Genomic DNA, 57,671 nt, shown 5'->3' with positions numbered 1-57,671 from the left:
TTATTTTGTTCCTCTGTTACAATAGGTTCATTAAGAAATTGTTCAAAATGCACGCTTAAGAACCGACCATAATAACCAGGAAATACATCTAACAATTTTTCCATTATTGTTTGTTTTTCAGACAAAAGTTTAATTTCTTTACCAATATCATTCCAAGAACTTCCTTCTCCAAGTTTTTAATTAATTCTATTTTAGATTTTCCTATATCCAGTTTTATTTCTTTTTCATTAGCTATTTTACACAATATCTCGGAAGGATTTTCACTGTTTAAAACACTTCGTATGCTTTCCGTTCCTAAATCCAGTTTTCTCAGCATAGATATTTTCTTCAGCTTCTCAACATCAGATTGACTGAAATCACGATAGCCGTTTATACAAATTCTTGGTGAGATTAATCCTTGTTCCACATAATATTCAATTGCCTTTTTTGTAAGTACACAGGCTTTACATACATCATTAATTAACATATTCATCATCACCTCAAATTTATAATAAACCAGTACCCAAGGTTATAGTCAATGGTGATTAGTTATTTCAAAGCATCCATAATCATCTCTTTGAAGCTAGTGCATGGATTGGCACATCCTGTAACCGTTTTACCATCCTCATAACCGCCAATATTTATACCTACTACCTCGCCTTTTGAATTGAGAATTGGTGCACCGCTTGTAGCCGTTATCATAATACCTTCATCTTCATATTCAAACGTAAGCATTTTCTTAGAGGCACTTCTTACAGTTGCTTTATGAAGCTTTTTGTCCTCTGGTGCAGTCATTACTGAAGCAGCAAGCCATATAGTTTCACCTTTTTTTGGCAATTTACTGGATATCTTTAATTTAGGAACTTTCATATCATCTCCATAGTAAAAAGCAGCAATGTCTTTATCAACTCCTGAAGATACCTCTGCATCAGGTATACTTAATACTTCAACACATTCTCCACACGCTTCACCTGTAAAAGCATCGGAAAAAGTTACTTTTTGAATGTTATCTGCCAGTTCTGAAGAAGGGATCTCTTCCTCCAATCCTCCATCCGGCCCAAATAAATGCAATGCTGTTAAAACCATGGAAGCATTTTTCTCCGGAATTTCAACTGCAAAAGCTGTACCTGCTTCAAAATCAGTACCATGCAGATAAAAATCAGGTCTCAATATTGTGTTGTCAAGCAATACAGGTTCAACTGCCATCTCCTGAGTATTTCCAGTACAACCGCTAAAAATCAGCAGCGATGAAACTGAAATAACGATTAATAATTTCTTCTTTAAAGACATTTTATAACCCCTCTCTATAAAACACACTTGTTTCCTCTCCATATTCATCTATAACATCTTCACTAAAAATCCAACCTCTTTTTCTATAATATTCTGAAGCTGTCTCCGTCCTTAAAAACACTCTTTCATACCCAATATTTTTGCATCTATATTCTTCAACATATTCCTGTCTCAATGCTAAATTTTCAATCTTAATTAAATCAATCTCCAAAGTTCACTACTCCTTATATCTCTCTTTTAAAGTTTTCAACCTCAGACAATCTTTCACGGAAATGGACCATATGCCCTTTTATATGTTCAACATAATGTATTGCTAATTTTTCTAGAGTTATAAATGATGTATTCTCATCCCAGTCTACATTCCATCGATTATTTAAACTTTTGGGTTCAATATTCCCAATGATGTTTACCATTAGTTTATTAAAATAGTAAAACAATGAAACAAGATCTGAGAACTTCATTTCGTTATAACTTTGAACTTGTAGCCATTCTTCATTTTTGTAATCTGGGAACTCAATTTCATCAGATAATTTTAGCCTGATAAATCGTTGATGATTATTTGAAGCCGAATCAATCAAATGCCCTATAATTTCTTTCAGTGTCCACTTATCTTCTGAAATTTTTGTCTCTGCTAATAAATCATTTAGATTCAAATACTCCTCTTTAAATAGCTCTACTATGCTTTCCAAATCAGCAGCAGTATCTTTCATCGATTAATCCCTCCTAATATTTGTTAATACTCTGGTTTTCTTTAGACCCACAAAAAACCACACCATGGCCTTGGGATTTCAACTTTCTTCCAAGTGATAAAAATGGGTTGATGTCACCTTGCGACCCTTGAGAAACAATAATTATCTTCATTTATGCCGCCCCCTGGATAAAATTTTATAACCACTATTATATACCATTTGTCTTATACTTCCAATCTATTTTACTTATTATATATCTACAAAACTAAATAGACATTAAGGATTTTGTTATATATTGCCGAAAAATATCATATGTGATAAAATATATAATATCACTTCATATATAGCTCTTAATCGGTTTCCGCAATAAATATTTTATGGAGGTTAATCTTGTGATTTTTCACAGGAAAAGTACCTATGGCAAATATATTTAAAGAAGGAAAAAATGTACCAACAATAGGGTTTGTTGTAAGTGATCTTAGATCCTATTATGCAGAACACTTAGGCACTGCTTTAAAAAATTTAACTCAAAAGTACCATATAAACATCCTTATATTTCCTTGCCGTTTTACTGGTATCGAATGGGACCATCAATACCAGTACAATACTCTTATTGACTTGATAAACAAAAAAAATCTCGATGGAATTATTCTTGCTTCAGCTTCATTTATGGGTGGCAAAATAAACAAGAAAGAAATCTTTGAATATATTCGCTATTCCTATGGCATTCCAGTAGTAAGCATTGGGGTAGAACTTGATAATATTCCAAGTCTTATTGTCAACAACTCATCTGGCATAAAAGAAGCAATCCGGCATCTAGTAAACCAACACAATATCAGAAAAATTGGATTTTTAAGAGGATCCATAGGAAATGATGAAGCAGATGAAAGGTTTAATGCCTATATCGAAGAACTAAAGGATCAGAATATTCCTTTTAATCCTGATATTATCTTTAATGGCAACTTCCTTCAGACCGAAGCGACAGAAGTAGGCAAGAATATAATCTCCAGCGGAATATTCAGGGAAATTGAAGCAATAATTTCAGCAAATGATGAAATGGCTTTAGGCCTTATTCCTGCATTATATCGTGGTAATTTACGCATTCCAAAAGATATGAAAATAATTGGATTTGATGATATCGAAAGTTCAAGATCTTACCTTCCTCCCCTAACAACTATAAGACAGCCGCTTTATGAAATTGCAGAAGAATCTGTAAACATTATTTTATCCATGCTTTCTAATAAACCTGTCAAGAAAAAATACATATTCGATACATCGCTAGTAATAAGGTCTTCTTGTGGATGCCTGATACCTAAAGAAACTTCTCAAAGATTTTTATCTAATGAAAAGAGCTCATTTGATAAAAACTCAAATAACCATAGTAATGAACAACCAATGAATAAAAAAGATATGTTTGATGCTTTATTTAAAGATAAAGAAATCGCTCAAAAGCTCCAGACCATTTTTTCTAATCTATCTCTAGAAAATCCAGAAAATATAGATATCGATGATTTTCTGCAGGAATTCTATTGTTTTCTTATAGAAAACTCAACTGTTCCTGACTTTTTCGAAAACATAAAAAAAGCATCCATCAAATTTTTTGAAAACTTTTATCATAAAGAAATCTTTGATTCAAACAATAATGGCCTAAATTATATTTATCAAAATGTTTTGCATCTGATAAATAACACAAACAACAATATACAAACCTCAATGCTGATAAATAATTTTATGAACCTAAGGTCAAATTCCGGAAAAGGTGTTCAGAACATTATTTATAAGCTAAATTTTGACGCTTTAATATACTCGCTGGTAGATCATTTACATCGTGAACTTGAGTTTAATAACTTTTACATAGGTTTATATGAAAAACCCATCAAACATTCACTGGAAGACAAGTGGGAAATTCCAGACAGCATAGAACTTATAATCGCAAGCAAGGATGGCGAGTCTAATGCTGAAAGAGTCGGAGTAAAATACTCTCTTAACGATCACCTTTTACCGGTAAAATTTTTTCCAAAGACCAAAAATTTTATTATGGTTGTAAAGCCGCTTTACTTTGAGGAAGAACACTTCGGTATCATGATAATCGACTATGTCACTGATTCCAGGGTACTTTACAATCTTTTGACTCATCAGATAAGCAGTGCAATAAAGTTTACACAACTAATAACAGAACACAAAGAAATAGAGAGTATGCTTATAGAGACAAACAACAAACTCAAAGAATTGGATCAGGCGAAAACCGATTTCTTTTCGAACGTTTCACATGAATTAAGAACCCCGCTTACAATAATTCTTGGTCAAGTTGAAGCTGTTTTATCAGGACAGTATTACAAAAATACACTTGAACCGAACTCAGATATATTTAAAACAATTCAATCTAATGCTTTAAGACTTTTAAAATTAATAAATACACTATTGGATTTTTCAAAAATACAAGCAGGCAAAATGACTTTAAACAGGCAACCTGTAAATATTAACAGGTTCCTTTCCTCATATATTTCAGCCGTAAAATCCTCTGCAAGTCAAAAAAATATAAATATGATTTTTGTTGACAATGCTGATGATACTTTTGGCTTTATTGACAAGGATTTATTTGAAGCAGTTATTGCCAACCTTATTTCCAACGCTCTAAAATTCACCGATTCAGAAGGATACATAATTATTGAGTTAAACAAACTTGATACCAGTTTTGAAATTGTAGTCAAAGATTCCGGGATAGGAATACCCAAAGATAAACTTGATACTATTTTTGACAGATTCAGCCAGATCGAAAATTCTAAAAGTTCCAAAGTAAGAGGAACAGGTATTGGCCTTGCATATACTAAAGAGATTGTGGAACTTCATGAAGGCAAAATTTCTGTGAGTAGTATTTTAGGAAAAGGTTCGGTCTTTGCCGTTTCACTCCCTGTCTGTGAATCAAAAAATGCCTCAAAATGTGATGATATTAAGTTTAAGCAAAACGATTTAATCACTGATTTGGGAATAGATTCAGATGACTCATCAAAAGAAGTAATCCTTGATGTAAATAAAAACACCGTTTTAGTTATAGATGACACTAAAGATATGCGAAATCTTTTTACAGTCTTACTTCAAAACGAATATAATCTTATTACCTGTAAAAACGGAGTAGAAGGAATTGATAAGTCTATAATATATAAACCTGACATAATAATTACAGATTTTATGATGCCTGAGATGGATGGATTGGAATTTATAAAACACGCAAAAACAAAGAAAGAATTAAGGGGCTTGCCAATAATTATTGTAACCGCCAAAACTATGGACGATGTAAAACTGACTGCCTTAAAAGAAGGTGCTATTGATTTTATTTTCAAACCATTCAGTCAGGATGAACTTAAAGCAAAAATCAAGAGCAACATTGAAATGAAAAAGTTGAGAGACAGTATTGAAGATCAGAGAAATGCTCTAAATGATGAAAAGAACCTTTTGCAAGAAGTAGTAAATGCCCAGACTAAAGAGATAATATCCGAAAAAAATATAGCTTTAAATCTCAAAAAGCTTGCGGAACAGCAACTTGAAGGTTTTCTATTTTCATTGGCAACAGCTATCGAATCAAAAGACCATTATACCGGCGAACACGTAGAAAGGGTCAGTAATTATTCAAGAGACCTTGCCCTTGCAATTAATCTGCCCGAAAAAGAAGTCAGAGAAATTTTCTTAGGCTCCATCGTTCATGATGTTGGAAAGATCGGTATTAAAGACAATATTTTAAATAAACCTTCGAAACTTACAGAAGAGGAATTTGAGGAAATTAAAAAGCACCCTGAAATTGGTAAAAAAGTATTGTCAAAACTGGTAAATATGGAAGAAGCAATTAATATAGTTTATTGTCATCATGAGAAATGGAACGGAAAAGGATATCCTTCCGGATTAAAGGGATTGGATATACCAATCTCCTCAAGAATAGTAACAATAGCGGATTATTGGGATGCAATAATTACAGACAGGCCATACAGAAAGGCTATTCCTATAAAAGAAGCCTTAAAAATCATGAGGAGTGAATCAGCCCAAACTTTTGATCCTGATATTCTTAATATATTTTTAGATCCTGACAACAAACTGTTTCTAAGATATATATCGAATGAAATGATACAACAGTATTATGATGAATAATTATCTTTTTAGGCTTTATACTTGAACTTTTTGGGCATTAAAGGTGTACTGATTACATACACAAATGTAAACGCCACCAAAAGACTATATGCAAACAACAATATCGAAGCTTTCATTGACAAGAAGTCAAATATGTATGATTCAAGGCATGTAAGCAGTAAAATCGTCTGAAATATAAACCAGGCAACTAAAACAACTCCCCACGCTATTCTTGTCATTGTATTCTTATACCCCACCCTTCCCATTACAAGAAGCGGAGTTCCAACAAGTATCATTGCAACAAAAACGTTAAAATATATCGTAACTGCTAAAAACAAAAGAGAATACAGACAATTTAGCAATATCCTTTGGTATTTTGTTATTTCATGATAATTATCCCTTTTTCCTCTCAATGCTATAAATCTTATGGCAATAATAACTACAAGGCCTAAAAAGCTTCCCCCCACCCAAAGAAGTATTAAAATAAGTATGTTGATATCAGCAGCAAAGTCATAATTCAATATCTGCCATAGAAATCCTGAAAATGCCGAAAGTGCAGTAATAGAAATAATCCAGGGAAGTTCACTTTTCAAAAATGCCAGAAAAGCACGTCGATTTCTCAAGGCGCCTATTGAAGAAATAAACCAGAGCATAATGCAGGCAAGTATCATCACTGCCATAAATCCTGCAATAACTCTGAAGTCAAGGTACTTGCTTCCAGTTATCAAATACATGTTATTTTCAAGCTCAAATGAAAAATCATTCAGCTCAACACTTTTTACAAACTGTTCTGACAGTTTCCCAATAAATTCAAGAGTGTCTTCACTTACATTTGATATTATATCATTCCCCGTATGAAATATATTTTCCGGGTCTACCCTCTTATTAGAATTTGCTGCTATAAAACCAACCGCCGGGATATTTCTATCTACAAAAGGCCCTGTATCGGTATTAACATCGCCTCCAACTCTCTGAGATACCATTTTATTCATCAGCGTGTTAAAAATCCCCAAATTCGAGCTGTCAAATCCGCCCTCAACATCTAAATAATACGCTTCCATCCCTTTGCTTTTTGTCAGTTTGTTGGCCAAAGCAGTAGTCCAAAGCGGAGAAGCACCCCTCGCACTTGCAAATTGATACAATCCTGCCGTATCCGCGCCCTTATAGCCTACACAGTCAAGAATCATTGCAAGTTTTACATTTTTTAGTGAATGTTTTTGTGCAAACGCTTCTGACCCTTTTAGCCCAATTTCTTCACCGTCAAAAGATATAAACATATAAGTGTAATAATGTTCTTCTTTCGTTAATACTCTTGCAAGCTCAAGCATTGAAACAGTTCCCGATGCGTTGTCCTGAGCTCCCTCAATTGTACCATATGTGTCCCTGTGAGCTCCCAAAATAATTATTTCATCGCTTTTACCTTTGCTTACCCCAATAACATTTAACCCTCTAACTTTTTTATACATTCCGTTCATTGTCAAACTGTTTATATTAAAGGTATCAGCTGTTATTTCAACCGCTGCCTCGTCATCCGTTTCATTTGTTCCGGCCTTTTCTCCGTCATCGGTTTCCTTTGGCTCAACTACATTCATCACTTTTTCTGGTGTCATGCATGTAAACTCTTCAGTATTGGTCTCAAGTCCAAGCTCCTTAAACTCCTGCGATATCCAATTGGCAGAGCTTTCTGCATTTTGACTTCCAACCGTTCTTTTAGGAAAATTAACAGTAATATACTTAAGGTCCTCATATGCCCTGGCAGATGAGAATTCCAGCGTACCATCATAGGTTTTTAGTTGGGGAAAATCTTTTAACCACATACTATTGAAAAAAAATGGAACAGATATCACAACAAATGCATAGACTGTAAAATAAGCAAGGAATTTTTTTATATTCATTTTTTCCCCCAAAAATGTTTTATTTTATAATACATCAATTATATCAGATGTATGACAAAAAAGAGCACTTAAATTTTCTAAAATTTAGGTGCCCTTTCCCTTCTTTTTTTATCGATTCTTAAAGATCTTCGGGGATTATATCATTTCTAATTATATCGTCAAAGTCTTCTCTTTTTACAATAACTCTCGATTTACCGTTCTTCACAAGTACTATTGGGGGCTTCGGAATACGGTTATAGTTGCTGGACATTGAATAGTTGTATGCTCCCGTTGCAAGTACTGCCAATATATCTCCTGCTTGTATTTCAGGCATCTTAATATCCTTCGCAAGGAGATCTCCTGATTCACAGCACTTTCCTGCAATAGTAACGTCCTGTACCTTTGGAGCATCCGCTCTGTTTGCAATCAAAGCATCATACCTTGACTGGTAAAGTGCATATCTTGGATTATCCGTCATACCGCCATCAACAGAAACGTAAGTTCTTACATCCTTTATATCTTTTACTGCTCCAACCTTATATAATGTTATACCTGCAGAAGCAACTATGGATCTTCCAGGCTCCATAACAATGAACGGAAGTTTTATACCTTTTTCCTCACATACACTTCTTACAACTTTTGAAACCGATTCAATGTAGTGGTCATACTCTATTGGATCATCATTCATTGTATACTTTATTCCAAAACCGCCGCCAAGATTCAACTCTTCAATTTCTAATCCAATCTCATTTTTTATTTTTGCAATAAACTCAAGCATAACTTTCGCAGCAAGTTTGAAAGGTTCGAGATCAAATATCTGAGATCCAATATGGCAGTGAACTCCTGCAACCTTTACATTTTTCATTTTCGCTGCTTCACCTATAATTTCAATTGCTTCACCATTCTCCAATGCCACACCGAATTTTGAATCAATTTGACCTGTTTGCACAAAGTCATGTGTATGGGCATCAATTCCGGGCTTGATTCTAAATGAAATATTTACAACTTTGCCCTGCTTACTCGCTATATCATTTACTCTTTTAAGCTCTTCTCTGTTATCTACTACTATTCTTCTTATATTATTTGAAATAGCCAATTCAAGCTCTTCGCAAGTCTTATTATTTCCATGGAAATAAATTCTATCCATTGGAACACCTGCCTTCATTGCTGTATAAAGCTCTCCGCCAGACACAACATCAAGACCAAGTCCCTCCTGCTCTACTATTTTGCATACTGCCATTGTAGAGAGAGCCTTACTTGCATAAAGCACCATACCGTTGCCATCATAATACTTGTCCATGGCATTTTTATAGAGTCTGCAGTTCTCCCTGATAAGACTTTCATCCAAAACATACACAGGAGTTCCGTAATTATTTACAAGATCAACACAATCACAGCCACCTATTTCAAGATGATTTTTGCTGTTAATGCTCAAAGCTTTTGATACAAACATGATTTCACCTTCCATTTTAAAATATCTAACATTTCTTCTAGTAATCTAGAAGAAATATAGGAAACAAATTATTATCAAACATTCTAAGGATGCGGCTTTTATCAAACCTGATTAATCTTTATTATGGTAACATTTCTCTTTGCAAGAGTCAATATAAAATCCTGCAAAAAAGTACTAGTTGATGCCGGAATTCATTCTTATTATATCCTCAAAAAAATCGTAAGGATTGCTGTATGGCTTTACTAAATCAAACTTTCTCGAAAAGTACTTATTGAAATTGTATGCAAAAACATAACGTCTTTCCCCCACGCTATCCTTTCTTGCCAAGAATTCCTTCAAAACCTCATACTCAAAATGAGATACCGGAAATATATTAGTGTTTTCAGTATAATCATCACTGTCAAGTTTTTGATTTAATATATCATCAACTGTAACAAGTTTGTCTCCTTTTCTCACTTTAACTACTATGGTATTTGCTGCATAATCACCTATCCGTTTGTAATTCTTTGTGAGTATAACAAAAAATGCGTCCAGCAGATACAACAATGGAATGATATAGACTATTCTGAGAAAGTTTCTCAACCCACTGTCAAATACCCCTTCCGGATCCCCACTTTGCCTTATTACCCTAATATTTAAGAGTTTTTTACCAGGTGTCTGTCCATTCATAATAAGTTCCAAAAGTGAAAAATACAGCAAATGAAAGAGTATTAGAATAGTTATGGCAAAAATCAATGCCTGATAGCTCAGTTCAGCTACAAGTGCCGTATAATTAAATCCTGCAAAATACAAACATAATAAAGTAATTGCAAAAACAAACAACTGTATCAACAAATCAATAATAAAAGCTGCAAACCTTGAACCTATTCCAGCGAGCTCATATTCAACATAAACGTTTTCAGGAGTAAGGATATTTAATATTTTTTTCATATACTGCCCACCTTCAAAATTATTAGGAATAAAAATCCAAAGGGCGTTTAGCCACACTCAATTTTCCTTAGAATACAATTACAATTGTAACAAATAAATATTTCTGATAAAATAAGTTTAAAGAAATATTTTTAAAAATCTTTAATTTAAAGGTGCAAATATGAAGGAAGATAAATTCATCATTCAAAATTCGGAAATCTGGAAGAACCTTGAATTAACCCTGACAAAACTCAAATCAAAAAGTATATATAGCTTTAGTAAAGATGAATTGGACAGTTTCTTTAGTACATACAATCTGACCTGCGGGCACCTTTCCTATGCCAGGACCAACTACGGCAATACAAACACTACAAACTACCTGAACAAGCTTGTTGCTTCGGCTCATAGCTATATCTACACCACCAAGACCTTCAGCTTAAAGAAGATTTTCATGTTTTTGCTATCCGGCTTTCCCCGGTTGATTAAGAAGAACATGAAGCCTATTTTACTCGCTACCTCGCTGTTTGTTCTTGGAGTTGCCGTAAGCTTTATATTTACACTTATTTCAACTGACAATGCCGGGGCCTTTATCTCACAAGAGATGGCCGACAGCGTTCTTAACAGAGATGTAAATGAGTATAACAGCGCACGTAATGGCGCAATCTTATCGCCTTTCATCTTTACAAATAATATCAAGGTTGGGATTTTAGCTTTTGCCTTTGGAATAACTCTTGCAATCGGTACTGTATGGCTTGTATACACCAATGGATATATGCTTGGTGCTCTTGCGGCTTTATACTTTCATAAAGGTGGCAGCCTTTTGTTCTGGTCACTGATTCTCCCTCACGGTATTTTGGAGCTCTTCGCCATATTCATATGCGGAGGTGCAGGGCTAATTTTAGGTTACTCAATTATAAACCCTGGTAAATACTCCAGAAAGGACTCCTTTATTATCAAAGGTAAGGAAGCAATACAGCTAGTGCTTGGCACTATACCGATTTTCATTATCGCTGGTTTAATTGAAGGGAATTTTACTCCTTCCGCCCTTTTCTCTGAAATTGCAAAGTTAATCTTTGCCTTTATAACTCTGCTGCTTTTAAGTATCTATTTAATTGTTCCAAATATCAGGCATCCTCAAGTTGAAGCTAAAGAATAAGCCTTGAAAGAGAATCTACATCAAATCTGCATCATTGATTTCATATTCAGATACTTGTTAACAACCTCAATAGACAGTTTATCGGGAGGTACATCTACTACTGCGATGGAAGAATCATTGAATATCTTTTGAATTTTCTCTCTTTCTCTGATCATTTTCATCGATGCAACCTTGGTAAAAAAGCCCTTTGTATCATCAACATCACCTTCTGCGTAATCATAGAGTCTCATATCTTTTATTGTTACCACTAATGGCAAATGGTGTTTTGCAAGACTTTTTAAGGCTGTTGCCAACTGAAATGCCTCATCGGCATTAAAAAGCTCTGTAAAAATGCATAGCAGGCTCCTACGCTTATGATTCTGGTTAAGGTAGGTCAGCGCACCCATATAATCCGCTGAAACAAAGTTTTCTTCAACATTATACAGGTTTTCGGCAATCAGTTGAAATTGTCCTGTTCCCTTTCCCGGCTTAATAAATCTTTTTACAGTACTGTCAAACACCATAACACCGGCATTGTCACCTTTCTTTATCGCAACATCAGCTAAAAGGAATGCAGCGTTAATGGAATAATCCAGCTTTTTTATATAATTTATTTCAGAATTCATTACCCTGCTTGAATCCAGCATAATCATTACCTGCTGGTTTTTTTCGTGCTCATAGGTATTCACTATGAATTTATTGGAGCGGGCTGTTGCCATCCAATTTATTTTCCTATAGTCGTCACCTTCACTATATTCCCTAAGGCTCTCAAACTCTGTACCTGTTCCAAAGCTCTTATTCTTTTTAATACCGTGAATAAGCTGGCTTTTCTTAATGGCTGCGAGTCCATATTTACTGAGATCTTTGAGGTTTGGATAAACCTTGTAATTGTTCTCAAGGTCGAAACTTCCGTTCTTCATACACAACCCCATTATGCCGCTATATCTTATATGAATTTTACCAAAGGTAAACTCGCCCCTTTTTTCAGGTATTACATAATACTTTCCGCAAACCTCATAATGTGGGCTGACACGAACCGACACAACAGCATTTTTGGTTTTCATATATGCAGGCACTTCATCCAATGCTTCAATTTCGAGGGAATATCCGCTGTTATTTCTGATATTTATGCCTATTTCGTTCTCAACTCCCATTGAAAGCTTTTCATAGCATATCCGCTCAACTTCTAAAAGCTTTTTGCCTGGAGTGGCCCTGAAATCAATTATAAGAAGTGAAAACATTATAATGTTGTACGCTAAAAAAGCATAGAACTCAAGTCCTACAAATGACGCTATTATTACAGGAATTATACCTAATGTAAGAAGTCCTACAAACCGCATGCTAAATGGCATTATTTTACTCCTTTTCGCTTTCCCAGTTTCTTACCTTGGAACCTCTACTTTTGAGAGTATATTTTTTACTGCATCGTCATTTGTAAGCCCATCAATTCCTGCTTCAGGCTTAACTATTATACGATGGCGCAAAACTGGCAGTGCCAGTTCCTTAACATCCTCAGGTATAACAAAATTTCTCCCCTGAATTGCAGCATAGGTCTTTGAGGTAAGCAGCAGCGCAATTGACGCTCTTGGGCTTGCACCTAGTATAAGGTTTGGAGAATTTCTGGTAGCCGCTATGATGGAAGTTATATAGTTTATAATTCCTTCATTTACTTGAACGCTCTGTATTTCCATCCTGCACCTTTTTAAATCTTCAAAACTGCATACTGCACTTATATTCTGATTATCAATCTCTTTGCTGTTAAACCCCGAATTATACTTTTGAAGAAGCATATTTTCAAACTTCTGAGGTATATAATCTACCTTAAGCTTCATCAAAAACCTGTCAAGCTGTGCTTCAGGCAAAGGGTAGGTTCCCTCGTATTCAACAGGGTTTTGTGTCGCCAACACCATAAACGTCTCACCTAATTTGTAAGTCTCCCCGTCTATAGATATGGATTTCTCTTCCATTGCTTCTAAAAGCGCAGCCTGTGTCTTTGGAGGTGTCCTGTTGATTTCATCTGCTAGAAATATATTTGTAAAAAGAGGACCTTTCTTTAAAAAGAACTCTGTTTTTTTCGGATCAAAAACCTTAGTGCCTATAATATCCGCAGGCATCAAATCAGGTGTGAACTGTACCCTTTTAAACTCTGCATCTATTACCTTTGCCATAATCTTTGAAGCTAAAGTTTTTGCAAGTCCGGGAACACCTTCTATCAATACATGTCCCCCTGACAGAAAGGCAGTTACCATGTATTCTATAAACTCATACTGCCCGACAACAATTTTAGAGACCTCGCCTATAATCGCATTTGCTTTCTGTTTTGTAAATTCGCACCCTGAAATATTACCATCTTTATTTGAATTGATTTCAACCATTACTTTATCCCCTTTCTGATTGTCTCAAGTCTCTTATACAAGTGTAATAATACCTTGCTGTCACTTTTCCTATTGTTAATGAAGCGCTCACATTCTGCAAAAACAGCTTCAACTTCAAGATCCTTTAAATTATTATTGGACTTTGCGGCAATTACAATATCCGAATCACTCCATCCGTCCTTTCCAAATCCCAAAAATTTAGCAAGTTCCTGCTTTAAACTGCCCAAGTAAATCTCAAGCGCCATACTGTTCGCCTTCGCTTTATAATATATATTGGAAAGAGCAAAAAGGTTTTCATTTTCTTTTCTCTTGACTGTCTCAAATACGACAACCGGCTTTCCAAACCTCCGGGACTTTATAAATATTAATATTAGAGCACACATAAATAATTGGACAACTACAAGCTTTCCACCGAAACCCAAGATATCCCAAAGGTTTGTTCCGCTGCTTCCGATACCATGTAAGTACTCATCAAATAAAACAGTTTTATGTTTCCCTTCCTCCAGGGCATCTATAAACTGCACACCCGGGTCAAGCTCCTTTACTCCCAGGTTTGTATAATTATAACTTTCAGCAAAGTAAATTATACTGCCTTTTCCAACACTATACTTATAGCCTCTGTCATATTGTCCGAAGTCTTCAGGTTCGCTTGCACCAAGCTCATTAATGTATTCTTTGCAATCAGGTGATATTAGTATAAGAACATTTCCATCTTCCAGCCAAGCTTTAAGGTACTTCTTTTCCAAGCTGCCCTCTAGCATTTCCAAACTCGGGTCAATAGCAACCACCGTTACATTATCAGGTAAAAACCTTGCCGGCCTTTCATACCTTTTTACATCGTAACCCATTTTCTCTGACAATAAATAAAGCGCTTTTGTTCCATCAACTTCGGCATTGTAGCTTGAGTATTCAACACTCTGAGCCACATCACCTTTAAACCCATATACAATCAAGCCTGCAGCTACTAGAATTAAAATTATAGCAACATATGACAGAATTTTCTTATATTGTTTCATCAGCTTATTGTTTAGCCTCCTCTTTTACTTGGTCATTCCCAGTAAAGTATTGTAAACTTCGCTCCAGCTAACAAATATTGATTTGTCAGCATTTCTTTTACCATACCAATATTTATTAAAAACCTGTGTAAACTCAGTCATAACATCATAGATATCAGGCTTGTTTTCCCTTATTTCAATCAAATACTGCTTGTTTGTCTTTGACTTGTTTATTCTTATTATGTTTTGCTCGTTAAATCTGATTAAAAGTGAAATGTACAAAAATCTCAGGCCCTGAGTATAATCTCCACTGTTATAGAAATCAATGGCTTTTTTATATACTTCATCCGCATCTCTTAACGCATTGAGAATAAGGGCATCCTCCTCCTGAAGCACCTTACGTGAACGTGTAAACCTTCTTGTAACAAAATATATGATAAGTACAATAACCGCAACCATCAATAAGATTGCAAGAACCTTAAGCAAAAGCTTTGCCTCAGGTGAAATCTTTGCCCTACTAAAAACAGCTTCCAGCTTTTGACCTATATTTAACCTACTCCATAAACTCTTTAAAAACTCAATAAGCTTATCATGCAATAATTCAAACAGGCTTTTTGACTTTTTTTTATCTCCAAACTCACCAGAAGCCAAAATCTTTGAGAGCTTGTCCTTAACTTCCATCTCATTTTCAGGGCTGAAGGCATGGACTTGGACACTAACTAAAGCAACCATGCTTAATGTTGCAGCAGCAGACATATATGTTTTAGTATTAAAAAATAGCTTTTTTAAAAGCAATTTAAGCATCAGCTGTTTCTCCATCCACATTATTCAATCTTGTTTTTTCATCACTAATCAATTTTCTCATCTTTACTTCCAGATCAAGACCTTCTTTTTGAACTTTCATGTTTACAAATAAAACAGTTATATACACAAGTATAAACGGCTCCATCAATGCAGCGCAAATTTGCGAAAAGGTATTAACTACAATATAAAGAGTATTATTTACAACAGCCAGCAGCATGGTCGCACCTACAAGCAGCCAATTAAAAAGGTAATAAAGGAGAATTGCAAAAATGCTTGCCAAAGCAATGTGCCAGAATCTGCCTTTACTCAAATAAAAGCTTCTCTTGAAACTCTCAAATACTGGTTTTTCCTCCAGCACAATGATATTAGCTCCAAACATAAACTTGATTGCAAAGAAACCAATACAAAAAACAACTCCAACCAAAACAAAAAGCACCAATAAGGCTATAATGATTCCCATAATAACCGGAGGTATGCCTGTAGAAACAATTATAACAATAGGTATCATAATAATGAGTGCTGCTGCAATTACCGACACCAAATACGCAGCCCCAACAATAATTACGAATAACAAAGCGTTACCTATCATCTTGGGCATATAACGGAAACATCCCTTTATATGCTTTATAGCGTCTGAAAAGGTATTAACCTCAACCTTCCCGCTTAAAGCATAGTTGTATATCATTTTAATTACTGCTGCATTTAAAACAAGCTTGATTGTAATTGAATACAATATTTGAAGTGAGGACATAACACCTGTTATTCCGTTTTGGAAAGTTGAAGTTTCTGTAATATACTTATTAAGCATATCCGAAGAATACGTGCCGCTGAACATGTCTTTATACATGTCGAAAATTCCAGACATCTGATCCCCAGCGAATATATTTACAGTTAAGGAATAAAATACAATCCATGGAATATATAAAATCAGAGATAAAAGTACAAGACCCTTGAAGTTCTGTTTGAAGGCCTCTACTGAATAATCAAGGACATCCCCTACACTCATAGGCTTCAAATCATTTCTTATTTGATCCATAATAACCTCACGTTTTGTAGTTTTCTTATTTAAAATATCACATTTTGCAAATTGTTTCAATACAGGAGAAATATCAAATCCCTCCAAATAAAAGAAGAGTGAGTCAAAGGTACGGTTCTCTTTGACTCACTCGGACTTTCAGCATTCCAATAGGCCTCTTGCCAAGCACCAGCAGTTCCCTATACTATAATTATGCTTTTCCTATACTGAACCAGCTCTTAAACATTCTGCTGAATAGATTCATAAAACTCGTCTTCTCAATGTTTCTGTCTGATACAATATCAACTCTGGAAATTTCTTTTTCCTCTATCATATATATAATTTCACCAACTTTTTGACCGGCTTTTAGCGGAGCTGTTATCGAGTTTTCCAAAGCCACCTGACGGATTATCTTTGTCTTTTGGCCTCTGGGAAGAAGTATTTTTACATCATTCCCAATCACTCCCGCAGCTTTTGAAGTTAATCCCTTTTTAACACTAATCTCAGAAACCAACTCACCTTTTTTATTTACATCAGCAGTCTCATAATTTGCAAACCCATAATCAAGAAGTTTTCTGGTTTCAGCAAATCTTGTATTTGAATCAGGCTCTCCTAATACTACCGAAATCAGTCTCATATTGTTTCTTGATACAGTTGCAGACAGGCAGAATCCAGCTGCTCTTGTAAATCCTGTTTTCAAGCCGTCACATCCACTGTAGAATTTAACAAGCCTGTTTGTATTCGTCAAATCAAATTCACCGTTTCTGAAAGTATCAGTATAAACTGATGAATACTCTAAAATCTTTGGATGTTTTGTAACAAGCTCTCTTGACATCAAAGCTATATCATTGGCACTGCTGAAGTGCCCCTCGTCAGTAAGACCTGTACAGTCCTTAAACAAAGTATTCTTCATGCCTAATTCACCAGCTTTTTCATTCATCTGAACAACAAAAGCCTCTTCACTTCCCGCAACAAGTTCTGCGACAGAAACAGTAACATCGTTTGATGAGTGAAGTGCGATTGCTTTTAGTGCATCATGAACCGAATACTGTTCACCAGGCTCGATATAAGCTTGTGACCCGCCCATTCCGGAAGCATACTCTGAAGCAGTAACCATATCTTTCAAACTTATCTTTCCGGAATCAATTGCCTCCATAGCCAAAAGCATAGACATAACCTTTGTTACACTTGCAATTGGCAATTTTTCATTGCTTTTATTTTCATACAAAACCTGACCGGTATATGCATCCATTAAAACAGATGCCTTTGCCTTTAACTCTGAAATGCTGGTACTTGCCATTATACTATTAACAGTATTTGGATTATAAACCGGCCTTTCTTCCTCAGCAAAAGCAAAAACAGAAAAAAGATTTGCAACAATGCAAATAACTATGAGATGTCTGAATAAGACCTTTCTTATCAATGAATATCCCCCCAATTAAAATTCACTACACCTTAGTAAATTTGTATGCAGAAAATCAATTGGATATGCACATTGTTTGCCATCTAAAATGAGAATACAATAATCAATCATTCCATAATATATAAAACACCTAATCTATACTTGAAATGATAAGAGGCCTTTGAGGTTCTAAAGATTGTGACAGAACCAGGCTGCTTTTTAAAGTCTCAAGTGCAGCGTTTATCCTTTCGCTGTCATTAGTATAAAGGGTTGCTATAAGTTCTCCTTTTTTTATGGACATTCCAGTTTTTTTATTTAATTTTATGCCTGCCGAATAATCAATGATACTCTCTTTCGTTTCTCTTCCTGCACCTAGTATCATTGCAGCAACTCCTAAAGAATCAGTCTTAACCCTTTCTATATAGCAATCCTGCCCAGAAGTTAGTTCATAAACATATTTAGCCTTTTTGAAAAGGTCATAATTTTCTATAACATCAGGATTCCCACCTTGGGATTCAATTAGCTCTGCAAGCTTATTTAATGCCTTACGGTTATCTATTACTTCCCTGACCCTATTTTTACAATTCTCTTTATCGCCTATTTCTGCTAGTTCGAGCATCTTTGCAGCCAATGCCAAAGAAACCTCTTCCAGATCTTTTGGACCATTACCCTTTAGAGTCTCTATAGCTTCTATAACTTCAAGGGAATTCCCAATTGCATTCCCTAAAGGTATATCCATATCGGTTACTACTGCAACTGTTTTTCTGCCAAGGTCATTACCGATTTTAACCATTGTTCTTGCCAATTCAACCGACTTTTCTACCGTTTTCATTAAAGCGCCGCTTCCTGTCTTAACATCAAGAACAATTCTATCCGCACCGCAGGCAATCTTTTTGCTCATAATACTGCTTGCTATCAAGGGCAAGCTGTTGACTGTCGCAGTCACATCCCTTAGAGCATACAATTTTTTATCTGCTGGAGCCAAATTCCCAGTCTGACCCGCTATTGAAATGCCTATTTTCATTACTTGATCAATGAATTCCTGCTTTGTAAGTGCAGTCTTAAATCCTGGAATAGACTCAAGCTTATCTATTGTTCCACCGGTATGACCAAGTCCTCTTCCTGACATCTTTGCTACAGGTATGCCACAAGCTGCAACAATAGGACCTAGGATGAGTGTAGTTTTATCACCTACGCCTCCAGTACTGTGCTTGTCTACTTTTATACCGTCTATAACCGAAAGATCAATTACATCTCCTGAATTTGCCATAATTTCAGTTAATTCTGCTGTTTCCCTCTCACTCATTCCATTTAAAAATATTGCCATAAGCAAAGCCGATACCTGATAATCAGGTATCTTTTCTTCGCAATAGTTCTTTATAAAAAAGCTTATTTCTTCATATTCAAGTTCTTTTCCATCACGCTTTTTTTCAATTACATCATACATTCTCATATGAATCCCCCCTTACTCAACCCATTATTTGGCTCATAAAACTATTGCCCTCAATTTCTTCATCAATTCCAAGATACTCTGCAATTGTTGCTGCTATATCGCTAAATGAGCTTCTGGTGCCAAGATTTATATTACTCTTAATCTTATTGCCATAGACTACCAGCGGTACGTATTCCCTTGAGTGGTCGGTGCTTTCGGTTGTAGGGTCACAACCATGGTCAGCTGTGATAAAGAGAATATCATCGTCCTTTAGTGCATTTAGAATTTCAGGCAGCCTGTTATCAAATTCAACCATGGCATTGGCATAGCCTTTAATATCATTTCTATGTCCATAAAGCATATCAAAATCAACAAGGTTGGTAAACAGCAAGCCTTCAAAACTATCCTTCAAATAATCTAAAGTCTTGTCCACACCATCCATATTATTATGTGTATGCACAGCATCGGTAATTCCACGCCTGTTGAATATATCCTCAATTTTGCCTACAGCCTTTACCATCTGGCCTTTCTCTTTTAAATAATCCAGCAGAGTTTTTCCTAATGGATCCAGAGAAAAATCCCTTCTTCTTTCTGTTCTTTTATAGTTACCACTTGTTCCGTTAAACGGTCTTGCAATTACCCTACCTACTGCATGCTCTCCTGTCAGCATATCCCTTGCTTTCTGGCACATCTCGTACAGCTTCTCAACCGGCACAACATCCTCATGTGCAGCAATTTGAAATACACTGTCAGCAGATGTATAAACAATTGGATATCCTGTCTTTACATGCTGATCACCTAACATCTTTATGATTTCTGTACCTGAAGCAGCAATATTACCTATAACCTTAGTATTTATTGCTTTCTCAAAGGTGTCGATAACCTCCTTTGGGAATCCATCGGGATAAACTGGGAAAGGATTTTTTAAAATAACACCAGAAATTTCCCAATGCCCTGTTGTAGTATCTTTACCGGCAGATTTCTCAGCCATTCTGCCAAAACACCCGCAAGGTTTATCCGACTTTTTAATACCAGCCATATTATCTATATTTCCCAGTCCAAGAGCCTCAAGGTTTGGAAGAGAAAAATCTCCAACGGAAGACGCTATATTTCCAAGGGTATTGCTTCCCCTATCCCCATACTTTTCTGCGTCAGGAAGTTCCCCCATTCCAACACTATCCAAAACGATTATAACAGCTCTTTTCATTTTATTTTTCTCCTTGTATAATAGTTTTTTTATACACCTAAAAAAGTAAGATATTTCTATCTTACTTTTTAAAGTATCATTAAATATATAATTGGTCAATTAAAATTTAAACCCATGCACATTTTGTCTATAGCACGCGGACCTTTCCCTTATGCTCTTGGATGAGTCTTCTTATATACTTCCTTAATCCTGTTCTTTGCAATCTGAGCATAAACCTGGGTTGATGAAATATCAGAGTGCCCTAACATCTCTTGTATTGACCTTAAATCTGCTCCGTTTTCCAAAAGATGTGCTGCAAATGAATGTCTTAATGTATGTGGTGTAATGTCTTTATTAATCTTTGCCAGGTTCTTATACTGCTTGATAATCTTCCAAAAACCTTGCCTTGTCAATCTTTTGCCGTTCACATTCACAAACAATGCCTTTTCATCACTTCTTTGAATCAATAAGTTCCTCGATTTTGCCAAATACTCATTTAAGGCTTGAATCGAAAGAGATCCAATAGGAATCATTCTTTCTCTTGTTCCCTTATTGCATTTGATAAATCCCATATCCAAGTTTATGTCTAATACATTCAAGCATATCAATTCAGATACTCTTATTCCTGTTGCATATAGCAATTCAAGCATAGCTTTGTCTCTAAATCCTTTTAGATCATCACATTTCGGCTGATCTAAAAGAAGTTCAACCTCTTTTGTTGAAAGAATCTGGGGCAGTTTCTTCTCTACCTTTGGTGACTCAAGCTCTTCAGTAGGATCACCACTAATCACGCCATTCTTTGTGAGATACTGGTAAAATGATCTTATTGATGCAAGATTTCTAGAAATTGTCGAGGTCGCCCGACCCTTCTTTTGTAAATGCAGGAGGTAAGTAATCACCGTAGTTTTATTTGTATTTGAAATATTTTGTAATTTTATTTCATTTAAGTATGTAATATACTGCTCTATGTCCCTCCTATAAGATTGTAAGGTATTTAGCGACAAACGCTTATCTTTCTCCAGAAAAGTGAGAAATTTTAAAACCAAATCTTCCATTTTTTACCCTACTTCCTCTCTTCTTAAAAAATAATATATTTGAATCAAACTTATACAAAACCCTTTATTAAAATACACTCTACAAAAATAGATAATTTTACATAGCTATCAATTGTTTAAATATTTTAAATAGTATAAATCCTTACTATTATACTAGAAATGTTAACCTTTGTACAATATTTTCCACGAAGTATAAAATAGTTTGGATTAATGACTAAATTTTTACAGTACTTTTTGTGCAATAAATACAATTTTATCCTTATAAGCATTATAACCATGTCTATATATGTATTGTCAACACCTTATACCATATTTATACAATATTTTTTATAACTTTGCTAAGGATTTTCAGTATTCCTAAAAAACTTTTAGTGTTATTATCCTGATGCATATGGGCGTAATATACGATTCAACCAAAATACCACCAAATATAAAGCATGATACTAATGCAGTTGCAAGACAATATGCCAAAAAACCGGTTTTCAGATTTTCCTTTGACATTCGCTTAGCTGACCTGCTCCTAATTATATTTAGTGAAAAGTTGATACCGTTTACCCCTAAAGCTATTACACAGGGAATAATTATTACTTCCTTTGGTACGATGCTAAATAGCGTAAAAATTACTCCCTTTACTCCCATTAGTTCGATAATAAATCCTGAAGTAAAACCTGTTATGAACCCTCTTACCCCAATAAAAATGTATATCAAGGGAATTCCGATTATTGTTACACCAAGTGCCCATAACAAAGCAACCAATCTAAGATTATCAATAAGTGAAATCTTCAGTATCTCGTTACTGTCAACTTTCTGGTTTTCAAAGAGCTCCAAAAACCCCTGAAAATAATTGGTAAGCTCTGACCTTTGTATAGGACTTAAACCGTTTACAGTAAATGCCCCTGCGGATACTCCTGTAACAAAAGCTAAAAAAAGAAACAGATAAGTATTCTTGTTATTTTTCAAGTGCTCTGTCAACGTAAAACGTATCTTTGAAATCACATTTATCCCCTCTTAACCTTGCACATTTTTTACAAAATACATATTAGAGTTAATTCATAATAATGCACATTATTATTTATTAGACTTAATTTGGTATTTCTTATGCTTCTAGGCACCTATTCAGGCATCATCAATTTTTTTCTTTATCCTAATTAATTCTATGACGATAAAAACAAAAAAATTACAATACATATTAATGTATTGTAAACTTAACTTAAAACTTTTTATTTCATTTATCCTTAAAAAATAACTGTAAACCTTTATTTTTCCATTAAATGCTTATCTCACCTTTTATTATCTTATCAGCCATTAATATACCTATTATTGATTTTGCATCAGTTATTTCCTTTTTAACAATCATTTCAACAAGGGTATTAATAGGATATTTCTCTGCAGAGATAAATTCATCTTCATCCGCACAGGCCTCGCCTTCATATAACTCCTTTGCTACATACATGTGCAGTATCTCATTGCTGAATCCCGGAGTACTATGTATATCAATCAAATGCTTTATATCCTTTGCATCAAGCCCTGTTTCCTCTTTAAGCTCTCTTTTTGCACAATCAAAAGGGTCTTCTCCCTTATCCAGCTTTCCTGCAGGGATCTCTAAGGATTCCTGATCGATTGGCTTTCTGAATTGACGTACCATATAGATTTGACCATCATCCGTCATAGGAATTACAACCGATGCCCCCGGATGGATTACCACATCACGTGTTGCTTCTTTTCCATTAGGAAGTAATACGTTCCAGGATTCTACTCCTATTATATTACCTTGGAATACTTGCTTTTTAGATAAGGTTTTTTCTTCATAATTCATATAATTGCCTCCATTATGCTCTGTTCTTTTTTATTTCACCTGTAGCCAGAATATCACATCTGTTATTATACTCATTATCCGAGTGTCCCTTGACTTTGATCCACTTTATTTTGTGAATATTGTTCAGTCTGTCAAGTTCTTTCCATAGTTCTATATTCTTTACCTCTTCCTTGCTGGAATTTCTCCAGCCGTTAAACTTCCAGCCTCTAAGCCAGTTCTGGTTAAAAGCATTTATAAGGTATGCACTGTCACTGTAGAGTTCAACTTCACACGGTTCCTTAAGCATATTTAAAGCTTCAATAGCCGCTGTCAATTCCATTTTATTGTTTGTAGTATTTTTTTCAAAGCCCGATATCTCTTTTTCCCGTCCGCCATACCTTAAAACCGCACCCCATCCGCCATCGCCAGGGTTTCCAGAACATGCCCCGTCAGTGTATATTATCACATTTTTCATGAGGACTCCATTTTCCTTTTATTCAAATTTTTTACCTATTTCCCTGGCTTTCTTTGTACACTCATTCATAGCTTCGATTACTCCATATCTGAATTTATTCTTTTCAAGTGTACTTACCGCTTCAATAGTTGTCCCTGCTGGTGAACACACCATGTCTTTCAATTCTCCCGGATGCTTTTCAGTATCCAGAACCATCTTCGCAGAACCCAGTACAGCTTGCGCTGCAAGTTTGTATGACAGATTTCTTGGCAATCCGGACAATACAGCTGCATCTGCCATAGCCTCAATGAACATAAATACGTATGCAGGGCTGCTGCTTGTTAGTGCAGTAACCTCACTCATCAGTTTTTCATCAAGCAATTCTGCCTTTCCAAAGCACCCGAAAATACTCATTACATAGTCAAGTTCATCCTTTGCTATGCTATTGTCAGGTGCAACAAGTGTCATGCCTTCTCCAACAAGAGCAGGAGTATTTGGCATTGTACGTATAACCTTTTTATCTTCCCCAATTATCTTTTTATAAAACTTTATCGGAACTCCAACAGCAACAGAAACAAGAATTTTCTTATTATCAAATGAATTTTTACATCCGTTAAGAACTGTTTCCAGCACGTTAGGCTTAACAGCAAGAATTATAATATCACATTTTTCAACAACTTCTACAGCACTTTTTGAGATGTTTATACCTGTTTCATCTTTGAGTTTTGAAAGTCTTTCCATATCAACATCATAAACATATATACTCTCTGATGATACAATATCAGATTTTGATATGCTTCTTATCATTGCATATCCCATATTTCCTGCACCTAAAAAACCGATTGTTCTATTCATAAAATCCTCCTTAGTATGACTGTTCTATTTTCATTATCTAGTGCTTTGTAAAATTATATTTCACACTTAAAATGTACTTTCTCTGACTTACCGTCTGCACTCTTATAATCTATTTTGCTTTAAAGACCACTAGTAATATTTCCAATATTCTTTAATATATTATCATAAAACAATGCAGAGTTGCAAAACTACTTTATTAGAAAGCATCTCTTTTTATTTTCATATGTCATTTAAAACTGCAACATCTAAACTATGCAAACAATAAGAAAATACACAAGTAATAGTATTAAACCTAAAGGTATGCCAAATTTTGCCCATTCGTGGCTTTGTATATTTAATTTTCCTGCCGATATAATATTAGGTATATTACCTGGTATTAACATCCCTCCACTCAGCAGCAGCCCCATTATTATTGCCTGTATTTGTTTCAAGTTCATTACCGAACTGATTTCAGCAGCAGCAATTGTAGCATTGTCCAACACAGCAGAAGACATATTAATCCAATACAATATTTTACTATCCAAGTTAATAATATACCTACTAATAAGTGGTTTAAATCCTGCACCAAGTAATTCAAGTGCTATAATAAATATAAATACTTTAAATGCCCGTATTAAAATATATTTCGGCCTCTCTGTAAGCTTTTCATTTCCATTGCCCTTTTTGGATATTATATCTATAACATTAGAGTTTTCAATTATTGGATTACGTCCAATATAGAAGGCACCAAATAAACCTAATGCCAAAATACAAGGAATGATATAAATCCCAATACTTCTAAAAAGATAGAAGAAATCAACTTTAAGTGAAGAAACAATAATTGTAGCCAACGGCTCCCCAATTGGAGTTAAAGCAGCACCTAAACCAATTGAAAAACAAGATATTACAGTAAGCTGTATTTTTTGTTTGCGCTCAAATGGAAGTACGCTAACAATTTCCACCAATATTAATGATGCTACTATTGCAGTTATAAAGCTCGAAACAAACCCTAAAACAACAATCAACAAGAAAATAAACATATTGATTGGAATTCGTTCTGTACAATATCTAACAAATTTCTTTATTTGTTTAACATAAAGTCTAAATACAAAACCTGCTATCAATACAGCAACAGTAACAAAATATAGCAAATAGTTTTCAAAAATAGCTTTCATAAAATTCAACGAAATCATTCCTGATATTGTGGATGCTAAAATTCCCATTACCAGCAAAAAATATTCCAGATTATGTTCGATAGAACGAAATGAAAACGGCAGTACTAAAATAAGTATTAATACAATTATAAGACCTATAGTAGTCATTTAATAATCCCTCCAAAATATATATTAACAACACAAAAAGGGCGCGAAATCCGTAAATAACGGACTTCCCACCCCAGAAGCCTAAACTCTTGAAAGTGTATTTATAACGAATACACTCAACCGAATAGCAAGATATAAAATTAACAATATTATGTTATCAGATCTTTAAAAGATTTTCAATATCCATACAGTACTAAGTTGAAATCTCACGGCTCTTGGTCATTCTAATAAATGTATCATTAACTTTGGATACTTTATCCTCATTAGTCAGTACAACCAAGTAATCACCAGATTGCATAATAGTATCACCTTTAGGAATAATCTCGTGATCTCCGCGTTTAACAGCAACTAACAGACAGTGGGATGGCCATTTTACAGCTTTAATCTCTTTTCCGTCAAGCACAGATCCCATACAGATAGCGAACTCTAAAATTGCCTTGTGTTTATTGCTGCCAACGCTCAATTCAGAACCCTGATTATGCATAAATCTGCTCAGTAAAGATTCATATATAGGTTTCGAGCCTAAAATATCAGCAATAATATAAGCTGTGATCGACACCATAGCAATGGAAAGAAGATGATTAAAGGAACCGGTCATTTCTGTTATAAGTATAGTTCCAGTAATTGGTGCTCTAACAATTGCGGTAAAGTAACCTGCCATTGCCAAAATTATAAAGTTTATAGTGAATATATTATCAAAATTAAATAGATGCACTAAAATAAAGCTATATACACTTCCAATTAATGCGCCTATAGCAAGTAAAGGCAGAAAAATACCTCCAGGAGCACCGGAACCATAACTTATCATAGTAAAGAAAAATTTTACAAGCAATACAAGAAAGAGAAATTTTAATGAAGCATCGCTAGCAGTAACAAGAGAAAGTATAAGTTCATGTCCTCCACCTAAAACCTGTGGTAAAAACAATCCCAAAATTACTGAAACAAATAAAGGAATTATGATCCTAAACTCTTTAGGTACAAATTTAAGCTTCGAATACAAATTCTGCGCTTTCAATAATGTTTTGTTAAATACAACACCTAATAACCCTAAAATAACGCCAAGTATAATAACATAAAAATAATATTTAAGAGGCAAAATTGATAAATTTTTAAAATTGAAAACCGGCTTCAATCCGAAAAATCCACTGGACACATAATCAGCTGATAATGCAGCTGACAAAGCAGAAAGCAATACCAATGGAGAAAAATTTCTGTGGACCTCTTCAAGTGCAAACATAACTCCTGCCAACGGTGCATTAAACGCGGCTGCAAGCCCGGCACTAGCTCCACTTGTAATAAGATATTTTTCTTCTATTTTAATTCTTTTAAATACCTTACTAAATCCTTGACCAACAGCAGACCCTAACTGAACAGACGGACCTTCCCTTCCAAGTGAAAGTCCTGAACCTATAGCCAAAATGCCGCCTACAAATTTACCAATAATTACTCTCCACCAAGTCATTTTTAGTTTTCCTTGAAGAACACCTTCAACTTGAGGAATTCCGCTGCCGCTGATCATTGGTTCATGCTTGACCAGCATTCCCAAGCCATAACCAATTAATGCCAATACCACCATCCAAACAGGAATCAATTGCGGTTGTCTCAATAAAATTTTATAAATCTCATTTAGAACTATCACAGCTTTTTCAAGCGAATATCTGTATAACACAACCAAAAGGCCCGTAATAATTCCCACTGCAATCCCTTCAAATACAAGCTTAAGTCTAAAGCTCTGCCAATGAAATAATGAGTTATAGGTGTTATGCTTATTTTTTTTGTTCATTAGAAAACCTCCAATTATATAAGTTCATACCGATGCAGTATGTCCTTAACAAGGATTTCCATATCGCCAATATCCAGCCCCAGAACTATCTGAATCATAAAGCCGTCAAGTAAGGCAACAAAATTTTTTGCTTTTAGGTCCGGATTAGTTGCTCCTGCATCTCTAAACAGTAACTCAAGTTCTTTATAAAGTTCATTGTAAACATTTGCAATATCAATAGCCAGTATCTCGTGCATTTCGTTATTTGAAAGCAACTGCAAAATAAGCATGCACCCTTCTTTTCTTGCTGAATACACCTTTAGCATCTCTGAGAGATATTTTCTTAATTTGTCTAATGGAGATAATAATCCATCTTGAAGTACATTTGCTGCAGTAAGTTTTATAGCTTTGAATTCTTCTATGAAGGCAGCCCTAAATAATTTCTCTTTGGTGGCAAAATACCAGAAAATTATGCCTTGACTTACATCAAGTTCTTTTGCGATCTCTGAAACACTTGTGCCCTGATAGCCTTTTTCGGAAAACTTCTTTATTGCTACACGCAAAATGTCTTTTTTGCGTTCTTTTGATATGTTTTCATTTTTTTCTTTACTTCTTGACATGTTCAACCTCTTTAAAAAAATAATGGCACTAAGCCCCATAATATTTGCCTCTTCCATTTCTTTCCAAAAAGCAAATAATGTATAATTGACTAAGCGCTTAGTCAATTATACATTATAAAAAAATACTTTACAAGTATTATATAGTCTATAGCTTTTTTAATATTATTCATTGAAAGTTCTTTATCGTCATGCCTACAAAGCTTTTTTTATTGGCTGACACCAAACAAACTATTTGCAGTAAATCCTGCAAATAGTTTGTTTGGTGTATAAATCTAAGTCTAATGCTAATAAATAAGCGTGAGAATAGCTGCACGGAGTCTCTATAAATCCAAGATATTAATGGAATAAATGTAATATTTATCATTCCTAAAGAGCTTGTATTTCGTTTTGTTTCAGTATTTCCGAATAATTCCTCTTCAATGATTTATTTTTATCTGCCAGAAGATAATCATTCATTACCTTTTTAAGATCTAGTACATCGTTCATTTCATAGTAGCCGACCTTTCCTTTAATAAATTTTACCGCCCGAACTGCTCCAAGGGCAAAAGCTCTCCTTGAAAAGGATTCATGTGAAATTTCTATCTTATCATCTTCACCAATAATCATCACCTCATGCTTACCAACAACTCCACCGGCTCTGACTGCCGTTATTGGTACTTGTACATTTGCATTTGTATTGCCGGAAGATGTAAGTCCTTTTTCTATTTCTACGGCTATCTTCTTAGCTGTACCGGAAGGAGCATCCTTTTTATTCTTGTGGTGAATTTCAGTAATTTGAAAGTCATAATTGTTCAATATATTAGCAGCCAAATTTGTAATAAGCATAAGTACATTTACTCCAAGAGTAATGTTCGGTGCATACACAATGCCATTCCTATATTTATTGGCAAGTATAACAAGCCTTTTCAGTCCGATTTTTGAAAACCCAGTTGTACCTATGACAATGTTCACTTTCATCTTTGAGAATATCCTGGCATTTCTTGAAGCTGCTTCAGGATTTGAGAAGTCAACAACTACGTCCGGCCTGGTTCTGAAAATAATCTGTTCAAGATTATCCGATCCTTCTATAATAATGCCTGTATTCCCATTCCCAATTATTTCTCCTAGGTCTTTACCTCTTTTATCGCTAAACGGACTGCATATAGCCGATACGAGTTTTACACCTTCTTGTTCCAATAAAACCTTCGCAATTTCCTTTCCTGTCTTTCCAAGTCCTGATATACAAACTCTAATCATCTTGTATCCCTCCATATCGTTGTTTTTACGGTTAATAAGAATCATTGAGACATTGAACCCCAATCTTTTTTAGAACATTTGCTCCAATGCTTAATAAAATCTCAGGGCATTACGCCCCTCTAGATTTAGCCTCTTACTTCGTTTGAAAGAGACAAAATCAAAAAACGCTACAGATATTTCACCGTAGCGTTAAAAGTAAAAGGGTACAATTAATAAAGCATATCAATCACCTTCTCTTTCAACGCTTACGAGATTAGCTGACGGATTCGGATCGAAAAAGTTAACCCTACCAGGTACAACCTGGATTCACCCCAAAATTGGTTCTCCCGCTCCTTTACTGGATTCAGCGCAGACTATAAATATTTATTTTTTCACTTGCCTAAAAAATATAAAAAGGGTGTTGAACTTATATAAAATATAAGCTCCCCACCCTAGAAGCCTGACTCTCTTGAAAATAGCAATTTTGCCATCCAACCGGAACATAAAATATTTAAATATAATAAACTCTATTTGCTATACTTCTTAAACAAATCATCCAAAGCCTCTCTTAATAAAAATGCTTCTGTCTTTTCTGTTTCTTTTGACAACTCAGAAAGTCTGTCAACTTGGGTCTTTGTAAAATAACTGGATTTTAACACCATGCTTTCAGCTTCAGATAAACACACTTTGTTTTTGCCCAACTTTTTTGCTCTAAACATTGCACTGTCAGCTACTCTAAAGAGTTCAACAGCATTTTTTGCATCTCTCGGGTAACTAGCTATTCCACAGCTTACAGTTATATATACGTTTTCTGTTTTACTTTTATCACTCAAATTGAAAGTATTGTCCGAAAGATAACGGCGGATTTCTTCCATCTCCATAAAACTTCTTTCAGCACCTTTTTTAACAAGAAGCAGATTTAGCTCATCACCATGCCGCGTCATCAAGTCGGTTCCCGATAGGTTTTGCTTAAATACTGAAATTAGTTTTTTAACTACTTCATCACCTATGGGATAACCATATATTTTATTAATATTTTCAAAGTTATCAATATCAGCTACAGCAATACTAAAAGGACCATCTCCATTGGATATTAATTCCTCAACTTTTATAACAAACTCTTCTTTGCTGACCAAATCATTTTCCATATATACTTTCTCCCTTATACGCCATTATATCAAATTTATATATATAGGTCAATATATTTATTCAAGGTATTTTTTTGCTTAACAATAAAATACTAACTGAAATACGAATTTGCCTATCATTCTAATACTAAATCGTTACGACCTTAAAAGCGACAAACAGAATGTAGAATCCCAAAAGAACAGCGCCACCAAATCTTGTAATCTTTTTCCGAAATAGTGCAAGCCCGGATAAAAGTAAGGTAGACAGCAGCATTACGCCAAAATCCCAATACACTTCGGAAGTTATTTTTATTGGATTTATAACAGAAGAGATTCCCAAAACAAACAACACATTAAAGATATTACTGCCAATAATATTCCCTACTGCAATATCCGACTCTTTTTTTACAGCCGCAACCACACATGTTACAAGTTCTGGAAGTGAAGTCCCGAAAGCAACTATTGTTATTCCGATCAGTGCTTCGCTGAGGCCAAATGCATGAGCAAGACCAACACTGCTTTCCACGACCATATTTCCACCAAAAATCAAGCATGCAAGTCCAATAGCCAAGAATATAACCAATTTCAGCCTGTATTTCAAAGCAAAGTGCTTGTCTTCTTCTTTATCTGTGTTTTCTTTCTTTTGCAACTCATTTTCTTCAATCAACTCTGCTGTAGATCGCTTTGCAGAATGCCACAGATAGTAGAGAAACAATGCAAAACCGCAAAGCAGAATGATTCCGTCCACTCTTGCCAACAAAGCACCAATTATAGCCAAAATTAAAAATACTACTTGTATGACGAATGACATCGGGATCTCTTTATTTAGGACCGATTTGTCAACAGATAATGGAGAAAGCAAAGCAGAAACACCTATGATCAATGCAATGTTCGCAATTGAACTTCCTATCACATCACCAAGAGTAATCGCATTCGTATGTGTTATTCCAGAAAATATTCCAATAGTCGCTTCCGGCGCACTCGTACCAAAAGCAACCACAGACAGTCCAATAACCAATGCCGGCACACCAAATGACCTGGCAAGCTTTGATGCAGAATCCACAAGCCAATCCGCACCTTTAATCAACAAAATAAAACCAATTATTAAATAAGCAATAAGCATTTTTCTTTTAACACCATCCCTTTCTCTTGAAATATAAATTCAATTTGCTATAATAATATCAAATTCATGGTACAACTTCAACAAAGTAGTTTATACCCTGTAACTCCCGTTACTTAATACAATAACCTAATGGAAGGAGATTAGAAATGCTTGAAAAGCGAATATCACCATTAAGAGCAACTGTGATTTTTACAACATTTACGGCCTATTTCATCCTTCTTCTTTTTACATTATTTCCATTTTTGAAATCTAACTTTTCAATAAATCCAGCTTTATACTGGTTTATTACCGGCTACTTTCTATTTATTCCACTTTTCATTTTTGCTTTGATAATGGCAAAAGTTGAAGGAAGAAATGGAATGAAACAAATAATCCAGGCATTATACATCCGACCTTTTTCTAAAAAGGAAATGGTATATTCAATTATTGGCCTTCTCCTAGTATTCATTTGCGCAGGACTGGTATTTTCAGTATCACTTTTGTTGAATAAGTTTTTTGGTATTAAACCGTTAACAACAACACCGTGGTTTATGGAAATGCAGCCATTCCAAGGATACGAAAGATTACTGCTGCTAATATGGCTGCCAATGTTCTTTTTCAACATAATCGGAGAGGAAATCCTGTGGCGCAGGTACATCCAATCAAGGCTTCAAGGCAAATATTCATGGCTGCTATGCTCCTTTTTGTGGCTATTATTTCACATACCTTTTGGAATTGATTTAATGATTATGCTTATCCCAGTTATAATTATTATCCCTTATATATTTAATAAAACAAAAAACACCCTCGTTGGAATTTTTATCCACGGGTTTTTCAATGGACCAATTTTTGTATTAGTCGCATTAGGATTTATAAAATAAAATTAGTATTTTAACCGTTCAACAAAATCATATAAAGGTCAAACATACTCGCAAAATTTGTTACAATAATTTAAATCTCCTTTGGTTAAAATGTATTAAACAAACTAAAAACCAAGGAGATATTTTTATGCTTCAAATTATTATAAATTCTATTATCAGAGCAGTCGTTGCCTATCTGCTTCTTTTACTTGTTGCAAGGCTTATGGGTAGAAAAAGTCTTTCTCAGATGACTTTTTTCGACTTCGCTGTAATCATAACTTTAGGTTCAGTAACAGCCAGTCTTGCAATGGGACCGAATAACACAACGGCTTCTGCTGCAACTGTTCTTTTAACTCTTGGTGCTCTTGCGATTATAACCGGCTACCTGCATATAAAAAGTGCTTGGGTCAGAAAGCTCTCAAACAGTGAACCCGTTACAGCAATTGAAAACGGGAGGATTATTGACAAGAATTTAAAAAAGGTACGCTACACCATGAACGAGCTAACCACCTTACTGAGACAAAAAAATGTATTTAACTTAACTGATGTATACTCCTGAGTATCCGGGTCAGTACGGAATAGACTAATTTCTGTAGATGGTCTGACTTTGAAAAACTAATATCTGGAGCAGGTTCTTTGTAAGGAGGAAAAAATTTGCGTAACAGGACTATTACTTACTCTCTTTTAGGGATTATTCTTTTACTTTTCGTTGCATACTTTACTGCTCAAAACATTATTTTCCCTTTAGGGCAACCTATAGTAAATGAACTTAATAACATAATTGAATATGCACAACAGGATAAGTGGGCTGAAGCTGAAGAATCAGCAAATAAGCTTGTTAAAGATTGGGATAAAGTAAAGTACCTCCTTGCCCTTAACTATGCGGAAGCAGACTATTCACTCTTTTTAGATAATCTCTCAAGAATTCAAGGTGCTATAAAGACAAAAGATGATACAGAAACAGTTAGTCAAGCATTATCAACATTAAAACTTTGGACAAACTTTACCAAGGTTGTCCCACAACCATAAGGAGGTTTAGAAATGGAAGCTTTGGTTTATGTAGCCCGTTGTGCTATTGTATTACTTTTTTCATGGTTTTGCGTAAGGCTTATCGGCAAAAAATCAATATCACAGTTAACATCTTATGATTTTACTGCATTAATGATACTGGCAAATGTCGCTGCTGAACCACTTGTATTTAAGATAAGTTCGAAGGCTTTTTTAGGTTCATTGACTATTGCGGTGGTTGCTGTTGTCATTGGCTGGATATCGTTACAAAAGAGGTTTTATAATTTTGATGCAAAACCAGATATTATCATCGTTAATGGAAAAGTTGACAAGGAAGCACTAAAGAGAAACAGAATGAACCTCCCTTTCTTATTATCACTGTTAAGATTGCAAGGATATGCAAAGGTTTCTGATGTAGAGTTTGCAATAATAGAGCCTGATGGCAACCTTTCGGTTATCCCTGCATCCCAGAGCCGTCCTGTTACACCTAATGACCTAAAACTGGATACACAATACGAAGGAATAACTCTCCCTCTAATAATCGATGGTGAAATACAATACAACAACCTTAAATTCGCCAAGCTTGATAGTGCATGGCTAAACCAGGAAATAAAAAAATCCGGAGCTTCAAGTAGTGAAGAAGTATTCTTAGCTGAATTAGATACTACTGGCAAGCTAAATATCGACCTTTTTGGAGACCCAATTGATAATAAGCCCAGAATGTTTTAGCAGGCCATTTATTTGCCGATATTCTTCCAGTGCATACTAGCCTAACTGATATTAAACCCTATATGATTCCTGCTCATGATATGGATGACACTATTTATGTGCCGTTCGGTAGAAGAATTGAGATTGAATTTATTGCAAATAATCCTGGCATCTGGCCACTAAACGGTACAAAAACCTTTCACCAGTCTAATAATGGTGAGTCACCAGTAGGTATGACCTCAAGATTTATTTATGTAAAACAAGTTAAAAATGCGTCCGTTTCAAAACTAAGAAATTGAAATTAGTTTTGAAACGGACCCAACTTATAAATTATTGTGGTTTTGATTTTTCTACTCTGTATACCAACTTACAAGAATAACATCCTCATAAATCATTCCATTCACTAGCTCTATATAATATTGGTTATTTTTTATCCAAATAATGCAAGCAATATACCTGCTGCCACAGCTGAGCCTATTACCCCTGCAACATTAGGGCCCATAGCATGCATAAGCAGGTAATTTGATGGATTTGCTTTTTGACCTTCTACCTGGGAAACTCTTGCAGCCATCGGAACAGCAGATACGCCGGCAGAACCTATAAGAGGGTTTACTTTTCCGCCTGACAGTAAGTACATAAGCTTTCCTAAAAGAAGTCCACCAATAGTACTAAACATAAATGCCATCAAACCAAGAGCAACAATCTTAAGGGTTTCAGGTCTTAGGAATCTGTCAGCAACTGCAGTTGCACCAACAGTAACACCGAGGAAAATAGTTACAATATTTATCAAGGCATTTTGTGCTGTATTTGAGAGCCTTTCAACAACACCGGACTCCTTAAACAGATTGCCGAGCATAAGCATTCCTATCAACGGAGCAACAGATGGCAGTAAAAGAATGCAGAAAAGTGAAACAACTATAGGAAAACATATTTTCTCTAACTTGGACACTTCTCTCAGCTGCTCCATCTTTACTTCTCTTTCCTTTTTTGTTGTCAATAATCTCATGAGAGGAGGTTGAATCAAAGGTATCAATGCCATGTAAGAATACGCCGCTATGGCTATAGCAGGCAAAAGTTCAGGAGCAAGTCTTGTTGTAAGATATATAGCCGTAGGACCGTCAGCACCACCTATGATACCTATAGATGCAGCTTCCTGCGGCGAAAATCCAAGAATATTTGCAACAATAAAAGCAATGAATATTCCAAACTGGGCTCCAGCCCCTAAAAACAGTCCTGACGGTCTTGCAATAAGCGGTCCAAAGTCTGTCATTGCACCAATTCCAAGAAAAATCAAAGATGGATATATACCCAGTTTAACACCCTTATAAAGATAATACAGCAATCCTCCTGGATCAGTGGAACCTTCAACAGGTCCAGCCATAAGTCCGGTAAGAGGTAAATTAGCCAGCAGCATCCCAAAGGCAATTGGCAGCAGCAGCAGCGGTTCAAACTTTTTTACGATAGCAAGATATATAAGAACGCAGGACACTATAATCATCAGTAACTGCTGCCAGGTAATTGCAGCAAAACCCGAATCATTCCAAATAGTTTGTATTGCTTCTATAAACATTTTAGCTCACCCCACTATTGAATTACGGCAAGAAGATCACCTGAAGATACAGACGCCCCCTTGTCGACAACAATTTGTACAACTACACCATCAACAGGTGCTGTAATTTCATTCTCCATTTTCATAGCTTCAAGAATAAAAATCACATCCCCCTTTTTAACCCGTTGCCCGTCAGTTACTTTTACATTTAAAATAGTTCCAGGCATAGGGGCTTTTATAGCTTCACCCTTTGATGCAACAACAGTAACAGGTGCCTGCGTTGCAGGACTTTGTACAGGAGCAGCTGATTGGGTAACCACCTGGATATTGGGCACAGCTGCTTCTGTCGTCTTAACTATACTTGCCTGTCCCTTTTCCACTTCCACTTCATAATTCTTATTATTTATAGTAACAACATATTTCATTGCAAAACCTCCTAATCATGTTAAATTTAAAAGTTAGGTACGACTAAAATATAAGTTTCTACTCTAGATGACGAAAAGATAATGTTTTCAAAATATGAGAGCAGAAAGTTATTTTTTCATTATCCCTTATTCAAGAGCTCTTATTGATTTAAAAGAAAGCTCTGATAGAGGTATCTTTGATTCGTCACTTACAATTGCCATAATCATAGCTGCAGTTTTCTCATCCACATTGTAAAGTTTTAATTCTCCGGATGAAAAGGCATTTTCGTCAGATTCCAGAACTGAATAAGAAGTTTCTGCACGTTCAACACTTTGAACGACAGTTTCGTTTTTCTTCCCTGAAAAGCTCTTTAAAACAACAGAGAATAACTTCACTATAAAAAATAGAAATGAAAGCACTAAAAACACCAACGCAATGCAAAATAAAGATACTATCAAGCTTTGAATTATAGACATACGCATCACCCTTTACTTTTTGATTATTGAATAAGTAACTTTTGTTGCAGTACGCTCTTCTCTTTCCTTAAAGAACTTCTCAGCTATCTGAGGAAATGCAATATAGGAAAGGACATCCTTTTCACTTTTAGTTACATTCTTCAATTGTTCTTTTACTTTATCAAATTCCGGTTCAAGAGTGTCTGCAAATCTAATTGTAATTGGCTTTTCGTCCCCTAGAACTTTTTTAACCAAAGCCGGATCAATTTCACCAGGAGCTTGGCCATATTCTCCCCTTAAGTAGGATTTTACTTCTTTTGATACACTCTTATATCTTTCACCCAAAAGCACGTTTGAAGCTGCTTGAACTCCAACCATCTGACTCATGGGAGTAACCAATGGAGGATATCCCAAGTCCTTTCTTACTTTTGGTGTCTCTGCCAAAACTTCATCAAGTCTTTCTATAGCATTTTGTGATTTCAACTGTGCAATAAGGTTGGATAACATTCCACCGGGTACCTGATACACCAAAGCATCTGTATCTGTTCCCAAAACAAAAGCGTCCATAAGACCGGACGATATATACTTCGTTTTTAAAGGCTTGAAAAAGTCATTTATATCCTTTAATACTTTTTCATTCAGACCTGTATTATAGCCAGTCTGTTTTAATGCATAATTCAATGTTTCCGTTGAAGGTTGAGATGTTCCGCCTGAAAAAGATGATATAGCACAATCAATACCATCGCAGCCTGCCTCAACAGCTTTAACATAAGTAATCGGCCCTAAACCTGTTGTGGAATGGGTATGAAGAAATATCGGTATCTTCACAGATTCTTTTAAGGTTTTTACCAGATCATATGCTTCCTGCGGCCCCATAATCCCTGCCATATCTTTAATACATATTGAAGCGACTCCCATGCTTTCCAGCTGTTTTCCCATCTTTGCATAATTTTCAAGATTATGAATAGGGCTGGTAGTATAACAGATACAACCTTGTGCATGAGCCTTTTGTTTTATGGTTTCATCTATAGCTACTTGAATATTTCTGAAGTCATTCAAGGCATCAAATATTCTAAAAATGTCCATTCCACTATCAACAGAATGTGCAACAAATTTTCTTACTACATCATCAGGGTAATGTTTATATCCTAAAATGTTTTGACCTCTTAGCAACATTTGCAGAGGCGTTTTCTTTACCTTTACCTTAATTTTTTTGAGTCTTTCCCAAGGATCTTCATCCAGATACCTAAGACATGAGTCAAAGGTAGCACCACCCCAGCACTCAAGTGAATAATATCCCGCTTTATCCAGAGTTTCCAAAACACCCTCAAAATCGGAGAACGGCATCCTGGTAGCAATAAGCGATTGGTTCGCATCTCTTAGAACAGTTTCCGTAATATTAATTTTCATTATGCTAGCATCTCCTTAGTTTTTTAGTTATTTAATTTTTTATTTTTTTATATAAAACAAAAGGGTAGAAAACTCGCAAATATCGAGCTTCCCACCCCGGAAGTCCAATCATCTTGAAAGCGAATATAGAATTCACCCAACCGTATCTAAATTTTATTGAATTTTTTTCAGTATAACATTGTTTTTGATTCTTATCAATACCAAACATGGCGTATAGATTGAAAAACCTAAGACCTAATATAACCAAAATAATTAAGTAACTTCAAAGTAGTTGCATGATATAAAGTAAAAAAATTCAACATTTTTTTTACTTTATCAAAAATCACCCATTGACATGAATTTAATCCTGTTGTATACTATAAAAGCGCCGAAGGGGAGTAGTTCAATGGTAGAGCAACGGTCTCCAAAACCGTAAGTTGCGTGTTCGAGTCGCGTCTCCCCTGCCAAAAAGAACTTGATGCTATAAAGCTTCAAGTTCTTTATTTTATTTCTGGCAAAAACCCCTAGCTTTTAATGATTATATTTTTTCGCCTTATCATCCTGACATTTATTATAGAACTACTTTCATAATACATTTGAAAGCTCAATATAAACTTTTTCATCTATACTTCTTTCAATTTCAGCATCTATTTCACTATTGTCAAAATACGGTTCATCAGGCAATATTCTTTTTGGTAATAAAACCTTAAACGTAGATCCAACACCCAAACTGCTTTCCACTTCAATATTTCCACCATGCATTTCGACAAGTGCCTTAACCAGTGACAAACCAACTCCTATGCCTTCATAGTCCTTTGCCAATGAATTGTCAACCTGCTTAAATCTCTCAAAGATTAAATCAAGCTTATCCTCAGGTATCCCAATTCCAGTGTCTGATACAGAAATTAATACATGTTGTTTATGATTAAAAATATTAACTTCTATCTGCCCACCTTCCCTTGTAAATTTTATCGCATTGGATAAGAGATTTAATACTATCATTTCTATTTTATCTATGTCGCAAGCTAAAATTATCTCCTCTGTATCAGTATCAAACATCAGACTAATCCTCCTATTTCTGGTATATTCCCAAACCGACATTGTAACTTTTTCCACTATACTTACAATATTATAGTTTTTAAGCTTGAGTTCACCATAACCGGAATCTATTTTTGCTATCTCAAGAAAGTTATTAGCAATCTTAAACAACCTGTATGAATTAGTTTTAACTGACGCGATATATTGGGCCATCTTCTCTTTCTGGTCATTTAAATTTTCTTCCAACTTACAAAAAGATTCCATTATTTTAAGAGTACAAAGCATAATACTCAAAGGTGTACGAAATTCATGAGACAAATTTGTAAAATAATCCGTCTTCATTTTATGCTTTTCAGTAATTTCTTTAAGAAGTCTTTTATTCTCAACTACACTTTTTTCCATCTCTTTGATTTTTTTCATTTGAGCAAGATCTCTTATCACACTTATAAATACATGCTTATCATCAGCTATATGTGGGGTTGTAACAAATTCAACTTTGAAACATTTGTTACTATTCAACACTGTTTGTTCAAAGGCAACCTGGCGACCATTCTTTACAATCTCATCCATTTCAAGTAGAAATGAATGATAATTTTCCTCACCAAACAAATCAAACAAGGAGATTTCTAAGCCTTGCTGCTTATTTTCCAAACCTAAAAGTCTCACTCCTAATTGGTTTACAAATAAAACATTTTCCCTGTCATGCAAAAATACAGCCTCTGGCAATAACTCCAAAAGTGACCTATATCTTTCTTCACTTTTCCTCAACAGTTCTTCAGCCCGTATACTCTCCTCAACTTCAAGCTTTAGCTGGCTATTTACCATTTCAAGTTCAATTGTTTTTTGCTCAAATTCTTTGTTTTTCCGATCAAGTTTATCATATAGAATTATCAAAGGTTCGTTAGTTTCTCCTATAGTAATAGCCCTGAAAATTACACAATAAGCAAATAATCTTATGAAATGTGCTAGAATATTGGCTGTATCATTTACTTGAGCACCTGACACAAATAATACCTCTGCCAATAGTTTTATAGCAATAAATGAAAACATGCAATTAAATAATCTGTGCTCAAAATTGTGTTTTTTTGCATATAACATTATCGTAATTAAAACATACAAAAACAAAACTATATATTCACTAACAATCTTAAACATCGTCTGTTCAGCATTATCATATGCACATCTAGGGAATATTCTCCAGCGTACTATGAATAACATTATAATAGATGTGGCTAATAAGTATATAGCAACAATGATTTTAAAGTTTTCACTCTTTTCAAAAACAGCACTGGGTATGAAAAACATGACTAGTAATGAAAATGCCTCAAGGTACTTACATGCAATCGAAATTTGAATAGCTAAATTGTAATCATTCCAAGGAAAAATGTTAACACCTTTATAGGTAAACATATGAATTATTTGAAACAGACTTATAAATAAAAACATCGCTCCCAGATATAAGAAAGCTCCATTTTTTAACAGCTTTGAACTATGGTACGCAATACTTGCAATACTTATACCAATAAATATTCCAACCAACTCTATTATCGAATGAAAAAAAGTATAGTCTTTAGAACCTACATAAAGAGAAATCAAAACAGCCGCACTAAATAGCAAAAACGTTTTCAAGAACAACCTATTTTCTTTCATATTCAGCTTTAGTTTAAATTCAGCAGGATTATCGCGATCTCTAACGTCCCCCACTAAGTATAACCTCCCTTGATTTCTAATATACGTAATTATACCAATTTCCAATATAATTTGTCTACTTATTACGCAATACATATTATATAATAATTAGTTCAGTTAGAAATCAATTACAGTAATTAGTGGTACTATATTAGCTATGTTTGTTAAAAGTGCTTCCTTATAAAGGAATAATTAATATCTGCAAATTGCGTGACCAAATTCCCTCTATGCCTTTTTCTCATTCCAAGCATGTCTACAAAAGCCTCCAATCTTGTCAAATAGCCTTCCTCTCCTGTCATTTCATCAACAATTAGCGTCATTATCGGAATGTTGTATTTTCTCTGAACTTCTACAAGAGTGCTCTGTGCAATTATTTCAGGCATACAGGTAAAAGGATATATCTGGATAACACCGTCATACTTCTTTTTAGCACTTAATATTGACGCACCAACAGTCTGAATTCCATGTCCTCCAATATCATCTGTATTAATGAATTCCTTACCTGCCTCATGGTTTTTGTTCCTAATCTTAAAAGGCAGATTATTTTTTATAAAGTGATCAAAAATCCAGTGACTCACACTTAAATTGTTGTAAACTTCAACTCCCATATTGCCAAGCTTTCTTTCAAGTTCAAAATTGATTCCTTTATGGGACGCCGCATATATCTCTCCAACTATAGCAACCTTTAGAGGCATAAATTTCCTATCAATAGGAATTTTCCTCAACTCTTTTTTTGTTGAACTTATTATGCTCAATATACTCTCGTACCCTTTAGCTTTTTGTACATTGCTATGGAACTTTGCAATCACTCTGTCAGTCTGTCCTTTGTTTATCTCTCTGCATCTTGCATATCCTGCCAGCTTGTCCACCTTATCAACTAAAAAAACTGTTTTTGCAGCATATATTATTCCCTTAATTAAATCAATATTACTTTTGTCTTTTGTCAAAGGGCTGATCTTGTCTAAAACTCCTTTTATGGTAATATTGCTCGTCTCAAGGCACACAAATTTTACCTGATATTTCAGATTTCTGATTATTTCAGACAGAAGGTCTCCATAATATCCAAATCTGCACTGCCCGTTTCCCCCACCGAAAAGTATAAAGTCTGCACCATTTTCAATACCATAAATAAGGTCCCCCAGTATTGTTTTAAAAGGCATGCAGGCAAATTCAGGCGAGTTCACAACACCCAATTCCATAGTTTCTTTTGAATTTAGCGGAGGCATCACATATTCTATGCCTGCTGTATCCAGAAGCACCTTTATTGGTATATACATGTTTCCCATATGCGGAAATGTAATCTTCATAAAAATCACCCTATCATATCTATAAATGCTTCAAGTCTGGTATCAAAACCAGCTTCTCCCGTGTGTTCATCAACTGTAAGTTTCAGTAAAGGAAGGCTTCGATACTCGGACTTGATTCTACTTTCAATAAACTCCATTATAAAAGCATCCAACCCACAGGCAAACGGTGTAAGATATATCATTCCCTTTACCCGTTCATCCTTTGCATATGTAAAAGCACTACCCAGCAATTCAAATCCTATATCCCAAAAAGTCTTTTCCTGGTATGGGTAAGCATTTCTGCGTTTTGTTTCGAAATCAATATCTCTTGGTGTAAAAACGGCTATATTTCTCTTGTTAAGTTTTTCTATAAGTCTCATACTTAAATAGCTGTCATAAATCATATACGGATGGCCAAGTAAGGAGAGAACAACTTTACTGCTGCCTTCATTCTCCTTATTGCACAAATTGTTATCAGTCCCAACTTTCGTTTTCATGTGCTTTGAATATGATTTATTAAATGCTTCTAAAACTTTTGCAGGATTTAACTTTAATGTTTTAGCTATTACCTTAAGGCTTTCAACTGTTTCACCAGGATATGCATCCATATTGATTTTCACTTCCAAAATCTTAATCTGCCCTCCTAAGTTGATAGCTGTCATATCCGGAAGTCCACAAAACTTTGGACATGTATACTCATTCTTCCCTGTACTCTGATACCTTGGAATGAAAACAAAATCAACCTTGTCCTTAAGACTCGCTACATGCCCGTGAAATACCTTAACAGGCAAACAAGTTTCATTACTGCAATGTTTTACGCCATCATCCATCACCTTCTTGTTTGTATCCTGTGATATAACCACATCGAATCCCAAACTCTTAAAAAAGTCCTCCCACATTGTGCTATGCTCAAAATAAAACATACCCTTTGGTATTCCGATCGTTGCCATTATCCTAGCCTCTTTGTCTATCAAAATATTTTCCATAACAAATAACGTCTATAGAATGATATTATTTACTTTACGCAGACAGTTTATACCCATAAGTTTCCTGCTGCTTTTTAATATGAACATTATTTGATTCTAGCGCCTCGAAATAGATTTTATATATTGATTTTTTTATACTTATTCTTACCTTTACCAATAAATCTACCAAGAATCAACAGAATAATTATCATACAAAGCAACACAAGTAACGACCAATCTCTGAAAAATATTGTTGCTTTATCAAGATCTGAAAATCTCTTAAATAGGAAGCTAATGTTGAAAACCAATATAGCAAATGGCAATATAAGCGGTCTTTGATATTGAAGATCAAAAGTTTTTCTAAATATATGTACTATAAAATAGAAAATTACGCTTAGGTACATTAAGCCAAATAATACCCAAATAATCATAAACACAGATTCAAACCTCTGAAGAAACCTTCCGAACCAAAGCATTCTCCCCAATTCGTACACAGGAATATATCCTTCCATTTCTGAAGGATATGGATATATCCCAGTATATACAAAAGTAGTAACTAAAACTATAAGTGTAGAGATAGTAATAGCCTTATGCCCTGCTTTTTTAAACTCTGCCGTCTTCTTTATATAAGGTATCACAAAAAACAAAAAAATAAGCTCTGAATATCCACCTAATTTAGTAATACTTTTAACAAAAACCTCCTTAGGCCCTGTTCCTAGAATTGGTGTAAAGTTCGAAAATTCTACTAGTGGTAGGAGAGCTATTATAAAAATTACAAAAACAACAGCGACAACCGGTATTATAAATGCCTGGATCCTCACAATACCCTCTAGGCCCAAGTAACTGCTAATTAGTGCACCTATAATAAAGAACATCGTAACAAAGCTTAATGGTGAATCGCTGAGCGAAATCACTTTCATCTCTTCACTATAGGTTCTCAAATATATTGACATAAGGGCAATAATAAAACCAAGCAAAATAACACCAACAATTATTTTTAACGGTTTTCCTCCTATACTTTCACCAATATCTATAAGGTCTTTGCCTTCGAATCTTCCATATAGCTTGGATATGATATAAAAAACTGCAGTAACAATTAAAAAATAGTATACACAAACAAGCCATGCGGCGGGTCCCCCAATACTTACCAATCCACGCGGATAGTTCAGTATGACCTTTGTTGTTAACATAGTTATAAGCATGCATACAGTTTCCCATTGACCAAACGTTATTTTTCTTTCCATACATCTCCTCCTTATTCCCTAAAATAAAGCGAATATATGGGAAGGATAAGCTCTGCGAGAGCAACTACTAATATCATAATTGCACCAAGCCTGTTTTTTTTATCCCAAGTCCACTTTCCATAGCTTAAAGTCCTTATAAATACCCATATTAAAATTACAAATATAAAAATTGTACTTAAAAAGCTCATTATTTCTCCTTCTTTCTTTTATTCCTTATTCCTTATTACTTCTTTCTTCAGGAAGAGACTTCAAAATAAGCCCAGGTCTTCTTATCTTTACATCAACATCAACATTAAAAGTTGCTTCTTTATACTTAGTAAACCAATCAAATTGTTCCCACTCTTTCCATGTAAGGAATTTACCCTTCATCTTCTTTCCAAAGCCAACGTTATCCGTTCCAAACTCCTTACAGCTTTTATTAAGATATCTTAGAATTCCCTCCTTCAAAAACTCACTTGCACTGCTCTCCAGCTTACCGATATTTTCTTTGCTCTCATAGTTATACCCGCTTTGTATTGATAAAATATCAGCCTCAAGAAGCACCTTCGCATTTAAGCTGGGTTTATCGCCAATCATTTGAACACTCTTTTTTGTATTCCTACTCTGCTTTATGTTAAGAACTACCAATTTATTTTTTTCTAGCGGATCAGGTATTGTTATTGACGACGAATTGAATTTGTTCATAAGCATAAGGTGATAAGTTGTATCTTCACCGTCTATTTCTCCAACCATCTTTGCACCGTCAAATACTGCCAGACCCATAATTTCAATTTTTAAGTCACCGGTTTTAGGCAAATCACCCGCCTTAAAGTCGCCTTCTAATGGTATATCTCTTCCCTTTTCTTTATATGTCGAGCCACTTATGTCAAAGTCATCTGAATATTTAAACTTGTTTATACCGGCAAGAACTGCCACGGGTTGAATATCTATAGACTCTGAATTATGATAAAAATCAGCAAGCTGTGAATCTGTAGTAAATCCAGTATATCTATATGCATTTAGTAATTGTTCATAGTATTTAGCAGGATTTGTCTCAAGTTTTGGCTTAACTGCATTGATAAATTTTTCTGCTGATCCTCTCGATACAATTACATGCGCATTTGGCCTGAATTCCCTGTTCCTTATCATAGCATGCATGTACCTGCTTATTCCTTCCTTTGCAAGTTCATCTGAGAAAACAATAACCTTTACATGGGAAAGGTTTATCTGTTTACTTACAAATGTATTGAGCATATTAAGCCCGGAAAATATAGTCGGTGTATCAACGGTAACCACAGATACACTCTTGTCACCTTCGCCACCACCCCCTCCTTCACTACCCCCTCCTATAGATATAGGCACTGCCAGTTGGAGAGTCATCCTTAGTTCATTAGCCTTGCCCTTATCAAAGCCTAATGCAACAGGGTAAGCCATATCATCAAGCTCCCGTTTGTCATAACATCCGGTAAGCATTGTACATTGCAGTAAAATAAACATAACAACAATTAAAACCTTATATTTTTTCATTGCATTTTCCACCTTCTTTTTTCCTTTTAACTAACTTTGCCAATAATAAAACAACTATAGGAACACCAAAAGTAACAATCCATGCGAACTTCCTGAAGATATTTACTTCCAAATCAGCTGCTGATAAAAGGCTTTGAGGCATTAAACATAGAGTAAATAAAATTAAGGATATTGGTAAGATTAGAGGTCTATAGTACTGGAGCCTAAAGGTCTTCTTTATTATATAAATCAAAAAGAACGACCCTACACTTAAGTAAGAAAGGGCTGCCAAAGACCAAATAAGAACAAATATAGATTCAATTCTTTCAAAAAAACGTCCATAGTTAACATACCTGGCTAAATGCAAGTACGGAATTATATTCTCAGTAGAAGTCGGATAAGGTACTACCAATAAATAGACCAAGGCCCCAATAGTGAGAAGTATTGCGGATAGCACTAAACTAACGTTGCCAACAATTTTGAAATCTTTGTTTTTTCCTATAAAGGGTGCCATAAAGAACAATATGCTCATGCTAGAGTATAATGATATTTGGGGTATTCCTTGTATAAATATCTTATAAGGTCCATTTCCCAATATCGGAAGCAATCTTGAGAACTCAAAGTATTTTATATTTCCAATTACAACAATAAAAAAACCAAACGCCACAATTGGAACAATAAAGGTACTTATCCTTACAATAGCCTCAAGACCAAAATACGACGCTGTTATCACACCAATAATGAAAAAAATGATAACAAAACTTATAGGTGATTGGGTTAGGGAAAATACTTTAACATCCTCCCCGAACTCTCTTAAAACAACTGATAAAATTAAAGCATAGTTTGCTATGAAAATTAACCCTACTAATATCCTTCCAAAGTTACCACCTGCAATTTGGGCAATATCAAGTATATCCTTTCCTTCAAAGCTTGTGTACATCTTTGAAATAAAGAAAAATATTATTAAAGCAAAAACAACTGTGTATATAGGTATAATCCAACCTGCCGTCCCACCCGAATCAGCCATTCTACGAGGAAATCCAATAAAAACCTGTATCGAAGCCAAGTTTACAAGGGTAAGAATTGCTTCCGTTCTTCCAAAACGAATTTTATCCGCCATTTTAAGCCTCCTCTTAAGTATTTCTTAGCATTGCTAATTCTTGTCATCATCTGCCCACTGTCTGCTTATTTTTGGCTGCTTCTTATTATCTTTAACATTAAGAAAATCCGGTCTTTCCTCCTGTTTCCATATAGGAGCCCTTAATATTTGATCAGCAAAGCCCCCTTTTGTCATAGGACCTATAGGTGTCATAAATGGAACACCAAAGGATTTTGAAGCCGCAAACCATAATCCCTGTAAATAAAGTCCAAAGGTTATACCAAGAAACCCTGCAGTAGCGCTGAGAAAAATATATACAAACCTTAATATTCTATAGGCATACCCCAGGCTGAAATTGGGTATTGCAAAGGAACCTATACCCGTAACAGCAACAATTATAATCATAATTGGACTTACTATATTAGCTGCAACTGCAGCCTGTCCAAGAATCAGGCCTCCAACTATGCCAAGAGTAGGTCCAATAGGACCGGGTATCCTTATACCGGCTTCTCTTATAAGTTCAAAAGCAAATTCCATTATGAGCAATTCAACTACAGATGGAAAAGGCACCTTCTCCCGTGACGCTTCAATAGCAAATAATAAGTCTGTAGGAATCATCTCCTGATGGAAATTTGTTATTGCAATATATAGACCTGGAAGCAGCAGTGACATAGCAATTGCAATTATTCTGATTATTCTTAACAGGTTTGCATATGGAAATCTGATATATGAGTCCTCAGGCGAATGAAACAGATCAATATGAGTTGTTGGCATTACCAGTACAAAAGGGCTCCCATGTACAACAACGGCAACTTTACCTTCAGTCAGCATAGCTGCGACCCTGTCCGGCCTCTCGGTAGCAATTATCTGGGGCACAGCCAGATAGGAGTTGTCTTCAAGAAGCTGTTCCAATTCTCCAGAATCAAAAAGGTAATCTATCTTGATTCCCTTTAAACGTCTTCTTACCTCAGCCACTAATGAGTCATTAGCAATATCCTTAATATACATAAGCGAACAGGGCGTCTTACTTCGTCTGCCAATGCTGATACTCTCAGCTATGACATCTTCATCCTTTAAAATCTTTCTGATTAGCCCTGTGTTAGTTCTTAATAGTTCATTAAAACCTTCCTGAGGTCCCCGGATAACCATCTCAGTGTTCGGACTGCTGACTCCTCTGCCCTGCCATCCTTTAACGTCCGCTGCAAAGGCTACATCAATGCCGTCTATAAAAATTCCGCAGCCTCCAAAATTAACCTCATCTATGACTTTACTAAGCTCATTTACCATTTTTATCTGGTTATGCGGAAGCAGATGATTCCTTACAAACAGCCCTATATCTTCTTCCTTGCCCTTTATTTCAATATTAGATAATAGCATAAGGGGCTGAAGGATAGCCAAATCTATGACATCTCTGCTAGTCATCCCATCAATGAAAATCATACAGGCTGGAATACTTTTATTTTTTGCAACTATATCAAACTCTCTCAACACTATATCCCCATTATCCGGTATAGTATACTTTTTCTTGAGAAAAGCAATATTGTCAGAGAGTGTTTTACTTACTTTTGTCATTGTGCTTACATCTTTTGTTTTTTTCTCTTCTTCACCATCCCCGTTATTATCTCCCCCACTCTTGCTATCACTGCACTCACATTTTTGTTCATTATCATTACTATTACCACCAACCGTATTAATTGGGGCAAATTGAGTTTTTATACCTCTTTTTTTATGGCCCTGACTCTCTTTTTTTTCAGGGGGATTCCCATTTCCTTTTTTTTCAGAGGAATTCCCATTTCCTTCATTTCCTTTTCCATCTGCTTTTCCAGCTTCATTAGCATCTTTCTGCTTATTCAAAGATTCCCCTTCAACTTCTTTTAATATAAATTGTTCAATTTTGTCAGGTTCTTTGAAGATAAACCAGTCTTTTAATACCTTTTTAATATCTGCCAAAAAATCCACTCCTTAGTATCTTTTGAGGTAACCAACTTCAAAGATAAATATGCAATTTATCTAACTATTTCTTCGGTAATGCATATGTAGATATACTGGTTAAATTTAAAAATTCTACTGATATTATGGTTTTAAAGGTAAATAAATATTCAAAAAAACACGGCCAGTAAGTTAAAATTTCAACTTTACTGACCGTGCTTATATTTTTTATCGTTTCACTCTTAATTGCCACCATTTATAAGATATTTGGTAAGAGGTGAGTCTAGAGGAAGCACCAGAGTTTTATCACCTTTGAGCGATGTCTTCATTGCCTCAAGAGATCTAATAAATTCATAAAACTCCATTTTATCACCAGAGTAAGCATCAGCAAGGATTTTTATATGTTCTGCTTCTCCTTCACCTAAAAGTTCCTGTTCCTTTGATTTTGCTTCAGAAATTAGTATGTTAACCTGTTTGTCTACCTCATTTTTGATTTTTTGTGCCTCATAATTTCCTTCAGCAACATACTGCTCAGCAATTTTTTCTCTTTCGGAAATCATTCTCTTATATACTGATTCTTCGTTCTCAGATGGCAAATCAAGCCTTTTTATTTCAACATCTTTTACTTCAATCCCATAACGTTTGATCTGATTTGCTACATCTTTAGTTACAGCTTCATTAAATGCTCCTCTTCCTGAAAGTTCTTCATTAATTATGCTGCTTTGTTCTAATGTTCCCATAGTGTTTTTAACTGCATTATATACTGCTGCATCTATTCTTTTTTCAGCTTCCGATACCAAACTCACTGATTTATAAAATTCAAGAGGATCTGTAATTTCCCAGATTACATAGTTATCAACAACCATTGCCTTCTTGTCTTTTGTAAGAACATTTGAAGGCTGCAGGTCATATAAAATCTTTTTCTTTGGAAGGACAAACTTGCTGTCAACAAATGGCACCTTTAAATAAAGCCCTGCTGAACTTTTCGTTTCTATTACTTTTCCGAATCTTTTTATACAAGCATATTCATCTTCTTTTACTATATATGCGCTCATAAGTATTACTATAAGAGCAATAAACGCTGCTGCAGCTATTAACACCTTTTTCATATTAATTGCCCCCCTTGTTTTCAAACGGCTTCAACGGTAGAATTTTCTGTATATCACCGGAATTATCCTCAATATAAACAGTAATACCCGGAAGTATTTCTTCCATTGCTTCAAGATAAAGTCTTTTCTTTGTTATATCCTTATAATTCTTATATTCCTCATACATTTTTTGAAATTTTACAACTTGCCCTTTGGCATCATTGATCTTAGTTTGCCTCTGTGACTCTCCATTTCTGATTATCTTGTCTGATTCAGCTTGTGCTTTGGGGAGCTCTGAGTTTTTGTACTTGTTTGCTTCATTTATTGCCGTCTCTTTACTCTGCTTTGCATTTTCAACATTCTTAAACGCCTGTTTTACTGCATCTGTTGGAGGCTCAGAATCTTGAATTTTCACATCAATTACCTGTACTCCAATATCATAGTTTTCAAGACTTTGCATAAGCTTTTCCTTTATATCACTTTGTATAGCAACTTTTCCACTCGTCAAAACATCATCAATAGTTGCAGAACCTACAACTGACCTTGCAGCACTAAGTGTCGTATTTCTGAGTATTTCATCCGGTTCAACAGCTTCAAACAGATATTTTTTAGGGTCTGAAATCTTCCATTCAATGAAAAAGTCAATTCTGATAATGTTGTAATCACCGGTAATCATCTTTGATTCCTCATCAACAGCAACATATTTACCATCTTTTCCATCCCTGTAACCCAGTTCAAGTTTTTGAGTTTTTTGCACCGGTACTTTGATAACTGACTGTATAGGATCCGGTAATTTAAAATGCATTCCTGCGCCCTCAATACTCGTTACCTTTCCAAATGTAAGGACAACGGCCTGCTGCTGATCGTTTACAGTATAGTATGAGTTAAATGAAATAACCAATACAACTAAAATCAAACATGCACCTAAAATTAGCTTAGGTGATATTTTGGGTACCTTCTTTTTTGGCTTAATATTTACAACTTCCATGCTTATAATACCCCCTTGTTTATGCTATTCTTATCTCTGCTTTATCTATATTCCTATTCTAGATTAAATATATAATTCCTTCTTTAAAAACAAATCCGCATCTGATAGTAAATTAATCTAGTTTAAAGACATTTGTGCAAACGTCGCAAAAAAGGTGCTTACATCTGCCTGTAAGCACCTTTTTTGCTTTAAAGTGGTACATCTTCTACTTTGCCGTTCCCCAGTTTTACCAGGTAAACATCCCAATAGCTTGTACCCAACTTATTTGCAAAATCTTTATCAAATACCGCAAAATCAAATCTTTTCTTTCCTTTAATTGCACTGCCTGTATCCATAGCTACTGCGTATCCTAAACCTTTTATATAGAAAACTGTTCCAAATGGCCAGTATTTTTTATCTATAGCAATTGATACCCCTGGTATTATCGGCTGTCCTGAGTTTGTAATCCCAAGGTTATTACCACATTCAGAACTACATGGAGTATAGGCTGTTCCTAAAAACTTACCAACATACCTACCTCGTTCCACCGAGCCTCTAGAACTTATACCCTGGAATTCGGTAAAGCTTTGTGGCCTTATCCCTACAGAAGCAGCTTTTTTCAATGTGTTTTGAAGCTCAATGTTGTCTTGTGCCAATTCCTTGTTTTTATCTTCGAGCTCTTTATTCTTTTCCATAAGCTCATAATTTCTATTTTTAATTTCTTCAAGCTGCATAGTTATTTGCTCATGCTGTGTTGAAATCTTTTCAAATTTATCTTCTAATAAACTGTACTCCTGTGTGGTGGCTCTATTCTTTGATACAAGACTACTGTTTTCCTCAGATATAGTCTGGATTCTTAAGAATGTGTCCTCATACTTTTCTCTGGTGCCCTTATACCAATTATATATTATATAATTATTAACACCTAGAGATATCACCACAACAAATATTATATATGCAGCCAATAAAATTGTCTTCTTGACTTTTCTTTGAGTTTTTAACCTCAGAGGCTCACTAAGTGGTGCTGCCTCATCGCTTAACATATAAATTTCCTCCCTTAAATATTATTGTTCAATTTTAATTATAAGCAAATAAATCATGTTTTATACATTTTATTTTTTTTATTTACAATTAAAATAGATTGTGCTATAATAAGAATTCGTTATCGGGGTGTAGCTCAGTTTGGCTAGAGTACTTGCTTGGGGTGCAAGGGGTCGCGTGTTCAAGTCACGTCACTCCGACCAAAGAAAAGAAGCGGCTTACAGGGTTTCTGTAGTCCGCTTTTTTCATTTCAAAAAGTATAAAAATCACTAATTAATCATTAGTTATAATAAAATGAGATTATTAAAAGTTATAAAGTTGGTGATGAAATTAACCTTTCTATTCTGAGAGATAGCAAGAAATTAGACATCAAAGTAAAGATAAAAGAAAAAAGATAAATTTTTTTCAAAACCAAAACCTTTTTAAGTTATTCATTGTCTAATACTATTGAGATGAAATTTTACAGCATATTAGGAGATTAAAAATGGTCATTGTTAATACTGAAAAAGTCATAGAAGCTATTAAAGGGGATAAAAACGCTTTTGTAGAGTTAATTGAAGAAAGAAAGGCTGATATATTTAGACTGTCATATGTTTATCTAAAGGATAATAATGATTCTTTAGATTTAGTCTCTGAAACAGTTTCAAAAGCCTATTCATCAATTAAAAAACTTAATACCCCCGAATTTTTTAATACATGGATAACAAAAATAACAATGAACTGCTGTTTAAATTTTTTAAAAAAGAAAAAGAGGATTTCTGAAAACGAATTACAATTGATGGAGTCAGAACAAATTTACCAATTAGCTGATGATGGCGAAGATATATTAGATACACTTGAATTGAATATAGATTTGCAGGAAGCTATTGATAGATTAGACTTTAATCTTAAAACAATAATTATCTTGAAATATTTTCAAGACTTTACAATAAATCAAATTTCCGAAATATTGTCCTCCCCTAGTGGTACAGTAAAATCGCATCTCAATAAAGCTTTGGGTATTTTAAGACGTGAATTAGCAAACTTGAAAGCGGTGGTAAAAGAATGAATATTCTTAAAGAACAACTAGAAAGAATACAAGTGCCTGATAACATTGATTTTGTAATTAAAAAAGCAATAAGGAAAGAACAAAACCATATAGTATTAAGACGTGGATTAACAATCTTTATTACAATAAGTTTTGTATTTACTGCCTTATTTGGTACTTGCTACGCTTATCCTAAAGTAGCAAACGAACTTGCAAAAATACCCTTTATTGGTGAAGTCTTTGAAATGTTCACGGATAAAGGACTTAAAAACGCAAGCGATAAGGGATTAACTAATTTTATCGACTTGCAAGAAACAAAAGGTGAATTGACAGTTGCTATAAAGGAAGTGTACTATGACCAGGCTGAAATCAGTATTGGTTGGGCTGTTAAAGGTGGCACTTTAGCCAAAAATCATCTATTGCCGCTTTTCTACTACAACGATAAATGTATCGGTGGTGGAAGTGGCGGAGAAATTCCCAACAATGCGGAAGATTCAAGTTATATTACTTCAAATATACCAGTACCTAAAGACTTGCCGGACAAATTTGAATTAAGATTTATTATTCGGGAAAATAATAAAACGGATGGGAAAGAGTTTGAATTTATTATTCCGCTTGACCGCAACAAAAGCGATAGTCAAAGTAAAAAAATAGACATAATGAAAACATATAAAACAGATAACAGGACAATGCTTATAAAGGACATTGTATTTTCTCCGGCATCTGTTGCGATTAGTTTTAAGTTTACGCATAAACTAGGAGAAGCATATGAGTTATCATTGATAGATAAAACCGGCAATCCCTTAGTTTTCAAGCGAGCGACATCGTCAATAAATGATAATGAAATAAAAGGCGATGCTGTTACAGAGGAAGGTGTTGCGTTTTTTGAACCAATTGAAAAAATCCCCGAAGAATTAGTATTATCTGTTCTAAGTGCAGATGAGAGTGTAGTTTTAGATTCAAATAAGCCTGTTCTTATGATTATGGAATTAAAATTACAATAGTAAGTGCTTCAATATGATTTTGGTGTATAAAACGGTGTATTAAAACACAAAGTCATACAGCAAGTGATGTTAGAAGAGTTAAAATCTTGCTTTGGGTGCAAGCAGTTGCGTGTTCAAGTCACGTCACTCCGACCAACATAGAAATGATGAAGTCCTTAAAACTTAAGTGTTTTGAGGACTTTTTCTTTTGAATTGGTATTAATGATGATTGGAGTATAGTTCCAAACGGTTACGTCCCATCTTATTCCAGATTATGCTTATACTACTGGGTTAAGGTCATTAACAATGCAGATATATAAAGCCGTATCATGTCTTTCAAAGAAAGTCTTCTCTTCCACACATATAAATCCCTCTTTTTCATATACTGCCCTTAATTTATTTCGATGCTGGTTACAATTAAGGCGAATTGCAGTAATACAATAACTACAGGCTAACTTTTTTGCAAAATCTATTAATTCTTTTGAAAGTCCCTTTCCAGCAAATGTACGTTTAACAGCAAACTTATGCAAATAAAGGGACTCTCCTTTTGGAATGTTAGGCCAATAAGTTGGGTCATAGTCTGTTAAAGCCATACAAGCAGATGGTAATCCATTTTGGTATGCAATATAAAAGTTATTTATTCTATATGACTTTGATAGACTAGACCACTTAACATTTGACTCATTCCATTGGTTTTGCAGTCCATTATTAGACATCCAGTTTACTGCATCCAATAGTATTTCTTCAATGATTGGTATATCGCATTCATCTGCTTGTTTAACCATAATATTAACTCCATGTTGATTGTAACGTTTATTATCCACTATTATTTAAGCCACAGCACATTGTCTTTTATTTCGGTTGTAAAGTTTAAATCCGATATTCTTACATATACTACATCGCCATAAACAATTATTGAATCATTAGCCTTTATCATATCAGTTCCTTCTTGTTTTGGTAAAGTCAATTCTCCTTTGTTAGGTATTTTAATATAATAATTGTTGGCATCTGATGTCGTACAGGCTGCTAGTCTGGAAAACTCGATATAGTATTCGCTATCATTTATTGCATATTTTACAGGCTCACCGCTCAATTCTATGTAATCCGATTTCATTAACAAGCTTCCACTGGATATTTTATTGTCCACTGTGGTCCCGTTATTTGGAGTAGTATTTGGAGTAGTATTTGGAGTAGCATCTGCAGGTGGATTATCTGTTTTAATTGTAGTCAATTCAGCTGTTTTAGTGTCCTTATTCCAAAAAAGTTTCGCTCCTATTGCTTCAGTTGTCTTTCTAAGACTTAAATAAGTTGTCCCATTCCAGTTTAATATTGGATATTGCTCGTCCTGCAAAGTTTTGCCATTAACTGTGATATTATAGGTTATAGGAGTTAAAACATATTGTGCTGCTGCCCCTACTGTTCCAGTAATGATGCTACCCAAGACTAAACCTATCACAAATTTTTTCATAATATTTAACACCTTCCATTAACTATTTTCCTTTATTATACCATATAATTATCTAAATTGGACTATCATTTACACTTTTGGTGTTGTTGTATAATCCTATCTACTTTAAATCTATAAGCTGTTCAAGTTTCTGTATCACTTTATGTAGTCTAATAATATTATAGTATAAGGAACCTAATATCCTTGATAAAAATAGGAGATGAAATATAATGGGGCCAATGAATTCAATTGTTAGCTTTATAAAATGTAAATTTATGATGACCAGAATAAAATTTACATTGGTCGACGGATCAGAGCTTTCCGGTAAAGTAGTTGAAGCGTTTGATAGCTTAATAGGGATTGATGTAGGAAAACGCGTTATTTTTATTAATTCAAATCAGATAGTAACGTTCACTAAAGAAGATTAAAAAAATATTCAACTTAAATGCACCCTTTTTATTAAATTGAATAATATATATTATTCTATAAACTTCATGGAGGTAATAAATATGTCAGACGGTATTAAAAATATTTTTGGTGACAACTGCGAAATCTTATTTTTTATTCTTGTTTTCTTGATACTGTTCTTCAATGGAAGAGGCTATGAATACTAGTAAATTCATTCCCGTTAATAGCTAAGCGTACATATATGGGAACATTCGTACATACGGATGTTCCCATATACTATTATTTCAACACTTTCAAGTACTTTGATCCCTGCTCTATAAGTAAAATTCATTTTTTTAATCTATATGCCATGCTTAATAAATTTCACAAAAAAATTGAGGAGGCTTATAGCCCCCTCAATTAATACCTAATTGCCTTTTCGATCTTGCCGCCACATTAAAACCGCAGAAAATCCTTAGACACAGTAGATAAGTATTATTAATATTATTGCCAATATTTAAACCAAATCAAAAGCCGCAGTCTGTATCGTAAGGATTATTCCGCCACTTCCAATGTTAATGGCATCTCAAATCATGAAACTAACAATCTCCAACACCTGCTACTGGTCCAAACGGCTTACAGAAAAACAGTAATAAGAAAAGAATAATGAACCATAAAATTTCGTCGTTATCAAATATACCGCCTACACAACCTTTACCCATTATTAAATCAATCCTTTCATTTTAGATTCTTTACAATAGCATAATATTCATTGGCAGGTTGTGTTGTTACAAATTCACCATGCAAAAAAATATTTTCTCATTTTCTCAATTTCATGTGTATCTGCTGCACTACATATCCTTTTTTCATGAAGTATTAATTATAAACAAATTCTAACATTTAAAGCAATTCGCTTTACTTCTAAATAAATGTTTGCTAAGATACAGTTACATAAATATGGTTATTTCTCTCTTTTTACAATTCCAACTTTTTTCAACCATATTATTTATTTATTAATTTATAGGCATTTGCAAAATGACTTAAAAAATCAGATGTAAAAAGTTAGAAGAGATGTAAAATGGACTTTGATAACTTAAGAGGGATATATGTTAGTGATTTGACTGAAAAACCAGAACCTTGTTGATGAAATTGCAGCACAAATAAGCTTATGTATAAGACATAAGTTTCAAGAGTAAGTTAGTAAATCAAGCGATTAAAGGTTTTAAACTACGTATATACTTGTGCTCATGAATTTTATCTGCAAGTATTACAGTAATTAGTTGTGTGATACCTGCGAGATATAAATCTGCTTTAATAGTTAGGTTGTCTCTTGTTTTAAGATTACCACAGGCCATAGGCTCCTTAAGGTATTGAATGTTTTTTTCTACTACAGTCCTAATTTTGTAGTCAGAAATCCATTCGTCAGAGCCTCTAATCACACCTGGATACATGCGTTTATCCATGGCAGGAGATGTGAAGGTTACACGACCGCAAGGCTTGCCATTACAGGGGTTATCACAAGAAGTAACCCATTTACCTTTAATTAGTTTTGCCTGTGGGCACCGCCATTTGAATCTTTCGATTCTTCCTTCTTCTCGGCTCCAGGCCTTTTGGTTTCATTGGTACAGAAGAAATCTTTAGAGCAAAGTGGCCAACCATCATCATTGTATTTAATAGGC

At 34.7% G+C, this 57,671-nt stretch carries 56 protein-coding genes, 2 tRNA genes, 1 riboswitch and 3 other annotated features (1 of these 62 only partly in view); of the genes, 12 read left to right on the top strand and 46 right to left on the bottom strand.

Features of this window, described 5'->3' with window-relative positions:
- From ACECE_RS29590 to ACECE_RS30730, 6 genes are all read right to left on the bottom strand, one after another.
- A protein-coding gene (locus ACECE_RS29590) for a hypothetical protein (protein ID WP_051033576.1) crosses the window boundary here: on the bottom strand, positions 1 to 125 show its 5' end (the start). Its footprint begins 421 nt before the window's first position; only the first 125 of its 546 coding nucleotides appear in the window; its start codon is at positions 123 to 125; its stop codon lies off the left edge, out of view.
- Positions 104 to 466, bottom strand: coding sequence for a MerR family transcriptional regulator (locus tag ACECE_RS29585; RefSeq protein ID WP_162862584.1), 363 nt, complete (start codon positions 464 to 466; stop codon positions 104 to 106). The genes ACECE_RS29590 and ACECE_RS29585 overlap by 22 nt, the downstream gene beginning before the upstream one ends.
- A 62-nt stretch (positions 467 to 528) precedes the next feature.
- Positions 529 to 1,269: a trypsin-like peptidase domain-containing protein gene (locus ACECE_RS0218455; protein ID WP_010249918.1), complete on the bottom strand. Its 741-nt coding sequence runs from the start codon at positions 1,267 to 1,269 to the stop codon at positions 529 to 531.
- A 1-nt stretch (position 1,270) separates the two neighbouring features.
- Positions 1,271 to 1,480 carry a hypothetical protein gene (locus tag ACECE_RS0218450; protein ID WP_010249916.1) on the bottom strand — a complete coding sequence of 70 codons (210 nt, stop codon included), beginning with the start codon at positions 1,478 to 1,480 and terminating at the stop codon, positions 1,271 to 1,273.
- A 13-nt stretch (positions 1,481 to 1,493) separates the two neighbouring features.
- On the bottom strand, positions 1,494 to 1,979 hold the full coding sequence (locus ACECE_RS0218445) for a DinB family protein (protein ID WP_010249914.1): 486 nt from the start codon (positions 1,977 to 1,979) through the stop codon (positions 1,494 to 1,496).
- A gap of 13 nt (positions 1,980 to 1,992) precedes the next feature.
- Entirely contained in the window at positions 1,993 to 2,130 is a 138-nt protein-coding gene (locus tag ACECE_RS30730) for a glycosyltransferase (protein WP_010249912.1), read from the bottom strand.
- Positions 2,131 to 2,375: 245 nt separating this feature from the next.
- Between ACECE_RS30730 and ACECE_RS0218435 the strand changes: the two genes are divergently transcribed.
- Positions 2,376 to 6,098 carry an HD domain-containing phosphohydrolase gene (locus tag ACECE_RS0218435; RefSeq protein WP_010249910.1) on the top strand — a complete coding sequence of 1,241 codons (3,723 nt, stop codon included), beginning with the start codon at positions 2,376 to 2,378 and terminating at the stop codon, positions 6,096 to 6,098.
- 8 nt (positions 6,099 to 6,106) lie between these two features.
- Here ACECE_RS0218435 and ACECE_RS0218430 read toward each other — a convergent pair whose 3' ends face one another.
- From ACECE_RS0218430 to ACECE_RS0218420, 3 genes are all read right to left on the bottom strand, one after another.
- Complete coding sequence (locus tag ACECE_RS0218430; protein WP_010249908.1) at positions 6,107 to 7,972, bottom strand: M28 family metallopeptidase; 1,866 nt, start codon at positions 7,970 to 7,972, stop codon at positions 6,107 to 6,109.
- Between the two features lie 118 nt (positions 7,973 to 8,090).
- Positions 8,091 to 9,404 carry a diaminopimelate decarboxylase gene (lysA, locus tag ACECE_RS0218425; RefSeq protein WP_010249906.1) on the bottom strand — a complete coding sequence of 438 codons (1,314 nt, stop codon included), beginning with the start codon at positions 9,402 to 9,404 and terminating at the stop codon, positions 8,091 to 8,093.
- 174 nt (positions 9,405 to 9,578) lie between these two features.
- Positions 9,579 to 10,334 (bottom strand): RDD family protein, encoded by a 756-nt coding sequence (locus ACECE_RS0218420; protein WP_010249904.1) that lies wholly within the window; start codon positions 10,332 to 10,334, stop codon positions 9,579 to 9,581.
- 160 nt (positions 10,335 to 10,494) lie between these two features.
- Between ACECE_RS0218420 and ACECE_RS0218415 the strand changes: the two genes are divergently transcribed.
- Positions 10,495 to 11,469, top strand: a complete 975-nt coding sequence (locus ACECE_RS0218415; RefSeq protein ID WP_010249902.1) for a stage II sporulation protein M — start codon at positions 10,495 to 10,497, stop codon at positions 11,467 to 11,469.
- A gap of 20 nt (positions 11,470 to 11,489) precedes the next feature.
- Here ACECE_RS0218415 and ACECE_RS0218410 read toward each other — a convergent pair whose 3' ends face one another.
- The 19 genes from ACECE_RS0218410 to ACECE_RS0218320 form a co-directional block, all read right to left on the bottom strand.
- Positions 11,490 to 12,800, bottom strand: coding sequence for a DUF58 domain-containing protein (locus ACECE_RS0218410; protein ID WP_010249900.1), 1,311 nt, complete (start codon positions 12,798 to 12,800; stop codon positions 11,490 to 11,492).
- Between the two features lie 30 nt (positions 12,801 to 12,830).
- Entirely contained in the window at positions 12,831 to 13,823 is a 993-nt protein-coding gene (locus tag ACECE_RS0218405) for an AAA family ATPase (protein ID WP_010249898.1), read from the bottom strand.
- Positions 13,823 to 14,839 carry a DUF4350 domain-containing protein gene (locus tag ACECE_RS0218400; protein WP_010249896.1) on the bottom strand — a complete coding sequence of 339 codons (1,017 nt, stop codon included), beginning with the start codon at positions 14,837 to 14,839 and terminating at the stop codon, positions 13,823 to 13,825. Before ACECE_RS0218400 ends, ACECE_RS0218405 begins: the two co-directional genes overlap by 1 nt.
- 24 nt (positions 14,840 to 14,863) lie before the next feature.
- On the bottom strand, positions 14,864 to 15,622 hold the full coding sequence (locus ACECE_RS0218395) for a hypothetical protein (protein WP_010249894.1): 759 nt from the start codon (positions 15,620 to 15,622) through the stop codon (positions 14,864 to 14,866).
- Positions 15,615 to 16,658 carry a glycerophosphodiester phosphodiesterase gene (locus ACECE_RS0218390; protein WP_117385922.1) on the bottom strand — a complete coding sequence of 348 codons (1,044 nt, stop codon included), beginning with the start codon at positions 16,656 to 16,658 and terminating at the stop codon, positions 15,615 to 15,617. The genes ACECE_RS0218395 and ACECE_RS0218390 overlap by 8 nt, the downstream gene beginning before the upstream one ends.
- 190 nt (positions 16,659 to 16,848) lie before the next feature.
- Positions 16,849 to 18,060: a D-alanyl-D-alanine carboxypeptidase family protein gene (locus ACECE_RS0218385; RefSeq protein ID WP_010249890.1), complete on the bottom strand. Its 1,212-nt coding sequence runs from the start codon at positions 18,058 to 18,060 to the stop codon at positions 16,849 to 16,851.
- A 130-nt stretch (positions 18,061 to 18,190) separates the two neighbouring features.
- A complete protein-coding gene (locus tag ACECE_RS0218380; protein ID WP_010249889.1) occupies positions 18,191 to 19,492 on the bottom strand; it encodes a pyrimidine-nucleoside phosphorylase in 1,302 nt (433 codons plus the stop codon).
- 16 nt (positions 19,493 to 19,508) lie between these two features.
- Positions 19,509 to 20,678: a phosphopentomutase gene (locus ACECE_RS0218375; RefSeq protein WP_010249887.1), complete on the bottom strand. Its 1,170-nt coding sequence runs from the start codon at positions 20,676 to 20,678 to the stop codon at positions 19,509 to 19,511.
- 149 nt (positions 20,679 to 20,827) lie between these two features.
- Positions 20,828 to 21,712, bottom strand: coding sequence for a site-specific tyrosine recombinase XerD (xerD, locus tag ACECE_RS0218370; RefSeq protein ID WP_010249885.1), 885 nt, complete (start codon positions 21,710 to 21,712; stop codon positions 20,828 to 20,830).
- Positions 21,713 to 22,069: 357 nt separating this feature from the next.
- Positions 22,070 to 22,708, bottom strand: a complete 639-nt coding sequence (spoIIM, locus tag ACECE_RS0218365) for a stage II sporulation protein M (RefSeq protein ID WP_010249883.1) — start codon at positions 22,706 to 22,708, stop codon at positions 22,070 to 22,072.
- Positions 22,709 to 22,979: 271 nt separating this feature from the next.
- Positions 22,980 to 23,528: an NUDIX domain-containing protein gene (locus tag ACECE_RS0218360; protein ID WP_010249881.1), complete on the bottom strand. Its 549-nt coding sequence runs from the start codon at positions 23,526 to 23,528 to the stop codon at positions 22,980 to 22,982.
- Between the two features lie 13 nt (positions 23,529 to 23,541).
- Positions 23,542 to 23,982, bottom strand: coding sequence for a ribonuclease HI (gene rnhA, locus ACECE_RS0218355; RefSeq protein ID WP_010249879.1), 441 nt, complete (start codon positions 23,980 to 23,982; stop codon positions 23,542 to 23,544).
- A gap of 18 nt (positions 23,983 to 24,000) precedes the next feature.
- The gene (proC, locus tag ACECE_RS0218350) at positions 24,001 to 24,816 is read right to left on the bottom strand and encodes a pyrroline-5-carboxylate reductase (protein WP_010249877.1); all 816 of its coding nucleotides are present in this window, start codon (positions 24,814 to 24,816) and stop codon (positions 24,001 to 24,003) included.
- A gap of 245 nt (positions 24,817 to 25,061) precedes the next feature.
- Positions 25,062 to 26,117 (bottom strand): DUF1646 family protein, encoded by a 1,056-nt coding sequence (locus tag ACECE_RS0218345; protein ID WP_010249876.1) that lies wholly within the window; start codon positions 26,115 to 26,117, stop codon positions 25,062 to 25,064.
- Positions 26,118 to 26,179: 62 nt separating this feature from the next.
- Positions 26,180 to 26,239, bottom strand: a sequence feature (sodium ion sensor (DUF1646 type); this cis-regulatory element may regulate processes involved in with the transportation of sodium ions).
- A 71-nt stretch (positions 26,240 to 26,310) separates the two neighbouring features.
- A complete protein-coding gene (locus ACECE_RS0218340) occupies positions 26,311 to 27,900 on the bottom strand; it encodes a ClC family H(+)/Cl(-) exchange transporter (RefSeq protein ID WP_010249875.1) in 1,590 nt (529 codons plus the stop codon).
- A gap of 14 nt (positions 27,901 to 27,914) precedes the next feature.
- The gene (locus tag ACECE_RS0218335) at positions 27,915 to 28,499 is read right to left on the bottom strand and encodes a TetR/AcrR family transcriptional regulator (protein ID WP_040428710.1); all 585 of its coding nucleotides are present in this window, start codon (positions 28,497 to 28,499) and stop codon (positions 27,915 to 27,917) included.
- Between the two features lie 366 nt (positions 28,500 to 28,865).
- Positions 28,866 to 29,735, bottom strand: a complete 870-nt coding sequence (dapB, locus tag ACECE_RS0218330; RefSeq protein WP_010249873.1) for a 4-hydroxy-tetrahydrodipicolinate reductase — start codon at positions 29,733 to 29,735, stop codon at positions 28,866 to 28,868.
- Positions 29,736 to 29,961: 226 nt separating this feature from the next.
- Positions 29,962 to 30,094: riboswitch (cyclic di-AMP (ydaO/yuaA leader) on the bottom strand.
- A 61-nt stretch (positions 30,095 to 30,155) separates the two neighbouring features.
- Positions 30,156 to 30,211 (bottom strand) — a sequence feature (sodium ion sensor (DUF1646 type); this cis-regulatory element may regulate processes involved in with the transportation of sodium ions).
- A gap of 30 nt (positions 30,212 to 30,241) precedes the next feature.
- Complete coding sequence (locus ACECE_RS0218325) at positions 30,242 to 30,862, bottom strand: diguanylate cyclase (protein ID WP_010249872.1); 621 nt, start codon at positions 30,860 to 30,862, stop codon at positions 30,242 to 30,244.
- Positions 30,863 to 30,989: 127 nt separating this feature from the next.
- Positions 30,990 to 31,964 carry a calcium/sodium antiporter gene (locus tag ACECE_RS0218320; protein WP_010249871.1) on the bottom strand — a complete coding sequence of 325 codons (975 nt, stop codon included), beginning with the start codon at positions 31,962 to 31,964 and terminating at the stop codon, positions 30,990 to 30,992.
- A 332-nt stretch (positions 31,965 to 32,296) separates the two neighbouring features.
- Between ACECE_RS0218320 and ACECE_RS0218315 the strand changes: the two genes are divergently transcribed.
- The 5 genes from ACECE_RS0218315 to ACECE_RS0218295 all read left to right on the top strand — a co-directional run bounded on the left by ACECE_RS0218315 (position 32,297) and on the right by ACECE_RS0218295 (position 34,818).
- The gene (locus ACECE_RS0218315; RefSeq protein WP_205410204.1) at positions 32,297 to 32,824 is read left to right on the top strand and encodes a CPBP family intramembrane glutamic endopeptidase; all 528 of its coding nucleotides are present in this window, start codon (positions 32,297 to 32,299) and stop codon (positions 32,822 to 32,824) included.
- Positions 32,825 to 32,951: 127 nt separating this feature from the next.
- Positions 32,952 to 33,362 carry a DUF421 domain-containing protein gene (locus ACECE_RS28050; RefSeq protein ID WP_010249869.1) on the top strand — a complete coding sequence of 137 codons (411 nt, stop codon included), beginning with the start codon at positions 32,952 to 32,954 and terminating at the stop codon, positions 33,360 to 33,362.
- Between the two features lie 95 nt (positions 33,363 to 33,457).
- On the top strand, positions 33,458 to 33,832 hold the full coding sequence (locus ACECE_RS0218305) for a DUF4363 family protein (protein ID WP_010249867.1): 375 nt from the start codon (positions 33,458 to 33,460) through the stop codon (positions 33,830 to 33,832).
- A gap of 12 nt (positions 33,833 to 33,844) precedes the next feature.
- Positions 33,845 to 34,540, top strand: coding sequence for a DUF421 domain-containing protein (locus ACECE_RS0218300; RefSeq protein WP_010249865.1), 696 nt, complete (start codon positions 33,845 to 33,847; stop codon positions 34,538 to 34,540).
- Between the two features lie 29 nt (positions 34,541 to 34,569).
- Positions 34,570 to 34,818: a cupredoxin domain-containing protein gene (locus ACECE_RS0218295; RefSeq protein WP_205410203.1), complete on the top strand. Its 249-nt coding sequence runs from the start codon at positions 34,570 to 34,572 to the stop codon at positions 34,816 to 34,818.
- A gap of 131 nt (positions 34,819 to 34,949) precedes the next feature.
- Here the strand turns inward: ACECE_RS0218295 and ACECE_RS0218290 are convergent, their stop codons facing one another.
- From ACECE_RS0218290 to ACECE_RS0218275, 4 genes are all read right to left on the bottom strand, one after another.
- The gene (locus ACECE_RS0218290; protein ID WP_010249863.1) at positions 34,950 to 36,089 is read right to left on the bottom strand and encodes a sodium ion-translocating decarboxylase subunit beta; all 1,140 of its coding nucleotides are present in this window, start codon (positions 36,087 to 36,089) and stop codon (positions 34,950 to 34,952) included.
- Between the two features lie 14 nt (positions 36,090 to 36,103).
- Positions 36,104 to 36,493 carry a biotin/lipoyl-containing protein gene (locus ACECE_RS0218285; RefSeq protein WP_010249862.1) on the bottom strand — a complete coding sequence of 130 codons (390 nt, stop codon included), beginning with the start codon at positions 36,491 to 36,493 and terminating at the stop codon, positions 36,104 to 36,106.
- Positions 36,494 to 36,619: 126 nt separating this feature from the next.
- Entirely contained in the window at positions 36,620 to 36,949 is a 330-nt protein-coding gene (locus ACECE_RS0218280) for an OadG family protein (protein WP_010249861.1), read from the bottom strand.
- A gap of 12 nt (positions 36,950 to 36,961) precedes the next feature.
- Entirely contained in the window at positions 36,962 to 38,338 is a 1,377-nt protein-coding gene (locus ACECE_RS0218275) for a pyruvate carboxylase subunit B (protein WP_010249860.1), read from the bottom strand.
- A gap of 85 nt (positions 38,339 to 38,423) precedes the next feature.
- Positions 38,424 to 38,480: a sequence feature (sodium ion sensor (DUF1646 type); this cis-regulatory element may regulate processes involved in with the transportation of sodium ions), on the bottom strand.
- Positions 38,481 to 38,709: 229 nt separating this feature from the next.
- Here ACECE_RS0218275 and ACECE_RS0218270 point away from each other — a divergent pair.
- A tRNA-Trp gene (locus ACECE_RS0218270) sits at positions 38,710 to 38,784 on the top strand.
- Between the two features lie 118 nt (positions 38,785 to 38,902).
- Here the strand turns inward: ACECE_RS0218270 and ACECE_RS0218265 are convergent.
- The 11 genes from ACECE_RS0218265 to ACECE_RS0218215 form a co-directional block, all read right to left on the bottom strand.
- On the bottom strand, positions 38,903 to 41,059 hold the full coding sequence (locus ACECE_RS0218265) for a sensor histidine kinase (protein WP_010249859.1): 2,157 nt from the start codon (positions 41,057 to 41,059) through the stop codon (positions 38,903 to 38,905).
- A 149-nt stretch (positions 41,060 to 41,208) separates the two neighbouring features.
- The gene (locus ACECE_RS0218260; RefSeq protein WP_010249858.1) at positions 41,209 to 42,351 is read right to left on the bottom strand and encodes a hypothetical protein; all 1,143 of its coding nucleotides are present in this window, start codon (positions 42,349 to 42,351) and stop codon (positions 41,209 to 41,211) included.
- Positions 42,352 to 42,356: 5 nt separating this feature from the next.
- Positions 42,357 to 43,280, bottom strand: coding sequence for an acyl-CoA dehydratase activase-related protein (locus tag ACECE_RS0218255; RefSeq protein ID WP_010249856.1), 924 nt, complete (start codon positions 43,278 to 43,280; stop codon positions 42,357 to 42,359).
- 152 nt (positions 43,281 to 43,432) lie between these two features.
- The gene (locus ACECE_RS0218250; RefSeq protein WP_010249853.1) at positions 43,433 to 44,539 is read right to left on the bottom strand and encodes a GerAB/ArcD/ProY family transporter; all 1,107 of its coding nucleotides are present in this window, start codon (positions 44,537 to 44,539) and stop codon (positions 43,433 to 43,435) included.
- An 11-nt stretch (positions 44,540 to 44,550) separates the two neighbouring features.
- On the bottom strand, positions 44,551 to 44,727 hold the full coding sequence (locus ACECE_RS31260; RefSeq protein ID WP_162862581.1) for a hypothetical protein: 177 nt from the start codon (positions 44,725 to 44,727) through the stop codon (positions 44,551 to 44,553).
- A 25-nt stretch (positions 44,728 to 44,752) separates the two neighbouring features.
- Positions 44,753 to 46,045: a Ger(x)C family spore germination protein gene (locus ACECE_RS0218240; protein WP_010249851.1), complete on the bottom strand. Its 1,293-nt coding sequence runs from the start codon at positions 46,043 to 46,045 to the stop codon at positions 44,753 to 44,755.
- Positions 46,032 to 47,144 (bottom strand): GerAB/ArcD/ProY family transporter, encoded by a 1,113-nt coding sequence (locus ACECE_RS0218235; RefSeq protein WP_010249850.1) that lies wholly within the window; start codon positions 47,142 to 47,144, stop codon positions 46,032 to 46,034. Before ACECE_RS0218235 ends, ACECE_RS0218240 begins: the two co-directional genes overlap by 14 nt.
- 33 nt (positions 47,145 to 47,177) lie before the next feature.
- A complete protein-coding gene (locus ACECE_RS0218230; protein WP_010249848.1) occupies positions 47,178 to 49,073 on the bottom strand; it encodes a spore germination protein in 1,896 nt (631 codons plus the stop codon).
- Positions 49,074 to 49,294: 221 nt separating this feature from the next.
- Positions 49,295 to 50,161 carry a protease modulator HflC gene (gene hflC / locus ACECE_RS0218225; RefSeq protein ID WP_010249846.1) on the bottom strand — a complete coding sequence of 289 codons (867 nt, stop codon included), beginning with the start codon at positions 50,159 to 50,161 and terminating at the stop codon, positions 49,295 to 49,297.
- 1 nt (position 50,162) lies between these two features.
- On the bottom strand, positions 50,163 to 51,128 hold the full coding sequence (gene hflK / locus ACECE_RS0218220; RefSeq protein WP_010249844.1) for an FtsH protease activity modulator HflK: 966 nt from the start codon (positions 51,126 to 51,128) through the stop codon (positions 50,163 to 50,165).
- Between the two features lie 188 nt (positions 51,129 to 51,316).
- Positions 51,317 to 52,150: a 3D domain-containing protein gene (locus ACECE_RS0218215; RefSeq protein ID WP_010249842.1), complete on the bottom strand. Its 834-nt coding sequence runs from the start codon at positions 52,148 to 52,150 to the stop codon at positions 51,317 to 51,319.
- 123 nt (positions 52,151 to 52,273) lie between these two features.
- On the opposite strand from ACECE_RS0218215, the gene ACECE_RS0218210 reads away from it, so the two are divergent.
- The 3 genes from ACECE_RS0218210 to ACECE_RS0218200 all read left to right on the top strand — a co-directional run bounded on the left by ACECE_RS0218210 (position 52,274) and on the right by ACECE_RS0218200 (position 54,179).
- Positions 52,274 to 52,351 (top strand) — tRNA-Pro (locus tag ACECE_RS0218210).
- A gap of 281 nt (positions 52,352 to 52,632) precedes the next feature.
- Entirely contained in the window at positions 52,633 to 53,196 is a 564-nt protein-coding gene (locus ACECE_RS0218205; protein WP_010249840.1) for a sigma-70 family RNA polymerase sigma factor, read from the top strand.
- Positions 53,193 to 54,179, top strand: a complete 987-nt coding sequence (locus ACECE_RS0218200) for a DUF4179 domain-containing protein (RefSeq protein ID WP_010249838.1) — start codon at positions 53,193 to 53,195, stop codon at positions 54,177 to 54,179. The genes ACECE_RS0218205 and ACECE_RS0218200 overlap by 4 nt, the downstream gene beginning before the upstream one ends.
- Positions 54,180 to 54,436: 257 nt before the next feature.
- Here the strand turns inward: ACECE_RS0218200 and ACECE_RS0218195 are convergent, their stop codons facing one another.
- Both ACECE_RS0218195 and ACECE_RS0218190 read right to left on the bottom strand, forming a co-directional pair.
- The gene (locus ACECE_RS0218195; RefSeq protein ID WP_010249836.1) at positions 54,437 to 54,943 is read right to left on the bottom strand and encodes a GNAT family N-acetyltransferase; all 507 of its coding nucleotides are present in this window, start codon (positions 54,941 to 54,943) and stop codon (positions 54,437 to 54,439) included.
- A gap of 41 nt (positions 54,944 to 54,984) precedes the next feature.
- The gene (locus tag ACECE_RS0218190; protein WP_010249834.1) at positions 54,985 to 55,626 is read right to left on the bottom strand and encodes a stalk domain-containing protein; all 642 of its coding nucleotides are present in this window, start codon (positions 55,624 to 55,626) and stop codon (positions 54,985 to 54,987) included.
- A gap of 209 nt (positions 55,627 to 55,835) precedes the next feature.
- Between ACECE_RS0218190 and ACECE_RS0218185 the strand changes: the two genes are divergently transcribed.
- Positions 55,836 to 56,033 carry a hypothetical protein gene (locus tag ACECE_RS0218185; RefSeq protein WP_010249832.1) on the top strand — a complete coding sequence of 66 codons (198 nt, stop codon included), beginning with the start codon at positions 55,836 to 55,838 and terminating at the stop codon, positions 56,031 to 56,033.
- Positions 56,034 to 57,197: 1,164 nt separating this feature from the next.
- Here the strand turns inward: ACECE_RS0218185 and ACECE_RS28045 are convergent.
- Complete coding sequence (locus ACECE_RS28045; protein WP_162862475.1) at positions 57,198 to 57,455, bottom strand: hypothetical protein; 258 nt, start codon at positions 57,453 to 57,455, stop codon at positions 57,198 to 57,200.
- Positions 57,456 to 57,671: the final 216 nt, after the last annotated feature.

This window comes from Acetivibrio cellulolyticus CD2, assembly GCF_000179595.2.
Taxonomy (GTDB): domain Bacteria; phylum Bacillota; class Clostridia; order Acetivibrionales; family Acetivibrionaceae; genus Acetivibrio; species Acetivibrio cellulolyticus.
Note: the sequence above shows the minus strand (reverse complement) of the source record. Positions and strands in the feature narration are given on the sequence as shown.

Bases quoted from the DNA above. Each gene is read 5' to 3' on its own strand.
- ACECE_RS0218320 (WP_010249871.1), bottom strand. From the start codon at position 31,964: ATGCTTATTGCTTATTTAATAATTGGTTTTATTTTGTTGATTAAAGGT.
- ACECE_RS0218200 (WP_010249838.1), top strand. From the start codon at position 53,193: ATGAATATTCTTAAAGAACAACTAGAAAGAATACAAGTGCCTGATAAC.
- ACECE_RS0218315 (WP_205410204.1), top strand. From the start codon at position 32,297: ATGGCAAAAGTTGAAGGAAGAAATGGAATGAAACAAATAATCCAGGCA.
- ACECE_RS28050 (WP_010249869.1), top strand. From the start codon at position 32,952: ATGCTTCAAATTATTATAAATTCTATTATCAGAGCAGTCGTTGCCTAT.
- ACECE_RS0218415 (WP_010249902.1), top strand. From the start codon at position 10,495: ATGAAGGAAGATAAATTCATCATTCAAAATTCGGAAATCTGGAAGAAC.
- ACECE_RS0218420 (WP_010249904.1), bottom strand. From the start codon at position 10,334: ATGAAAAAAATATTAAATATCCTTACTCCTGAAAACGTTTATGTTGAA.
- ACECE_RS0218410 (WP_010249900.1), bottom strand. From the start codon at position 12,800: ATGCCATTTAGCATGCGGTTTGTAGGACTTCTTACATTAGGTATAATT.
- ACECE_RS0218325 (WP_010249872.1), bottom strand. From the start codon at position 30,862: ATGGAAAATGATTTGGTCAGCAAAGAAGAGTTTGTTATAAAAGTTGAG.
- ACECE_RS0218280 (WP_010249861.1), bottom strand. From the start codon at position 36,949: ATGTCTATAATTCAAAGCTTGATAGTATCTTTATTTTGCATTGCGTTG.
- hflC (WP_010249846.1), bottom strand. From the start codon at position 50,161: ATGAAAAAGGTGTTAATAGCTGCAGCAGCGTTTATTGCTCTTATAGTA.
- hflK (WP_010249844.1), bottom strand. From the start codon at position 51,128: ATGGAAGTTGTAAATATTAAGCCAAAAAAGAAGGTACCCAAAATATCA.
- ACECE_RS0218405 (WP_010249898.1), bottom strand. From the start codon at position 13,823: ATGGTTGAAATCAATTCAAATAAAGATGGTAATATTTCAGGGTGCGAA.
- proC (WP_010249877.1), bottom strand. From the start codon at position 24,816: ATGAATAGAACAATCGGTTTTTTAGGTGCAGGAAATATGGGATATGCA.
- ACECE_RS0218275 (WP_010249860.1), bottom strand. From the start codon at position 38,338: ATGAAAATTAATATTACGGAAACTGTTCTAAGAGATGCGAACCAATCG.
- dapB (WP_010249873.1), bottom strand. From the start codon at position 29,735: ATGATTAGAGTTTGTATATCAGGACTTGGAAAGACAGGAAAGGAAATT.
- ACECE_RS0218435 (WP_010249910.1), top strand. From the start codon at position 2,376: ATGGCAAATATATTTAAAGAAGGAAAAAATGTACCAACAATAGGGTTT.
- lysA (WP_010249906.1), bottom strand. From the start codon at position 9,404: ATGTTTGTATCAAAAGCTTTGAGCATTAACAGCAAAAATCATCTTGAA.
- ACECE_RS0218235 (WP_010249850.1), bottom strand. From the start codon at position 47,144: ATGGCGGATAAAATTCGTTTTGGAAGAACGGAAGCAATTCTTACCCTT.
- ACECE_RS0218195 (WP_010249836.1), bottom strand. From the start codon at position 54,943: ATGGTTAAACAAGCAGATGAATGCGATATACCAATCATTGAAGAAATA.
- ACECE_RS0218205 (WP_010249840.1), top strand. From the start codon at position 52,633: ATGGTCATTGTTAATACTGAAAAAGTCATAGAAGCTATTAAAGGGGAT.
- ACECE_RS0218290 (WP_010249863.1), bottom strand. From the start codon at position 36,089: ATGTTTATAGAAGCAATACAAACTATTTGGAATGATTCGGGTTTTGCT.
- ACECE_RS0218380 (WP_010249889.1), bottom strand. From the start codon at position 19,492: ATGAGAATGTATGATGTAATTGAAAAAAAGCGTGATGGAAAAGAACTT.
- ACECE_RS30730 (WP_010249912.1), bottom strand. From the start codon at position 2,130: ATGAAGATAATTATTGTTTCTCAAGGGTCGCAAGGTGACATCAACCCA.
- ACECE_RS0218430 (WP_010249908.1), bottom strand. From the start codon at position 7,972: ATGAATATAAAAAAATTCCTTGCTTATTTTACAGTCTATGCATTTGTT.
- ACECE_RS0218395 (WP_010249894.1), bottom strand. From the start codon at position 15,622: ATGCTTAAATTGCTTTTAAAAAAGCTATTTTTTAATACTAAAACATAT.
- ACECE_RS0218215 (WP_010249842.1), bottom strand. From the start codon at position 52,150: ATGTTAAGCGATGAGGCAGCACCACTTAGTGAGCCTCTGAGGTTAAAA.
- ACECE_RS29585 (WP_162862584.1), bottom strand. From the start codon at position 466: ATGTTAATTAATGATGTATGTAAAGCCTGTGTACTTACAAAAAAGGCA.
- ACECE_RS0218345 (WP_010249876.1), bottom strand. From the start codon at position 26,117: ATGACTACTATAGGTCTTATAATTGTATTAATACTTATTTTAGTACTG.
- rnhA (WP_010249879.1), bottom strand. From the start codon at position 23,982: ATGAAAAATGTGATAATATACACTGACGGGGCATGTTCTGGAAACCCT.
- ACECE_RS28045 (WP_162862475.1), bottom strand. From the start codon at position 57,455: ATGGATAAACGCATGTATCCAGGTGTGATTAGAGGCTCTGACGAATGG.
- ACECE_RS0218185 (WP_010249832.1), top strand. From the start codon at position 55,836: ATGGGGCCAATGAATTCAATTGTTAGCTTTATAAAATGTAAATTTATG.
- ACECE_RS0218250 (WP_010249853.1), bottom strand. From the start codon at position 44,539: ATGGAAAGAAAAATAACGTTTGGTCAATGGGAAACTGTATGCATGCTT.
- ACECE_RS0218400 (WP_010249896.1), bottom strand. From the start codon at position 14,839: ATGAAACAATATAAGAAAATTCTGTCATATGTTGCTATAATTTTAATT.
- ACECE_RS0218375 (WP_010249887.1), bottom strand. From the start codon at position 20,678: ATGAAAAGAGCTGTTATAATCGTTTTGGATAGTGTTGGAATGGGGGAA.
- ACECE_RS0218445 (WP_010249914.1), bottom strand. From the start codon at position 1,979: ATGAAAGATACTGCTGCTGATTTGGAAAGCATAGTAGAGCTATTTAAA.
- xerD (WP_010249885.1), bottom strand. From the start codon at position 21,712: ATGGAAGATTTGGTTTTAAAATTTCTCACTTTTCTGGAGAAAGATAAG.
- ACECE_RS0218390 (WP_117385922.1), bottom strand. From the start codon at position 16,658: ATGGATCAAATAAGAAATGATTTGAAGCCTATGAGTGTAGGGGATGTC.
- ACECE_RS0218190 (WP_010249834.1), bottom strand. From the start codon at position 55,626: ATGAAAAAATTTGTGATAGGTTTAGTCTTGGGTAGCATCATTACTGGA.
- ACECE_RS0218260 (WP_010249858.1), bottom strand. From the start codon at position 42,351: ATGAAGATTACATTTCCGCATATGGGAAACATGTATATACCAATAAAG.
- ACECE_RS0218240 (WP_010249851.1), bottom strand. From the start codon at position 46,045: ATGAAAAAATATAAGGTTTTAATTGTTGTTATGTTTATTTTACTGCAA.
- ACECE_RS0218340 (WP_010249875.1), bottom strand. From the start codon at position 27,900: ATGAACAAAAAAAATAAGCATAACACCTATAACTCATTATTTCATTGG.
- ACECE_RS0218335 (WP_040428710.1), bottom strand. From the start codon at position 28,499: ATGTCAAGAAGTAAAGAAAAAAATGAAAACATATCAAAAGAACGCAAA.
- ACECE_RS0218455 (WP_010249918.1), bottom strand. From the start codon at position 1,269: ATGTCTTTAAAGAAGAAATTATTAATCGTTATTTCAGTTTCATCGCTG.
- ACECE_RS0218360 (WP_010249881.1), bottom strand. From the start codon at position 23,528: ATGAATTATGAAGAAAAAACCTTATCTAAAAAGCAAGTATTCCAAGGT.
- ACECE_RS0218285 (WP_010249862.1), bottom strand. From the start codon at position 36,493: ATGAAATATGTTGTTACTATAAATAATAAGAATTATGAAGTGGAAGTG.
- ACECE_RS0218300 (WP_010249865.1), top strand. From the start codon at position 33,845: ATGGAAGCTTTGGTTTATGTAGCCCGTTGTGCTATTGTATTACTTTTT.
- ACECE_RS0218255 (WP_010249856.1), bottom strand. From the start codon at position 43,280: ATGGCAACGATCGGAATACCAAAGGGTATGTTTTATTTTGAGCATAGC.
- ACECE_RS31260 (WP_162862581.1), bottom strand. From the start codon at position 44,727: ATGAGCTTTTTAAGTACAATTTTTATATTTGTAATTTTAATATGGGTA.